The following is a 56759-nucleotide window of genomic DNA, read 5'->3' as shown; positions in this document are numbered from 1 at the left end:
ACTGGATGCCTTTCCACTAAAGAAGCTGGTATACCCTCAAGCAATGCCAGTATTTCAGACTGAATCAGCAGGTTATGATCACGATCCATAGGATTGCCCCTTGACCGGCGCTCTATGATTTTCACCGGATTTGCCAAACCATCGTATAAAAATATGATTAAAGGGCGGTAAATGGCGTTTGAACGATTTAGGACAGATCAAGAGCGGCTTTCCCTTGACATTACCCGCCAGTTTCAGCATTAGCCCGCTCAATTATAGCGGATTGTACCGGAGTTTTCGGGCAAATCGTTTTTTCCAAAAATTGCTTTTGAAGGAATGCGCCATGGCGAAACCAGCCAATGTTAAAATCAGACTCGTTAGCACGGCGGATACCGGCTTTTTCTACGTAACCCGCAAAAATCCTCGCAATCTCACCGAAAAAATGGTGCAGCGCAAATATGATCCGGTTGTGCGCAAGCATGTCGAGTTCAAAGAAGCGAAGATCAAGTAAACCGCTTTTTTGCCGAAAATTTACCAGAATCAAAAGCGCGGTTAGGGCTGCAGAACGCCTTCTACCGATTCGATGAATTTTGCCACCGATATGGGCTTTGAAACATAAGCCTCTGCCCCCGCGCTTAAAATACGGTCTTCGTCACCCTTTCCGGCATAGGCCGTAACCGCCATGATCGGGATGGTTTTTAGATCAGCGTCTTTCTTGATTTGTTCGATCAGGTCCAACCCGCTAATATGCGGTAATTGAATATCCATTATCACCAGATCGGGTACAAAACTGCGTGCCTTGTCCATGACTTCACGGCCATCTTTTACCGGCTCGACGGTAAAGCCGTGCGCTCGCAGTAAATCACAGAATAATTTGAGGTTCAGTTCGTTGTCCTCAACTACCAAAACTCTTTTTTCCACTGTGTGCCTTGCCCCCTTCCAAACGTCTCGCTAACCCTCTAGGCCAAAGCCCTGATGGAAACAAATAGCAATATCTCTGCGGAGACTGAAATATTGGCGCTACACGCCCTTGGCTGGGTCTTGCAGGATGAAGACCGCGCGCAGCGCTTGCTCGCCCTGACCGGTCTGGACCCAAGGGAATTGCGCTCCGGACTGGAAGACCCGGCTATGTTGTCTTCACTTCTGGGCTTTTTGGCCAATCATGAGCCTGACCTTATCGCCTGCGCAGAATCGATCGGGGTGACACCCGAAAAGCTGGCTGCTGCTGCACAATATATGAACAACCCGGGAGAGTTTATATGAGCCGGAAACCGCTCCTGATAAGCGACTGTGACGAAGTTTTGCTGCACATGGTCGTGCCATTTCGTGAATGGCTGGACACTGACAAACATATCCATTTTGATCTGGAATCCGGCGAATTTGTCGATGCGTTGCGCCACAAGCATGACGGCACACTGGTCGCACGGGATGCTGTCTGGCCCATGCTCAAAGAGTTTTTTGATAACGAGATGCACCGCCAAAAGGCCATTGATGGCGCGGTTGATGCTATGAACAGGCTGGCAGAGGTAGCGGATATTGTTATCCTCACCAATCTGCTTGATGATCGCCGCGACGCGCGCGCCGAACAATTACGCGCTGTGGGAATCGATTTTCCTGTTTTCTGCAATCAGGGCGGCAAGGGCGACCGGCTGGCAAAAATTGTCGCCGACTATAACCCCAGCATGACCGTTTTCGTGGACGATCTGGGCCATCAGCATCACAGCGTCGCGAAACATGCCCCCGATGTCTGGCGGCTGCATATGGTGGGGGAGCCTTTGCTCGCCAAAAATATCAAGCCCAACCCGACCGCGCATGACCGTATTGACCTGTGGCCCGGTGCGTTTGACTGGATCATGGATAAGTTTGAATCCGGAACACCCGCTCCCTTGCTTGATATACCAGCAGAAGAGCTTGACCGGTTTGCCAAGACGTGATTGATTCAACCTCATGACAGACAATATCGAAAAAGCATTAAATGCCAAAGGCATTGAACTTCCCAAAGCCGCTTCGCCCGTCGCATCCTATGTTCCGGCGGTGGAAATAAATGGCCTTCTCCATATCAGCGGGCAGGTTTCAATGGCGGACGGCAAGCTGATTACCGGCAAGCTGGGAGACGGAATGACTCTGGAAGAAGGGCAGCAAGCCGCCAAAGCCTGTGCCCTCATGATCGCGGCACAAATTAAACAGGCAGCCGGGTCGCTGGACAGGGTCGACCGCATCGTGAAGCTGGGCGTTTTCGTCAACAGCACCGCCGACTATACAGATCATCCGAAAGTCGCCAATGGCTGCTCCGATATGATGGAGGTTATTTTTGGCGCGGCAGGACAACATGCCCGTAGCGCGGTTGGTGTTGCGGCGCTTCCGCTTGGCGTCGCGGTAGAGGTGGATGCTATTGTTGCTCTCAAGCCAGCTTGATGCATTATTCGCACCAGCACCGGAACCGGCGCGAATCGCGTTCCTGAAAGGCCAGCCCTATGCCCATCGCGGGCTTCACGGCACGTCACAAGGGGGCATCATACTGGAAAATAGCCCCGCCGCGTTCGATGCAGCCATAAAACTGGGCCACGGTATCGAATGTGATGTGCAGGCCGCCGAAGACGGGACAGCATTTGTTTTCCATGATTATGAACTGGACCGCTTAACAGCCCGGCAGGGGAAGCTCGCCAATTTGCGGGCAAGCGATATTGACCAGATTGACCTGAACGACGGACATGGCAAAATACCGCGTCTGCGGGCCATCTTGGCGCAGGTTGCCGGGCAAGTCCCCATATTGATCGAGGTTAAATCGAATAATATGCGCGTTGGCCCGCTCTGCCTTTCGGTGCGAAGGGCGTTGGAAGGCTATACCGGAAAAGCCGCGGTCATGTCTTTTAACCCCCTTGTCAGCGCCTGGATGCGTAGAAATGCTACGCATATCGTACGCGGGCTGGTCGTGTCCGAGGAAGGTCGCAAGTCGCTGAAAGGACGGATAGCAAGACACCGGGATCTATGGACAGCCAAGCCCGATTTTCTGGCTTACGATATCCGTGATTTGCCATCTCGTTTCGCTGCGTCAAACCGCGCGAGGGGATTGCCAGTGCTCACATGGACCGTGCGTTCGGCCAGTCAGGAGAAAATTGCCGCCATGCATGCCGATGAACCGATTTACGAGATACCACAAAGCGATCAACATAGCTGATCATATCAATCCATATGCCCAAGCCCCCATCACCACCCGAACAACCCCCCGGCAACGTCCAAGGCATTGTCGCGCGGGTTGCCGATGATATCGCCAGTCTTCCCGCCGCCGAGTGGGACAGCTGCGCGGGCAGTGCCAACCCTTTCGTCTCCCACGCCTTTCTGTCCGCTATGGAAGAGTCAGGCAGCGTCGGCCCCGGAACGGGGTGGAAATCGCTGCCGATCATTATCGAGGATGAGGAAGGTAAAATTGCTGCCTGCCTGCCCAGCTATCTGAAATCCCACAGCCAGGGCGAATATATTTTCGATCAGCAATGGGCCCATGCATATGAAAGTGCGGGCGGCCAATATTATCCAAAGATCCAGATTGCCGCGCCTTTTTCCCCCGTGCCGGGGCCGCGCCTATTGCTGCGGGATGAAAGCCTGGCCTTGCCGCTATTGCGCGCCGCCGAACAGCTCGCAAAAAATAATGGTATATCATCGGTGCATGCGACATTTGTCGCCGAGGATCAGCTTCACCATTTTCGGGAAGCCGGATGGATGATCCGTTCTGACAGCCAGTTCCACTGGCGCAATGATGATTATACGGATTTCGACGCCTTTCTGGCCGCCTTGTCATCCCGTAAGCGCAAAGCGATCAAACGGGAGCGCAAGAAGGCGCAGGAAGCGGTAGAGATTATCCACCTCACCGGCGATGACATCACCGCCGAACATTTGGATTATTTCTGGGAATTTTATCAGGACACCGGCGCCCGCAAATGGGGCACGCCATATCTGACACGGGCGGCGTTTGACTTGCTCCACCAGAAAATGGGCGAAAAACTGTTGCTGATATTCGCGCTTCAGGACGGCATACCGATTGCCGGAGCGCTTAACGTCATCGGGGAAGAAACGCTGTTCGGCCGCTATTGGGGCTGTACCCGCGATATACCGTTTCTGCATTTCGAGATTTGCTATTATCAGGCCATTGATGCGGCCATTGCACGCGGCCTGAAATATGTCGAAGCAGGCGCGCAGGGAAGCCATAAACTGGCGCGTGGTTATCAGCCCGTGCCAACATGGTCCGCCCATTATATAGTCGATCCGGGTTTCCGGTCGGCCATCTCCGACTATCTGGAGCGGGAGCGGGAGGCCGTTGCCGCCGATATTGAATTTCTGGCCGAAATGGGGCCGTTCAAAAAATCCGGCTAGTTTTTATGCTGCGCGGTGCGTGGTCTGTTTCAACCAGCTACGGGCTTCCCGTTGCGCTTCGGCAATTTCACGGGGGGTCATGTCCTGCGAGATTTCCGCCCGGCAAGTCTTGCTTTCATCATGGCCGGAAAGCGATGCCAGATTAAACCATTTATGCGCTTCGATCAGGTCAATATCAGTGCCGCCTGAGCCGGTTGAATATATCACGCCAAGATCGAAACACGCGTTCACATTGCCTTTTTCTGCTTCTGCTCGCCGACTTTCTATTAAAAAGGCGGCACTTTTCATGCTGTTGCCCATAATCCTCTAGTCCCTGTTTTGTCATGCCGCTTTCGGCACAGAGACGACTTTCACAGCAAACTGTTGAAAAAATGGTTAACGGGATCGGCAGTAATATTCAGGATATTATTAAATATACCCGGAAAAACTGCAATTTAACAATATTAGTATAGTTAACATATCCCGCGCAGGCCCTAGGCTACAGCGATATTGTCAATCAACCGGGTGGTGCCAATATGCGCCGCTGCCAGCAATCGGGCTGGCTGTGCAAAAACCGTCACATTTTCCAACGTATCGGGATGTTTCAGTTCGAAATAATCGACTTTATGAAAGCCGGACGCGATCAATTTGGCTTTAGCGTCGCTCAAAATAGCGTCGATATCGCCGCCCCTGGCAATGTTTTCGGCCGCGTCCCGCATGATATTGGGCAGCGCGACAGCTTGTTGGCGCTGTTCGGGCGTCAAATATGCGTTGCGCGAGGACAAGGCCAAGCCATCCGCATCGCGCACGGTAGGAACACCCACTATATCATGCGTGAAATCAAGGTCGCGGGCCATGCGCCGGATAACCGCCAGTTGCTGGAAATCTTTCTCGCCAAAAAAGGCGGCGTCGGGCCTGACCTGATTGAACAATTTTGCAACCACGGTGGCAACACCGTCAAAATGGCCAGGCCGTGATCCGCCGCACAGGCCGGAGCTGACCCCGCTGACGCTAACATTGGTGGAGAAACCTTCAGGATAAACCTGATCCACCGATGGTGCCCAGACCAATTCTACGCCAGCAGCTTCCAAAAGGGCGGCATCGGCAGCCTCTTGCCGTGGATAGCTGTCCAGATCCTCACCTGCACCGAATTGGGTCGGATTGACGAAAATGGAAACAACCACCTTGTCGCACTGTGCCATCGCGGTCTTCACTAGCTCCATATGTCCGGCATGCAGCGCGCCCATCGTCGGGACCAGCCCTATAGATGCTCCGCTTTTGCGCATAATGTCCAAAGCCGCGCGGAGGGGGCCAAGTTGTCTGATAATTTGCATAGGTATAATCTGCCGTGAACCGAAAGAAATTAACAAATAGACGAAACCGAACCACTGCAAAAGCCGTGAAATGCGCTAGACACAAAAAGGCCGGACATATTTGCCCGGCCTTTTTCAGATTTCAGCTCTTTATCTAACTCTGGTCCTTTTCAGACCATAGCGGAATGAACTGAATGATTATTTATCGGAAGGCATCGTTACATCGACATCCGGCACCTCAATAGTCTTTTCTTCGGTACCCATTTCAACGTCCGCCGTTTCGACGTCTATTTCCGGCAAATTACCCGCGTCACCAGCTACGTCAACATCCAGAGAGGGCATTTCACCTTCTTCTTTCACGTTGGCTTCACATGCAGTCAATGCAAGTCCAGTGGCAAGAATAGCCGCAATTGAAATTTTTTTCATAATAACTCCCGTAGTTGACATCAAAGAAACACATTTGGAAAACTAAGGTTCCAACAAACTGGGATATTTATTTTTGCGTTTGTCCTCCGGCGCCCAATTTTGCCCGAAAAGCGTATAAAAACATCCTGCACAGCTAATGGTCGTTTTACGGTATAGGAAAGTTGATCGAGCAGATCATGCCCTCTTCCTGCCAATCCTTGGTTATTTTACCTCTGAGATTACGAGTGATGCTGTGCCTGATGAGTGAAGTGCCAAAGCCCCATTGCGTTGGCGGCCCCTGTATCGCCGGGCCACCCCGTTCTTTCCACGTCAAGGATACCGATGGAGGCTGGTCGTCATCATTTATCGTCCAGGTGATTTTCACAAACCCGTGTTCATGGCTCAAAGCGCCATATTTGGCAGCATTTGTGGCCAGTTCATTAAGCACCAGAGAAATCGACACCATCGCATTTTCAGGAAGTCTGATATCGGGGCCCGCCCATATCATTCGGGGGTAAATCGAGCATAAATCACTCACCAGAGCGGCAAATGATCCGGTAATAAAATCGGAATCCAGCAATATCTGTTGCGTGCGGTTAAGCGCACCAAGCCGCCCGTTAATGCGCTCGATATAGTCATCAATCGATGTTGCCGAATTTCTTGTCAGCATCATGATTGATTGCAAGGTAGCGAATAAGTTTCGCAGGCGGTGATGAAGTTCACGGGTGTGCAGTTTCTGTTGGTCCGCCTGATTGACGGCATCGGTTATGTCATAATTAATGCCCGTAACCACGTCTGCGCCATTACTGTGGAGAAAATCTCCGCGGCCCAATATCCACCGCGTCTCCCCCGACGGCATAACGATCCGGAAAGTTTCTAAAAAGCCCCGATTCTCGGTTCTGTTGTTATGTTCTATGGAATTACGGATCCGCTGACGGTCTTCTGGATGGATACGGGCGAACACATCTTCGGCCATAAGTAATGTTTGGTCGGCATCTTTCCCCCACACGCGGTGATAGTCCCCACCCCAGCGAACTTCCTGCGTTGACAGGTTCAGCTTCCAGCTGGCCGTCCCGCTAAGCGCAAGCGCCATCTCAAGCTCGGTCCGTGCCTCTGCCGCATAGCGCTGGGCCGCTTTGCGTTGCTGCATCTCCCGCCGCAATTCCAGTTCGCTCATGACGATATCGGCCATGCAGCGAAGTTGCTCCAGCCTATCGCCAAACGGTTGCCGGCGCACAGCATGGTCGCCGATCCATAGTGCGCCCAGAACCATACCGTTCGGGGCGAGCAAGGGGCAGCCGGCATAGAATTTTACGTACGGATGGCCAGTAACAAAGGGATTTTCTGCAAACCGTTCATCGCTGAGCAAATCCTCGACGATCAGGGCTTCCCGGCTTTCGACGATATGGGAACTAAAACTAATATCCCGTGCAGCCTCAAGGGATTCCAGTCCGATAGCTGATTTGCTCCATTGGCGCTTGTCATCCACGAAGGATATGGATGCCATCGGGACTTCAAAAACATCAGCAGCCAAGCGCGTCATTCGGTCAAATGCCGCTTCGGGAGGGCTATCCATAATCTGATAGCTTTCCAGAGTCTCCAGACGGCTTTTTTCCAATGCCAAGAAGGCCTCGTTCTGCTGCATCGCCCCTCTCATTTCTCCCGATGGCCGCCTGCCATCATCCGGATTACAGATGACATAACAGTTCTTTGCAATTCAATGGCTCAACCGGTGAAGGAGGCCCGTGAATTGCATCGGGATTATCGGGAATATGGCAAAATGCCCGTCATGTATGGTGGCAGACAGGCACTGGCCGAATTTGTCTAACGCCGGGCGATCAGTGCCCCGATGATAAGGGCAATTCCTGCAGTGGCCGCAATACTGACCAAGGGATTGGCTGCAACTGTTTCATGCGCCCTGTCCCGACCCTGCATGCTCATCTCTTTGGTGCGCTTTGACGCCAGCTTGACTTTATCCTTTGCCTTTGCGCTGAATGCAGAAGCATTTACCTGAGCATCATTTGCCGCAGATTTGGTCAGTTTCGTAATATCTTCTTTCAACCGCTGAAGGTCCGATTTCACCGCACTCATTTCTTCATTATAATTGGTTGTCATTTAATCTGCTCCTTGATTCTGTTAATCACGTTTACCCAACGCAGGGATTTCATTTAGGTTCCCGGACAAACTAGTTGCCTGAAGGCCCGAGATCAATATGGTGGGTGCGGCGGAGGGATTGTTTTGGAACTATTGGAAGGAATATGCGTTCCCTTCCACGAGGGAGTTTTTGCCAATGCCACTAGCCGACACGATTAAGCCACATTTGCCCTATTTACGCAGATATGCCCGTGCCCTGACCGGTTCGCAAACCAGCGGGGACGCCTATGTCAGAGCAACGCTTGAGGCCATTATCGCTGACCCCAAAGCTCTGGGCGACAACGGGTCGCCGCGCATTCAATTGCACAGGATTCTCCACAAGATCTGGGAAACGACCACCCCGGATACAATTATATCGGGCGGCAATGACAAAGGGACCGGCCAGGACAAATTACGCAAAATTGCTCCGATCGGGCGGCAGATATTATTGCTGACCGCATTGGAAGGTTTCTCGACCAAGGATGTGGCCGAAATCACGGGAATAGATCAGGAATCCGTCCCTGGCCTGCTCGAAGAAGCCATTGACGATATTGACCAGGAGTTGCGGACAAACGTCCTGATTATCGAGGACGAAGCCCTTATCTCCATGGAACTGGAACAGATTGTTACCGATCTTGGCCATACGGTTTCCGGAACCGCGATAACGCATAAAGATGCGCTGCAAGAGGTGGACCGGTGCAAGCCCGGTCTTGTTCTGGCCGATATCCAGTTGGCAGATGGCAGCTCTGGCATTGATGCTGTGAAAGACATATTGGAGCAATTTTCTGTACCGGTTATCTTTGTCACCGCTTTCCCCGAACGTTTATTGACCGGGGAGCGTCCGGAACCGACCTTTTTGATCACCAAACCGTTCCAGCCAAATGCTATCCGGGCGGCGATCAGCCAGGCCTTGTTTTTCACTGTGGAAGCCCAGAATGTTTAGGCCGTAAGGATGCAGCAGGATAAGAAAAAGGGTATAGATCTCAGGACGTTGGCCTGGGCGATACCCCTCGCTATAATCAGCGTAGCGATTATAGTGTTTTTATATCTGTCCTGAGCAAGATTGACGGGCCTCTGCCCGATCAGGAAGCCCGATCAGGAAGATAGCTCGGTCACAGAGTCAAGAATATTGTCCAGCGCCGTGGCAACGGATTTATCCTGATCCGAGGATAGTTTCGAGAAACGCCCATCTGCCAAAATACCTTCCAGCGTCTGCCGCGCACGTGATACGCGGCTTTTCATGGTGCCAACGGCGCAGCCCGCGATATCGGCCGCTTCTTCATAAGAATAGCCGCCTGCACCGACCAGAATGACCGCTTCGCGCTGGTCATCGGATATTTCCATCAAGGCGCGCTGCAAGTCTGCGAGATGCAATGGGTCCTGTTGCGGGGCGGCGATAGACAAAACGCGCTCCGCTACGATTTCGTCATAATCCGCCGTGAATTTCTTACGGCGCAAGTTTGAGAAATATGTGTTTCGCAAAATGGTGAAGGTCCATGCCTTCATCGACGTGCCAGCAACAAACCGGTCCCGCGCGGACCAGGCTTTCAGCAATGTATCCTGAACCAGATCATCCGCGACATCGGGGTCCCCCGCGAGGCTGCGGCCAAACGCCCTCAAATGCGGAATGGCGTCCGTCATCTCGCGCTTAAAATCCGCTGAGGACAGTTGCTGGTGATTAGCCACGTGGGTCCGTGCTTGATTTTGAGGAGCTATCGTCGTTCTCGTTCAACTGGTCCAGAAGCGCTACCATATCATCCGGTAAAGGCTCTTCCAGAACGCTGCGATACATCGACCGAAGCCCGAAACCCAAACGCTCCCTAATCTCAAGCAAATCTTTCATCGGCTTTTCAGTATGACGAGTTTCGGGTGCACGTTTACTATTGCTATCCTCTACATTGGGTGTTGGATTGTCACTCTGATCGGGCAAAATAGGTCTCTTAAATTCGTATCTGTTGCTTCAACTCCCGATGACCTTGTTGGTTCCATATAAATATTGGAGCAAGAGGTCCCATCGGACAAAACTTTACATAAGTTCAGTATATGTAAGATTTTGTAACATATGCCGGTAGCAAAATATGACCGGCCAATCCACAAAATCGGGAGTATTTGCTGAAAATGGCCGGAATAGTCCTATAAACAAGGCACGTATCCCGGCCGAATATCAAGCTCAAAGTAGCGTGTGAATTCGGCCGCCCTTTGATCTTCACCCTCCTTAACGGCCCATAATGGATTTGGTTCCAACCGGACGCTATTTGTGTTCAATAATCTTTGGATACCTGAATATTCACGCTCTGCCTTCCCAATGTCGAAATACTCGACAATATCGACAGCCAGCGAGTGATCTGGAATTCCAGCGTAGTGGCGCTATAGCCTTTGCCATCGGTAATGAGCTCCACATAAGCCCGCCGCGTGATATATTTGCCAGCAGCAATCGAAGTCCCCTGGCCGCTATCAATGTCCGAAGGCAGAAACCGTAAACGGTCGAGCCCGACGGCTTTCCTAAGCGCGTTGATCGGGTCCAGCCCGCCGCCGCTGTTGAGCGAGGCTACTGCTGCGGCCAGTTGCACGGCCTCTGGCGCGGACAGGTCGGCGATGGAAGCGCCGAACAAAATGCGAGACAAAAGTTCATCCTGCGGCAGGGCAGGGATGCTATTAAACGCAATATCGGGGCTGTTGCCGGTGCCGGTCACATTGATCGTGGCATTCAGGCCGGCCAGATCCGCTTCTGCTTCGATATCAAGCACGGGGTTCGGCGGCCGGTTGCCCACAAAGCGGATATTCCCGCGCTCCAACTGGAAACGGCGACCTGCAAAAGTGTAATTTCCGCGAATAAGTTCTGCGCTTCCGGTCAGGGCAAAATTATCGACCGGGCCGCTGACTTTAAGGGTGGCGCGCCATTCACTGTCAAGGCCTAGCCCCTCCACCTGCAAACGGTTTGGCGCTTGCGCATTTAACGCAAAGCGCCATGGCCGGCTACGCACAACCGCAGGGCGTTCATCGGCGCGGCGATTTATCTCGCGGCCCCTGATTTGCGGCAACAATACAGACTCGCTGGCATTTCCGAACTGAAAGAAGCTGCGGTTGAGGATCACATCACCCGAGATCAGGCCGCCCTGCTCCGAACTAACGATCCTTATCGGCCCGGTCACGGTTGCGGCGAAATCATCGCGCGCAATCAACCGAGCGTTATTGGCTTCAAGGTTAAGGTTGATGCCGATCCCTTCGCCCGCCGGGACAGCGAAATTGAAACTGCCTCTGCCGCTTACCGTTCCGCCGCCTCTGGTTACGCCGGTAATATTGGGCAGCACCAGGCGCGATCCATTAAATTGCCCTTGCGCCTTTATGCCGGTTACAACCGTGCCGGTCAGGGGGCTTTCAAGCCGTGCATTATTCGTGCGCAGCTGCCCGTTGATTTGTGGATTGGCCAATGTTCCGCGAATATCGGCATCAACGGCCAGCGGGCCGGTAAGGTCGAATGTCTCTACCCCTGTCAGCCGCCACAAGGCATCGGCTGCACCATTGAAACGGGCCTGGGCAAAAAGCGGGCTGTACTGCAATTCATCCCGCCAGTTACCCCTGCCAAATCCGGAAATCCGCCCCTGGAACCGGCCGATTATGTCCGACTGTGACCTGATGATCCCGCGTGCTGCCGCGCCCTGGGTGGAGAATGCGACGTTCAGTCCCATGTCAACCGGAGTGGATGTCAGGATAAGCCCCGAACGGGTCAGCCCCCGGATCGTCAGCCTGGCATCACCAACCGGCATTTGCGAGCCGGTCTGGGCCAGCTTCACCGTGCCATTGGCTTCCCCGCCAAGCCCAAGCCCGTCGCTGAGAATATCGGCCAGCGACAACGGCATTTTATTGAGTGTCAAATCCAGCCGGGATGACTGGGTGCCCCATGTTCCGGAGAATCGGGCCGTGCCCTGACCATAAGTCAGTCTTGTCGGCGATGCGGCCCAGCCATCTTTAACCCGGCGCAGCTCAAGCGGGTTACGCAGCTTCAATGCGCGGCCCTCAAACATACCGTCTCCGTCAACCAGGTAACGGTCCGGTGCAATATCGGCCCTTGCCTGAAAGTTGAACGTACTGCCGCGCGTGCCGGCGATAGAAAAAGTAGCATCGCCCGTGCCGTCAGTCAGCCGGATACTACCGGCGATGCGGCCAACCATCAACTCGCCCCGGCTAATCCCCTGCGCTCTAACGGTCGCTTTAATATCGGACCGGCCGTCGATCAGAACCAGGTCGGCATCAAGCGAACCGATGCGGATCATGATTGGTGGTTCACCGGCAAAATGCGCATCCTTGGCCTTTAGCATGGCGCGGATTAACTGGCGGTCCTCGCCCGGTTCAAACAGGACATTCCCTGTAACCCCGCCGCCGCTAATCGCCAAATTGCCGGAAAATCCCAGATCGCCGGGACGAATGACGCCCGTAGCAATCGTGTCGGACACCCTCAACCGGCCCACCTGAATCTCTGTCCCTTGCCCCGGCAGCGTCACTATCGCCCCCTCGCCCTCAAAGGGCCCAAGCGTCGATCCGCCTGTGGTGGTAAAAGTAAAACCGTGCTTCACCGGGTCTAGATTGATCTGCACAGCAGAAAGCCCGGCGTCGGGCAGGGGGTTTTCCAATAAAACCACGATCACAGGCTCGTCCAGCTTCCCTTTAAGGTCAAGGTCGTAGGGGCCATATTGATCGTGCACACCGCTGCCGGAAAATGCGAATATTGCGGCACTTTCCTGGACACCGCTGCCCGTGAAGCGCAGCTTCGGCGCCCTGATATTCAAATCGGGGAAACGCAATTTCCTGTCATTGCCCAGCAAAAGCCCCGTCCTCAATACTGGTAGGCCGCCGCCCAGTTCACGAAGAAACGCATTGTCAAACCGGCGCAAGTTCGCCTGCGCATCACCGGTCAGTGTCAGCGCGCCAGCAGTTCCCGGCCGCAGTTCTACGTTGGCCAGAATGTCGGCAACCCCGATGTTCTTTATGGCAAAGCTGCGTGCCAGCGCTTCTATATCAATCCTGTATTCGCCGCTTGCCAGACGTGCTTCAATATCCGCTGTTGCCTGAACCGCGTTGGTGGTGATGACGGCGCTGTCCGCAAATAACCGCCCCTGTTCCAGCCGTAAAAAGGCTTGGCCGCTCAGCCCGGACAGCAATCGATCGAACAATTCACCGCTTCCGGTAATCGACCCGACTGTCAGGTCCACCGGAATATCAAAGCCTGTGGCATCGCGCCGCCCTTCACCGGATGCCTGGACCTTGCGAAGGATATTATTGCCAAAGGCGAGTTGCGGCGCGGCGAGAAGATAGCGGTAACGAAGCCCTGAAAACGGACCGTTAAGCAGCAGCTTGAACCCCAGATCCTGCGCTTTCATATTGGCCGCAAACAATTCGGGCCTGCGCACATCGAAATCTACCCTGAGCGCATCCAGCGAATTGCGGGCAAGATCAATCCCGCCCCTTGCGGTGAGCCGCGCTGCGCTGGAACTTGCCGACAAATCAAGCGCGACGAGCCCGTCCTCCATCGACGCGGTGCCATTGAGTGCAAGCTGCGGGGACGCCATTTTTCGCGCCAATCCGGACGGTAGCAACTCCGGAGAAATGATACCGTCATAACCGAACAGTCCGTCCCTTGCCGCCAGCGCCACTGCCGCAAGCTGCTGATCTGCACTGGCGGCGAGCAGCTCACCGTCCCATTTTGCCCAGTCCCCCTTGCCGGAAACGCGCATCGAAAAAACTTGCTCTAACCCCAGATAGCGCGCGATGACTCCCTTTGCCGGAGCCGTGATATTCGCGTTAAGGTCCAGCCTTTTGCGCTCTGGCTCGGCATCAAATCTCAGGTTTATCTTGTCACCGCTGCGCGTCGTTGCAGCATCCAGAATGACCATCGCGCGGCCCGCCCTGATATCAAGAGCGCCCACCATATCGGCCTGTTGTTCCTCACCGGTTACGGCTTTGCCCAGAACCAGACCATTTGCCTTGAATGCGCCAAGATAAATGTTGAAACCGGGCAATAGCGGCCCGTCTTTTTCCGTATCAATAAATTTCGGCAAACGGTCCAGTCGCCCCTTGGTGACCAGTGCATCGGAAATATAGAGTTCGTTGAAAATCCACGCCAGCGGGTTCCAGTCCACCGAGACACTGCCCGCTTGAAAGAAGACACCTTCCGGATCGGAGAGGTCGAGATCGACAATCTCTATTTTTTTATAGATCGACCCTTCTATGGCGCCGATCCCGATTCTCAGGCCATTTTCCGGCTCCATTGCCTCAACCTGTTTTATGATGAACTTATGCCCGCCATCGCTGTCGAGCCAATATGCAGCCGCAGTCAAGGCAAGGGCCAGAATCAAGAGAAACGAACCCAAGGCCACAAAAAGACCGCGCCGGGTAGGGCGTCGCGGGCCTTTGGTGGCTTTGGGCGTTATGGCATCCGGGGCGGGGGTTTCATTGTCCATCAAAATGCCTGACCCAGCGACACATAGACAGCAATCCGCGAATCCCCCTGCTGCGGGTTAATCGGTGTGCCAACATCCACCCGGATGGGGCCGAAATCACTATAATATCGCACGCCGAGACCCGCACCATAACGCAGTCCGTCAAAATCGGGCAGGGAGGCACTGTAAACATTGCCTGCGTCGATAAACGGCACAACACCGAAATTACCGCCAAACATATCCAGCCGCACACGCGCCTCCAGCGAAAACTCGACCAGTGAACGCCCGCCTACGGGGTCGTTATTGACATCGCGCGGGCCGATCCGCTGATAACCGAACCCGCGAACCGATCCGCCGCCACCGGAATAAAGCCGCCGCGAAGGTGCTATACGGTTTCGACCAGCCCCTGTAATCGAAGCCAGTCTTGCGCGGCCTGCCAGTACGATTTTTTCCGAAACCTGGTAATAGGCACTGCCATCAAGCTGGTTGCGCATATAGAAGAAGCTACCCGACTGTAACGATGCCTCTGGCGCCAATCTTACGCTCAGCCGAAAACCGCTTGTCGGGTCCAGCAGATCGTCGCTGCCATCATAGGTCAGGGTCGTGGGCAGAGCGCCGATGAAATATGTCTCTCGCGATTCCGTTTGATTGACACCGCGGATACCGCGTTCCTGCGAAGCGATTAATTCCACCCCGAAAGACCAGTTCCATTTCTTTTGAAAGATAAGATTGCTTTGCCGTTCAAGGCTGGAAGACAGTGTGAATGTCCTGGCATCATAAGCCGCAGTATCGATATTGCTGAGCCGCACCTGTCCGTTCAGCACATTGTCCCGCCTGCGGAAATTATTGCGGCGAAAGGTTATGCTGCCGGATTGTTCCTGCGTCGCCACCACTCCGGCTAACCGGATCATTCCTTCGGGCGGGAAAAGATTGCGGTGTTCCCAGCCAAGTTCCGCACGCAGACCTTCACCGGTTCCATAGCCGACCGCGCCGGATATAGTGCGAAGCGGTGCCGGTGTGATATTGACAGCCAGATCGACAACACCCGGCCGGGTTTCGGACGCAACCGGTTCAATATCCACAGTCGATACCAGCCCGGTGGCGATCAGGGCCTGACGAAGATCCTCGACATCCGGCCGGTTATAAAGGTCGCCTTCATCAAACCGTGCGATCAATGCGCTATGCTCTGGCCCGAACAGCTCGGTATTTTGCATGGTGATCGAGCCAAAGACATATTTGTCGCCCGGAGTGACGATAATCTCCAGGTCCCCGGACTGGTCGGCATGGTCAATAACCAGTTCCGGCTGACCGGTTCTGGCAAAGGCATAGCCATTTTCCGCCATGGCGATATCCAGTTTGGCGCGCGCCTCGACAATGGCATCGCTGTCGACAATATCGCCGGATTGCAGGCCAAAGACTTCGCGGAATTTCTGCGGATCATCGCCTTTGGCATTTTCGATGCCGTCCAGGTCAATGTCATCCAGCTTATATTGCGGCCCCGGTATGACCGTGATGGTCACGGCAATATCCGTGCCCTCTGCTCCGGCAAAGCGATTGCGGACGGTCGCATCATAATAGCCTTCGATACGAAGCAGCCTTTCAACCAGTTCGCGGTCGGCTTCCGCCCGCCGTTTGATTTGGGCAAAATTGGCTTCATCCCCCTTGTATTTTTCAAGAGAGGACAACAGGTCGAAACGCTCGTCAAAATCCGCGCTTAATCCGGTCGGCAGGCCTGAAAAGCGGATAACATAATTGCGCTCCGCCAATGTATCTTCCGGCTGATAATCGGCAGCTGCGGCGGATTGTGTAGTCTCGCTTTCACCCTGAACGGCGTCACCCTCTACACTTCCTTCTTCGGCAAGGCGGCGGTCCATTTCAAGGTCACGGGCGGTATCCTCGGCCTGCTCTTCCAAAGCCGCATCGTCAGACGATGCATCATCGGACAAGGGCGCGTCAAGATCCGGCCACTCCACGCCAAAGTCGGGAAATTCGGTGAGCGGCCTGTCTTCTATGAGCGGTTTCGTCTCATCAGGGGTCTGGATTTCCGTGCTTACCGGTTCGTCATCTTCTGAGCTGGTCGTTTCGGTATTTTGTGCAAATGCTGGTGACGAGGATATCACTGCCCCTATCAGCATACCCAATATCTTTCGGCCCACTGGTTTCCGACCCACTGACTTCGGGGTAACAAAGCCATTTCCACCCAGCATAATGAAAAGGCTGTAACAATACGCGGTCAGGCCCATAACCGCCTCTTTAGCCTTTCATTTAAAACTAAGCTAATAAAATAGCCGGAAAATAGAGCAAATATATTATTCACCCGATGAGCTGTTTAACGCGGTTTGAACACAGCCTTATGAACCGGTCATGACGTCAGGATAGGGCGCGGGGAGTCAGGTTTTCCGGATGTCAGGCGACCGTCGATTCCACGTGGGCAACCGTCCGGCCGCGGCGGGTCGCGATGATACATCCGGCAACGATCAGCGCCGCTCCCGCTATTGTCGGGACTGTTACGGGTTCGCGAAAGAACACCCAGCCGAAAATCGATGCCCACAGGAAGGCGCTATATTCCAGATTGATCAGAACCTGCGCCTCTGCCCGCGCATATCCCCATGCAATAAACATTCCGGAGATGATCGTCATAAGGGCCGCGCCAAGCAACAGCGGGACATATTCCGCATCCGGAGCCACAGCGAAAAACGGAGCGAGAAGCGCATAGCAGGCGCCAACGATAAGATTCTGGAAAAAGCTGATTTCAAGCGGCCCGGCGAGGAGCGCCTGGCTGCGCTGGATCACCAGATTGGCGGCATAGAGCAACGCCGATAACAAGACCGCCCCTAAACCAAGCAGTTCGTCATTGCTATATTCCCCGCTCATCTTGCCCCACCCGATAATGGCGACCCCGGCCAGCCCCAGGATAGACGCAATAATCGCATTGCGATGTATCGTCTCACCCAGAAACACCGCCGCCAGGTAAAGCGCTATGATAGGCGCTATGAATGTCAGGGCCACCGCTTCGGCAAGCGGCACCCGCGCCAGTGCCCAGAAAAACAGGAACGCCATGAAAACGGTAATTATCCCGCGTTGAAAATGGATTTTCAGCGTTCGCGGCGATGGCATTCTGGGACGGCGGGCGAAGAAAAGCGCTCCCACCAGAATGATGGATATCAAGCCCCGCCACAACATCGCATTATAGGCGCCCAGCGAAATGCTGAGGCTTTTCATCATCACGTCCATCAGGCAGAAAAAGACCAGCCCGACCAGCACCGAACCGATAGGCAGGACTGGCGCATTACCGCCAAGATTTCTTGCATCTGAACCCGGTATAGCCATAGCAAAATTTCCGTCAGCCCAACGGTTGCCGAAGGGCAGTAAAAGATCATCAGATGTGCATCGACAGGCTCAGCACTCACGGAAAAGATCTCTACCCCGCTTGGCGGCTCGATTAAAGCTCCATATGTTAAAGCCCCATCTGGCGCACGGCGAGGTCGCGCATGATTTCCTCTGACCCGCCGCCAATGGCCATGACTTTCACTTCCCGGTAGAAACGCTCCACCACATTGCCGCGCAAATAGCCTGCGCCGCCCAGAATCTGCATCGCCTCACTGGCGCAATATTCGAGATTCTTGGTCGTGGTGAATTTGGCTTTGCATATCTGCTCCACAGGCATTTTGCCTTCGCTGCCAAGCCAGCACAGCTTGTCCAGCCATGCTTCTGTTGTATCGACCCGCGCCGACATTTCCGCGATTTTGTGGCGGATGACCTGATGTTTTATCAGCGGTTTGCCAAAGGTTTCCCGCTGCTGCGCATATTTGATGGATTCCTCCAGCAATACCCGCATCATGCCAAGGCTCTGGGCGACCATGCCCAGCCGTTCATGGTTGAAATTATGCATGATCTGTATGAAGCCGCGGCCTTCGTCGCCCAGCATATTTTCGGCCGGAACCCGCACATCATCAAAATAAAGCGTCGCCTGGTCCGATGCCCACCAGCCCATTTTTCTTTCGATCTCGGTGCGGGAAAAGCCCTTCATGCCCACCTCGACCAGAAACAGGGAAATGCCTTCAAGGCCTTCGCCGCCGGTCCGCGCGCCGATGACAAAATAATCCGCCGTCATGCCGCCCGTGATAAAGGTCTTGGAGCCATTAATGACCCAGTGATTACCGTCTTTTTTGGCTGTCGTTTTCATATTGGCGACATCTGATCCGCCGCCGGGTTCGGTAATGCCAAGACTTGATCCCTTTATGCCCAGCACAATGTCTTTGAGGATCCGGTCCTTGATATCTTCCGAAGCAAGCTTCTGGATCGGGCCGATGGAAATGCTGCGCCCGCCCAGCGCCGCAACTATGCCGCCATTATGCCCGCGTGCGGATTCCTCTGCCCATGCTGCGCGCATGAACATGTCATCAAAACCCAGCCCGCCATATTTCTCTGCAACGCCAAAGCCCCATACCCCCAGAGCCCCGACTTTCTGGTGCAATTCCCACGGAATCTTGCCGGCTTCATCCCATTCATCGGCATAGGGTTGAAATTCGGCTTCAATGAACCGGCGGCTCATGTCCCTGAACTGTTGCCGTTCCTCGGTATCGGAGGGGTGACGCATATCGAAATCCTCTGCTATTGGCTCGCGGCCCGATTTTAATTGTACGGTTAAACCGATATGGGTTTCGCGATTAAAAGGAAACCAAAAAAAGAGGAGCCGGAATCCAGCCCCTCTCTCTTAATGTTCATCATGGTCCAGAAAGTGATTTCCGGAGCTGATTGACCTAGAATTTGCCTCTAAGCGTCAGGCCATACATGCGTGGCTCTTGCGGGAAAGCGGAACGCGAACCGGAACGCAGCACCGTATTGAACGTCAGGCCGCGCGTTCTTTCGTTGGTCAGATTGGTGACCCAGGCTTCCAGGCCCCATGCTTCGTCAATATCACCGATACCGGCGCGCAAATTGATTTTGACATTGCCATCCTGAACATCGAACGGGATCAGCTCGGCCACATCAATTGCGTTCTGAAGACCACCGTTCGCTGCAATCGCTGCTGCATCCGGAACAACGATAGCCTGCGTAGAAGTCCGGCGATCACTTTCCATGCGCACTTGGCCATTGATGAAGAAGTTCAGACTATTGCCAATATCACGGTTATAGGTTGCCCCCATGATACCAACCCATTTCGGCGCATTGCTCAGCGAATGGCCGCAAAGGCTGGCGATCTGGTCCACATCTGTCTTTGAACCGGCACAATTGTTCGGATAGCGCGCATCCGTATAAGTCAAAGCGCCGTTGATGGTGAAATTGTTGCTCGGCCGGATAACCGTCTCAATTTCGACACCGGTTGTTTTGGCACTCGGGACGTTAAAAGTCTCGAACTGCGCTCCCGTAAATTCCAGTACCTGGAAATTGGTAAACTCTTCGTGGAACCCGGCAACGTTGAGCGTCACTGCATTATCGAGGAATTTCGCTTTCACGCCGACTTCATAGGCATCGACTTCTTCCGAAGCAAAACGCGGGTCCGCCCCACCCGATGCCGCCGTGGCATCCAGGTTGAAACCGCCGGATTTATAGCCATGGGTGAAGCTGGCATATGCCGTAACCGGTGCGTCGAATTCATAGCTTATTTTACCGGTGTAGATCAGTTCCTCGTCGTTAAACGTGGTGTCGAACAGACGCGGCAAAGGGAAAGGATTTGCATCCGTTCCAATCGCTGGTGCTGTGAAAGGAAAACAGCCCAGTACATAAAGATTGTTGATCAGCGGTGCTGGCACATTGCCCGCACCAATCTGACCCAAAATCGCCGGGCAAAGATTATTGTTTGTCGACGGTTGTTCGAATGCGCCATCTTTCGATTCATCCGAGTAACGCAGGCCAACTGTCAGTTTCAGACCTTGGGCCACTTCCAGTGTGTTGTGCGTAAAAATCGACCAGCTTTTGCTGTTCTGCGTATAGATATTGTTCGTCCGGATCGATGCGGGATTAACCCCGGTCAGATTTTGCAGAGGTGTCGCGCCTAGGAATGTGGCTCCTCCGGCATAAAGTGGACTCGTCGGATCCAACGTCGCGCCTGCGGTTCCAGCGGCAAGTAACGCACCGGCAAGACGGTCATAATCCACACCAAGGCCCAAATTGACGTCCTGGGCAATATCTTCAGTGGAATAATAACCACCAACCATCCAGTTAAGCGCACCGCCCAATGCCTCACCCTGCACACGCAGTTCGTGAGTCATCGTGTCGATGTCCGTTCCGCCGCCCGGCAGAATATTAAACAAATCCAGGCCAGAGAAAGTCCCATCATAGCTGTCGGTTGACCGATATTCACGATAGGAGCCGATGTAAATCACATCGACAGTGTCGCTAAGAGGAACTTCAATCTCTCCGGTCACACCCCACTGGTCGTTGACAGGATTCGGCAATTGATTCGATGTAGCAATACGATTTTCAACAGATTTCTGCGCCGTCACCGTATCAAACGGATTCTCAGCAACATCCGGAGCCGACATGCCGCCCCGTGCGCCCATGCCAAGCAAGCCAAATATTCCCGATGTCTCAACGGGCGATTTCAGCAATTCAACCGGTGAACAGCAACTGGCCGTGCTCTTGGAATAGTCGGCAATCAAACGGGCGCTAATCCCGCCATCGCTTTCATAACCCAACTGGCCGCGAACAAGATACTGGTCGGTTTCATTGGACTTGCCCAATTCGATGCCATCCCGGTCAACGACCGTTACATAGCCGTCACGTTTCCGGTAAGCGCCGGTAACTCGCAGAGCCAGCGTATCCTGGACAATCGGCACATTAATTGCGCCTTGAACGCTCATATGGTCAAAATTGCCATAGGTCGCATTTACAAATCCGCCCAATTCGTTGAGGTCAGGGCGCTTGTTGGTGATATTCAACGCCCCTGCCGACGTGTTGCGTCCAAACAGGGTACCCTGTGGACCGCGCAGCACTTCTATCCGTTCCACGTCAACAAATTCGCCCAGCGCAACGCCTGGGCGCGACTGGTAAGCTCCGTCAACGAAAATGCCGACTGCTGATTCAAAACCGATATTATTGGATGTTGTGCCGATACCGCGAATACGCAGAACGACTGTGCCCGATGCGGTTTGTGCGTTGGAGGTGGAAAAGCTTGACGAAACGCTGCCAATATTCTGGACATTGACGACACCCTGCTGTTCCAGCTGAACAGGGCTAACGGCCGTCACGGCAACCGGAATGTCCTGCACATCTTCTGCACGGCGTGTAGCGGTCACAATGATAACATTGTCTTCTGCCCCCGATGCCCCGGTATCTTGTGCATAGGCGGGAACGGTCAGGGCGCTGGTACACAGTGCAGCCATTAAAACGCGATTCAAGCTTTTCATAAATTAACTCTCCTGTTTAACTTTCCGCAGTCCGTCATTTGTCCTATGGGTGGGGAAGGAACATGACTCTTGAAGCGGGTTCGCTTGCCTCAGTCCATTAATCGATTGATTAAATCAACCCCCTATCTAAACCGTTATAAATAATCTTCCCGGAATGGGATCTTGCGTTGCATAAAAGATACAGTTCCCCGAATTTCCGGCGGGATAGCTTGTGTTCCGGATATTATGGACCAAAAATCCTGCTTGGCGGAAAATGTCGCTGCCGCTAAGGATGCCGAAACAGTAAATGCTGCAACAGTAAAAACAGGACCGCACATGCCCCAACTCATCCTTCTTCGTCACGGCCAGTCTCAATGGAATCTGGAAAATCGTTTTACGGGATGGTGGGACGTGGATGTCACCGAAAAGGGGATAGAAGAAGCAAAGGCCGCCGGTCGCCTGATGAAGGAAAAGGGCATCGACGCTGACCTGTGCTTCACCAGCTTGCAAACCCGCGCGATAAAAACCCTCAATCTGGCTTTGGAAGAAATGGGACGATTGTGGTTGCCGGTGGAAAAGAATTACCGGTTGAACGAGCGTCATTATGGCGGGCTGACCGGCCTGGATAAACAGGAAACCCGCGACAAGCACGGCGATGAACAGGTGCATATCTGGCGCCGCAGCTTTGACACACCGCCGCCGCCAATGGCCGCAGATAGCCCCTATCAAATGTCATCGGACCCGCGCTATGCCGGAATTGAAGTGCCCGCTACCGAGAGCCTGAAAGACACAATCGCCCGCGTTCTGCCCTATTGGAAAACGCGCATCGCACCCGAACTGAAATCCGGCAAACGTGTCCTGATCTCGGCCCACGGCAACAGCCTGCGTGCACTGGTCAAACATCTTTCGGGCATTTCCGATGACGAAATTACCGGCCTGGAAATCCCGACCGGACAGCCGATTATCTATGATCTGGACGACGACCTGAAGGAAATTGAACGCTATTATCTGTCGGAGCGGTAAGGGGCAGGGCGCTCAGGCTCTTTGGACAAGCGAGGTTCTTCTTGTCCAAAGGCGATTATCAGATTTAACCTAAGCCCGCTTCTTCGACTTATACATCGCTTCATCGGCGCGCGACATCAGGGTGGTTACTGTATCTGCCGGGCCGACAAAGCTATAGCCGATGGCGGCGCCGCAGCTCAGAATCTGGCCATTGGATACCGGCTGTGATGATTCGATCCGTTCGATCAGGGACAGGATTTTATTCTCCACCCGGTCCGCATCCAGATTGTCGAGGAGCAGGGCAAATTCATCACCGCCTATCCGCGCCACCATATCGCTGCCGCGGATATTATCCTGCAACAGCTTGCCCAGATGGACCAGCAAGGCATCCCCGGCGCTGTGGCCATAGGTGTCGTTAATGACTTTCAGGTCATCTACGTCCAGAAAGAGCAGGGCCGTAATATCGCCATAGCGTTGGCACCGCACAATCCGCTTTTCCAGAGATTCGATAAAATAGCGACGATTGGGTAGCCCCGTCAGAACATCATAGTTGGCGCGCAGTTCCATATTGGCCAGCTCGTCTTTTAACTTAATGTTTTCTGATCGAAGTGCATTGCAATTCAAGCACGATTGATTGTTATGATTTTCTTCATGGATCAATATTTTACCCCCTAAAGTAATATATCTATTACCATTATTTATACTTTATTGTCCTTTAGTTTGACTAAAGCGGCATAGTCAAGGAGGGAGAGGGGTTACAGCCGTCTGAGTCCCTTATTGTAAAATGTCACACTATGTAAAAGCGCCTTGCCAGGGCCCGAAGTAAAAAGCGCGAGAGGCATCATTGGTGCATTGCGTGGCCGACATTTCATGTCTAAACGGTTTTGCTTCCGTTACACTATTCAGGTGCAAGAATGACCGAAGCGACCCCGCAAGCTATCCCCCGAACCGAACCCTTGGTCGGAATAATCATGGGTAGCCAGTCGGATTGGGCCACCATGAGTCTGGCAGCGGAAATTCTGGAACAGCTTGATGTCGCGCACGAGGTCAAAATCATCTCTGCGCACCGGACACCGGACCGGCTCTATGATTATGCCAGTTCGGCGGTTTCACGGAAATTGAAAATCATAATCGCCGGTGCCGGCGGAGCAGCCCATTTGCCCGGCATGGCGGCGTCCATGACACGGGTGCCGGTGCTGGGCGTGCCCATCCAGTCGCGTGCATTGAATGGAGTCGATAGCCTGCTCTCCATCGCGCAAATGCCGGGGGGCGTACCCGTCGGTACCATGGCGATTGGTGATGCCGGGGCAAAGAACGCGGCTTTGCTGGCGGCGGCTATACTGGCCAATGAGGATGATGCCCTTGCCGCCCGTCTGGACGCATGGCGCGCGGCGCAAAGCGCGGCCGTTGCCGATCAACCGGAATAGTTGCTAACATGACTCCACTTCCTCCAGGATCCACCATCGGAATATTGGGCGGCGGGCAATTAGGCCGCATGCTCGCCATCGCGGCAGCGCAGCTTGGCTATCGCTGCCATATCTATTCGTCAGACAAAACCAGCGTCGCCGCCGATGTCGCAGCGCAGTTCACCTGTGCAGCGGACGAGGATATCGAAGCGCTCGGCGCATTTGCCGATGCCTGCGATGTGATCACCTATGAATTTGAAAATGTACCCGTCGCCCCGCTCACTGCAATATCTCGAAAAGCACCGCTTTACCCGCCTGTTGCCGCATTGGATGTTGCACAAAACCGGATTGCCGAAAAAGAGTTTGCCAGATCCAATGGCGGCAGAACCGCACCATTTGCCGAAGTCACCGATCGCGAATCCTTGGACAGCGCCGTTAATCAAGTGGGCCTGCCCGCAATCCTGAAAACCATCCGCATGGGCTATGATGGCAAGGGCCAGACGCGGATCAGGAAAGGGGATGACCCCGCGAAACATTGGGATGCCGTCGCGCATCAGCCTTGCGTGGCAGAAGGTTTCATCACCTTCACCCATGAGTTTTCCGTAATACTCGTGCGCGGACAGGATGGTCAGGTCCGCTATTGGGATACGCCGCACAATATCCATGCAGAGGGGATATTGGCAAAATCCCTGATCCCCGCCCCCGCGGAAATCATAGCGCAAGAGAATGCAGCCCGCGCACTGGCGACCAAAATGGCGGACGCGCTGGATTATGTCGGTGTGCTGACTTCAGAATTTTTCGCCACCGCCGACGGACCAGTATTCAACGAAATGGCCCCGCGCGTTCACAATAGCGGCCATTGGACGATAGAAGGCTCCATCACCAGCCAGTTTGAAAATCACATCCGCGCGATATGCGGACTACCGCTGGGCGATACCGGGAAAGCGGCTGACAAGATTGAAATGACGAACATCATTGGCGGGACAGCGGATGAATGGCAGGCCGTATTGCAAGACCCGGCAAACCACCTTCACCTCTATGGAAAAGGCGAAAGCAGGGCGGGGCGGAAAATGGGTCATGTCACGAAATTATTTTTCTGATTTGCACATGATTTGATCTGGGCTAGGCGCGAGTTATGAATCATCCGAAAATCATTTTCGTACTTGCGCGCTCCGATAATGGGGTGATTGGAGACGATGGGGACATACCGTGGCATTTGCCCGCGGATCTTCGCCATTTCAAATCCCTGACACAAGGGAAGCCGATGATTATGGGCCGCAAGACTTTTGACAGCTTGCCGGGCCTGCTGCCGGGGCGGCGGCACATAGTGCTGACCCGCGACAGTGAATGGGAAGCCGAAGGCGCCGAGGTGGCGGGCAGCGTTGAGGAAGCCCTGAAAATAGCCAACGCCCCGCAGATTGCCGTCATTGGCGGAGCGGAAATTTACCAGCTATTCCTGCCCAAAGCCGACCGGATTGCCCTCACCGAAGTCCATATAGATGTCGAGGGTGACACGGTTATCGAAGAGTTTGACCCTGCAATCTGGGAAGAGCTTGAGCGCGAAGCCCATGAACCGAAAGACGGAAAGCCGGGATATTCATTTGTCATGCTGCAAAGGAAGGCTGGATGAAAAAACTTTTGGCCTCCTTGCTGATCCTCATCATCATTCTGGCCATTGGTTTTTTCCTGTTCCTCCCCACCATATTCGAGGAACAGACGAATAAAATTGACGGTATGCCCTTGCCGGAAATTACCGCCGAAGCCCAAAATTTGCATGACAGTCTGATGATTGTCGACCTCCATAGCGATACATTATTATGGAAGCGCAAGATTACCGACAGCGTGGATTACGGCCATGTCGACTTAAAGCGTATGCAGGCAGGCAATGTCGGTCTGCAGATATTTTCCAGCGTCACCAAAACGCCGCGCGGCCAGAATTATGACAGTAACAGCGCCGATACCGATAATATTACCCTGCTCGCGGTGGCGCAGTTGCAGCCGGTGCGCACATGGAGCTCCCTTAAGGAAAGGCAGCTCTGGCATGCCGCAAAGCTGAACCGCGCGGTAACCGCTTCCAAAGGCGCGATGACTTCGATTAGCTCTTCCAGTGATGTTGACGGACTTGCCCTGCAACGCTCTCAGGATAACAAACCGATAGGCGTGCTTTTCTCTGCCGAGGGCCTGCAAACGCTGGAAGGCAAGCGCGAAAATCTCGACACGCTTTATGACGCAGGGCTGCGTATGGCGGGTCTGGTGCATTTCTTTGACAACAAGCTGGCCGGTTCCATGCATGGGGAAGCGAAAGGCGGCCTCACCGATTTTGGCCGGCAGATTGTCCGCGACATGGAAGACAAGGGCATGATCGTCGATATTGCCCATAGCAGCCATGAAGCGGTTGCCGATATCCTGAAAATCGCGCGCCGTCCGGTGGTATCCAGCCATGGCGGGGTGCAAGCGGTCTGCGGCGTGAATCGCAATCTTACCGATGAAGAGATCAGGGGCGTTGCGGCGACCGGCGGTATCATCGGTCTGGGCTATTGGGACGGAGCGATGTGCGGCACAGACCCCAAAACGGTGGCCAAAGCGGTCAAACATGTCCGCGATCTGGTGGGCATCGAATATGCTGCACTGGGCAGTGATTTTGACGGAGCGGTGACGACCCGCTTTGATACCAGCGGGATTGTCCATATCACGCAGGCCTTGATGGTGGCCGGCTTTACCGAGGCGGAAATTCGCGCCGTGATGGGCGGCAATGCGCTGCGGGTTTTAGGGGAAGGCCTGATCCCTTTTAAACAATTACCCAAACGAATTGTTGAACAAACAGCCAAAACTGGCCAATAGCGCAAAATCATGCGGTTGAACGGACAAAACAGAATCACGGACGAGCTGCGCGGTGCGATCATTGCGCTCGGCAATTTTGATGGCTTTCACAAGGGCCACCAGGCCGTGGCACAAGCCGCAATTGACTGGGCAAAATCGGAAAACCGGCCCGTAATTATCGCAACATTTGATCCGCACCCTGTGCGCCATTTCAAACCGGATGCGCCGCCCTTTCGCCTGACCACGCTCGACCAGCGGGAGCACCTGTTTACGGCTGCCGGGGCCGACGCGATGCTGGTATTTGAATTTGACGCGCAGCTTGCCGCGACCACGGCCGGGGACTTTGTCGAAAAGCTGCTCGTCGATCGGTTTGGCGCTGCGGGCGTTGTCACCGGCGAGGATTTTACCTTTGGCAAAGGCCGTGCGGGCAATGTCACGGTGATGGAGCAGCTTGGTTTACCGCTGGGCCTGCTCACCAAGACGGTTAGCCCCGTCTATGATGACGGAGAGGTTGTTTCTTCAAGCCGGATTCGCGCCGCGCTGGAAGAGGGTGACTGCGAAACTGCGGCTCGGTTACTGACCCGGCCCTTTGCTATCGAAGGCCCGGTCATTCACGGCGACAAAAATGGCCGCGAGCTGGGTTTCCCCACCGCCAATATTGATATGGGCCATTATCTGAGGCCCAAATATGGCATTTACGCCGTTAAAGGCCGCTTTCCGGACGGACGGGTTGTGAATGGCGCGGCCAATCTGGGTATCCGGCCCAGCTTTGACCCGCCCAAGGAATTGCTCGAACCCCATTTCTTTGACCTGAAGGAAGATTTATATGGTCAGGTGATCGAGGTCGAGCTGCACCATTTCCTGCGCGGAGAGCAGAAATTTGACGATCTCGACGCCCTGGTCGTGCAGATGGATAAGGATTGCGAGCAGGCCCGTTTGCTCCTGACATGAAATGGAAAATCGGATGAAAAGCATGCTTGCGTCGCCGCGCTCCCTCGCCTAATCCCCGCCAGTCATGACCGATAAAACATCTGCCACAGAGCAAGACTATAAAGACACGGTTTTCCTGCCGAAAACCGACTTCCCGATGAAAGCCGGCCTTGCGAGCAAGGAACCGGCGATTCTGGAGCGCTGGCAAAAAATCGGGCTTTATGAAAAGTTGCGGGAAAGCCGGGCAGGGCGTGAAAAGTTCATTCTTCACGATGGCCCGCCTTATGCCAATGGCAATATCCATATCGGCCACAGCCTGAACAAGACGCTCAAGGATCTTGTTGTGCGGACACAGAATCTGCTCGGCAAGGATGCGCCCTATGTGCCGGGATGGGATTGTCACGGCCTGCCGATCGAGTGGAAGATCGAGGAAGAATATCGCAAGAAAAAGCGCAACAAGGATGAAATCCCTCCCAGCGAGTTTCGCGCCGAATGCCGGGAATATGCGGAAAAATGGGTGGATGTCCAGCGCGAGGAATTCAAGCGGCTGGGCATATTGGGGCAGTGGGACAAACCCTATCTGACCATGGATTATGACGCCGAAGCGGCGATTGTCACGGAACTGCTGAAATTCGCGGAAGCAGGGCAGCTTTACCGCGGCGCAAAGCCGGTCATGTGGTCGCCGGTTGAAAAAACGGCTCTGGCAGAGGCCGAAGTCGAATATGAAGATATTACCTCGACGCAGATTGATGTGGCGTTCGAGATTGTCGAAGCGCCCAATGCGCCGGAACTGGTTGGCGCCTATGCGGTAATCTGGACGACCACGCCGTGGACGATTCCGGTCAATCAGGCGCTCGCTTATGGGGCGGATGTTGAATATGCCCTAGTTACCATCAAAGGGTATGACGGCCCGGAATTCGGTGAACATGAGGGTAAAAGAATCCTTGTCGCTAAAGATCTGGTGCCCGAACTAGAAAAACGCGTAATAAATTTTCATATCGCGCCGGACCATGTACCCGAATATAAATGGAAAATATTCAAAGGTTCCCAACTCGCTGGAGCCATTGCCAAGCACCCGATGGCTGACAAACTCCCGGACAGCGAGTTTTATACCAAACCCCGCCCGTTCCTTGACGGCTCGCACTTTGTCACCACCGATGCGGGTACGGGCCTTGTCCACATGGCGCCCGATCACGGCGAAGACGATTTCGACCTGTGCAAGAAAAACGGCATTAACCCCGTGTTCGCTGTCGATGCGGACGGTGTTTACCGGGACGATTGGGCATGGTTGCCGCGCGGGGACGAGCGCAGCGGCGCGGTGATTAACAAGAAATTCGTCAGCAGCACCGGTCCGATTTGCGAAGATTTGCGCGCGGCAGGAGCTTTGCTCTCGGCCAGCGATGATTTCGTGCACAGCTATCCGCATAGCTGGCGCTCCAAGGCGAAAATCATCTATCGCTGCACGCCGCAATGGTTTGTGCCGATGGATGTTCCTATCGATCATGATGTGCCCCGCTGCGCCGATGAGGCGGAAATTCGTGCGGCTCAGGGTGACGGCGAAACGCTGCGGGAAACCGCGCTGCATGAAATCCGCGAAAAAATCCGCTTTGTGCCGGAACGCGGGAAACGACGTCTTGAATCGATGGTTGAGGGCCGCCCCGACTGGGTCTTGTCTCGCCAGCGCGCATGGGGCGTGCCGATCGCGCTTTATGTGAACCGTAAAACCGGCGAATATCTCAATGATCCGGCAGTTAATGCGCGCATTATCGCAGCGTTCAAAACGGGCGGCGCCGATGCCTGGTTCAATGCCGATCATCAGGAGTTTCTGGGCAGCGATTACCAGCTTGATGATTATGAAGTCATCACTGATATTCTCGACGTCTGGTTTGACAGCGGCTGCACCCACGCATTCGTGCTGGAAAGCGGCAAATGGCCGGACCACCGCTCACCCGCCGACCTCTATCTGGAAGGCAGTGACCAGCATCGCGGCTGGTTCCAGTCCAGCCTGCTGGAATCATGCGGCACCCGTGGCCGTGCGCCTTATAAAGCAGTGCTGACCCACGGCATGACGCTCGACAAGACGGGCAAGAAAATGTCGAAATCACTCGGCAATACGCTTGATCCGCAAAAGATTATCAACGTCAATGGCGCGGATATCCTGCGCCTGTGGGCGGCCAGCGTCGATTTTACCGAGGATCACCGCATCGGTGACGAAATCCTGAAGGGTGTCACCGACAGCTATCGCAAATTGCGTAACACGTTCCGCTATATGCTGGGTGGACTCAGCGATTTTGCGGAAAGCGAACGGGTCGCGGTCGCCGACATGCCAGAGCTGGAGCGTTATATTCTTCACCGGCTGGCCGAGGTCGATGCGAAGCTGAAACAATATGTGAATGATTTCGCTTTCGGGCCCTATATGCGCGAGCTGTCTGCCTTTGCGCAGGAGGATTTGAGCGCGTTCTTCTTCGATATTCGCAAAGACTGTCTCTATTGCGACGCGCCGGATGATCCAAAACGCATGGCTTACCGGACGGTCATGGACATATTATTCCATGCCCTGACCCGCTATATCGCGCCGGTGCTGGTCTTCACCGCCGAGGAAATCTGGCAGAGCCGTTTCCCGGACGAGAATGACTCGATCCATTTGAAAGAATGGCCGGAAGTTGATGCTGCGTGGACAGATGCGGCGCTGGCCGGGAAATGGGAAAATATCCGTGCCGCCCGGAACAATGTTACAGAGGCTATTGAACCGCTGCGCCGGGAAAAGACTATCCGTTCCAGTCTGGAAGCGGAAGTCACCTATCCCATGGCTGACCTGCCGATAGATGCCGGCGAATTTGCGGAACTGTGCATCGTTGCGGATGTCAAGGACGGAAGCGGGATTAACGTGACCAAGACCGGGCATCATAAATGCGGCCGCTGCTGGCGCTTGCTACCGGATGTGCCGGAAGATGGCGGCTTATGCGGCCGGTGCGAAAAGGTTCTGGGCGCGTGAATGCTTCGGTCACAAAATACCGGATAACCGGCCTTGTCATCGCCTTCCTGATCTTTGTCATAGACCAGTTCACCAAATTTGTCGTGATGCACAAGCTCGATCTCCCTTCCAGGGGGCAGATTGAATTGATCCCGTTTTTCAACCTGACCTGGGCGGAAAATTATGGCGTTTCTATGGGCTTCCTGACCGCCTCGACCGAATTTCAGCGCTGGGCACTGGTCGCGCTGACCGGTGTGATCGGCCTCGCTGTTCTGGTCTGGATGTGGCGGGAAAAGGCGAAATGGGACATATTCGCGCTCTCACTGGTCCTTGGCGGAGCGGCGGGTAATATCCTCGACCGGACGCGGCTGGGCTATGTTGCGGATTTTGCCGATTTGCACTTTGGCGGCTTTCGTCCGTTCCTGATTTTCAACGTCGCCGATGCTTGCATTTCCATCGGCGTCGTAATCCTGCTTGCACGCGCGCTGTTATTGCGCGACAAGCCGGTCGAAGATAAGAATATTCAGCTTGGCGACAGTTGACCCATTGTAAAGGACACGCCACAGTTCTGGCCAATGGCTCAATATTGCGTTTTTAAGGGAAGTGATTATGCGTAAATCCATCATAGGTATCAGCCTGATCTCGCTGGCCGGACTGTCTGCTTGCGGGTCCAGCAGCCTTTTCGACCGTGATCGTCCCGACGAATTTGCCGTGTCGCGCCAACCGCCACTGGTCATTCCGCCAGACTTCGGCCTGACCCCGCCAAAGCCCGGTGAGCCGCGTCCGCAAACCGGCGGTGCCCAGCAACAGACCCTGGAAGCCATGTTTGGCGGTTCACAGGCACGCAGCGTGACGGAAAGCTCTGTCATTACACAGGCCGGTGACGCCGAACCCGGTATCCGTTCTTCCGTCGGTGATGCAGAAACCTTTACCGTCGACAAGGGCAGCGTGACCCGCGATATTATCGCCGCACCCGAAGGCGACGGCCAGAACGCCCAAGCCTCTACTCCAGAGTAAATCTGCCCCCCGCCTATGCGGGAATGAAGATATTAAACCGGCGGTATGATAATGATGCTTGCCCAACGGGGATAATTGCTATCACCGTTGGGACACCCCAAAAAACCGGATATGGTCGCCTAGTGCCTGAAGTGGCGCATGCCTGTGAACAGCATTGCCAGACCGGCTTCATCTGCTGCGGCAATAACCTCGTCATCACGAATGGAACCGCCCGGCTGGATCACCGCGGTTGCACCTGCCTCGACTGCGGCTAGCAAACCGTCTGCAAACGGGAAAAACGCATCGGAAGCCACGGCAGAGCCAATCGTCCGCGCTTCGCTCCAGCCTGCTTTTTCTGCCGCATCCTTGGCTTTCCAGGCCGCAATTCGCGCTGATTCAAGCCGGTTCATTTGCCCTGCACCCACGCCAGCGGTTGAACCGTCTTTGGCATATACAATCGCGTTGGATTTTACGTGTTTCGCAACGGTCCATGCGAACAGACAATCCGCCAGTTCCTGTGCGCTCGGCTCACGCTTGGTCACACATTTCAGATCATCTTGCGTAATCTGGCCATTGTCGCGCGATTGCAGCAGATAGCCGCCCGCAATTGATTTCACGCCCATGCCCGGACGCGCAGGATCAGGCAGCTCACCTGTCAGCAAAAGCCGCAAGTTTTTCTTCTTCGCAAATATCGCCCGCGCATCCGCATCGGCATCGGGGGCGCAGACGACTTCGGTGAAAATGCCCGTCATCGCTTCTGCCGCTGCACCGTCCAATGGGCGGTTTACTGCGATAATACCGCCAAAGGCCGACACGCTGTCACAGGCCAAGGCCGCCTGATAGGCTTCCAATATACTGCCGCCGCTGGCCACGCCGCAGGGGTTGGCATGCTTGACAATCACCACCGTGGGCGGACCATCGCGAAACTCGCTGACCAGTTCCAGCGCGGCATCCGCGTCATTATAATTATTATAGCTGAGCGCCTTGCCCTGCAATTGTTCGGCCTGCGCGATGCCGTTGGCCGATGGACCATCGGGCAGGTAAAGCGCCGCGCTTTGATGCGGGTTTTCGCCGTAACGCAATTCTGTCGGCTGGCTCATGGTCAGCGGCAGGACCGGCGGGAACATCTGCCCCTGATCGGAAAAGCCGAACCACTGGGCAATCATGCCGTCATAGGCTGCGGTCGCAGCAAAGGCTTTGGCCGCCATTTTCTTGCGGAAATCAAGGGTGGTCGCACCGCCGCTTTCCTTCAATTGCGCGATCAGGATATCATAATCGGAAGGATCGGTGATGATGGTCACAAAATCATGGTTTTTCGCGGCGCTGCGAACCATGCTGGGACCGCCAATGTCGATATTCTCGATAATCTCGTCACGCTCGGCCCCTTTGGCGACTGTCTGAGCAAAGGGATAGAGGTTGACGATCACCAGATCGATGCCGGCGATATCATGCTCTTCCATCGACGCGACATGGCCCGCATCATCGCGCCGTGCCAGCAGGCCGCCATGCACTTTGGGATGGAGCGTTTTCACGCGGCCATCCATCATTTCGGGGAAATCCGTAACCTCGGAAATATCCGCCACTTCCAGACCAGCATCGCGCAGCGCCTTTGCCGTGCCGCCGGTCGAGATCAGGGCCACGCCCATGGCAGCCAGTTCCTTGCCCAGATCAGCCAGCCCGCTTTTGTCAGACACTGATAGCAGTGCCCGTTTGATCGTGATATTTTCCGTCATTAGTCCGTTTATCCCATATGTTTAAGCAGCCAACCGGCCGTGCCGCCGCCGCTGCCTACTCTATCTGTTATTACCATCTGCATCACGCCATGGGGAACACCCATGCCATCGACCCAGACGCTATCTTCCAGCGTGATCTGCCCGCTAGTGGCGCGAAACTGCCATAGATTACCGTCTCTCAGGCGCAGCAAAACGCCCTTGCCCTCTGATATAAGATCGCTTTCTATATCGGGGCCAAGGTGAAAACGCAGCGCATATTCGACATCTTTTTTCTTGCCCCGACGCTTGCGTCCCTCGGGGATCAGCATATCCTCACCGCGCAGTTCCAGTCCGTCGGAGCGCAGCAGCAACAGGCGTTTGTGGATCAGCCCGAAGCGCCGGGCATAGCCGTCATGGCTGGCCTCCAGCCGGGTCGCGTTTTCCACATCGCGGCGCAGAAGCTCTACTTCATTCACGCCGCGCCCCAGTTTACCGTCAGGAAGGACAGAGGTGCTGTTACTATTTTCGATACATAAGGTGCTGTGCGCCGCGGTTGTACGCAAACCTTGCGCCAGCGCCGCGGGAATCGTCGCCCCGACCAGCCCCGCACCGCCGCAATTGCCGATAATCCGGTTATCACCATTGGAAAATTCAAACGCCAGCGTAGAGGCACAGCCCGCAACCGCAACCCGAGCAATCGGCGGAGGGGCAGCGTCGAGCACCAGAATGGAACGTCCAGAAGACACCCGCTGATAGCCCCACTCGCGCGCCTGGCGCAGGGGGCGGGCGCGAATGTCACTGGCTTTGACAACCTGATCCACTTGCTCGGCCGAAGCCGCGCCGCTGCCTTGCCAATTGCCCATGCTGCCATCATAATGCGTGAGGCTGGTAAGCGGAGGGACGGCGAGAGCCAGCGCATTTTCAAGGAATTCCGGCACATCCTCACCCAGAGCCAGATAGACCTGCTTGAGCATCGACATCAGCACGATTGCATCCATCTGGTCCATTGGCGACCGGGAAACACATCCGCCATCGGCAAAGAAAAACTCGCCCATCGTCTTTGCCAGACCAGCTTCGCCAACAATGCGGCGAACGCGGCCTTCGGGGATGAGCAGCGACGCCGCAACCATTCCGCCCCATGCGACCAGACGGCCCAGACTAGAAGGTGCCTTGTCCGCCGTCCGGTCAAGATGCCGGGCCGTCCGGGCGATATTGTTTAGCACTTTCGAGCGATAAATAAGGTTGCCGGAAGACAGGATGAGCGGCGCATGGCTTGCCCAGATGAGCAGCCGCCAACCGCAATTATCCGGCCGCCATGCAGGCTCCCTGATTTTCTTGCCATTGGCATCCAGCCACGCCTCCACCAGTTTTTCCGCGACAGGCAGCGCCTGATCCCGCGACGCTGCCGCATCAAGGTCGCGCAGCCAGACGAAACGGTGGATATAATCTTCAAAGGCCGGAGCAAGTTTCAGTTCGGCAAAATCTATGCCGTCGAGATTTTTTTTGAGGCCGCGAAATAGGAAATGACCAGCCCGCACCGCCATCCCCTGCATCCGGTTGCCCGCTATCGGATCAACAGGAACGGCCAGTAGCCGCAGCGGAAGCTTACCCGACAGCCGCAGCTTGTGCAGCGGCATCCGCCATGTCATCCGGTAATAAAGCAGTGCTGTTTGCTGGGCCAATGACTGGCCGCGATCGCCGTCTGCGCGCAGAGTTAAGCTGCGCCCTTCCGGAGCCTTGCTCTCTTCACCGCTGTAACGCTCCACCCCTGAACCGGAATCGTCGGCGTGATTGTAAAGGTCAGGCCGGTCTGCGCTCATTCACCCCTCAGGCCGCTAATATTGGCGGCATAATGATCCGGCCCGCCGCGGAATGTCGCTGTGCCCGCCACCAGCGTATCGGCACCCGCCGCGATTGCCTTGGGAGCAGTGTTCAAATCGATCCCGCCATCGACTTCCAGCCGGATATCCTTGCCGGTTGCGTCAATCCGTTTACGGATCGCTTCAATCTTGCGCAATTGCGTGTCGATAAAACTCTGACCGCCAAAACCGGGATTCACACTCATCACCAGAATCAGGTCGAGATCGTCGATCAGATAGTCGAGCACTTCCAAAGGAGTCGCAGGGTTCAATACCAACCCGGCCTGTTTGCCGAGCGAGCGGATCGTCTGAACGGTCCGGTGCGGGTGGGGGCCGGCTTCCGGATGGAAAGAGATAATATCCGCACCGGCTTCCGCAAAATCTTCCAGAAACTGGTCCACCGGAGAGATCATCAGATGCACATCGAACGGCTTTTCACTGTGCGGGCGCAGCGCCTTTACGACGCCGGGACCGATTGTGATATTGGGAACGAAATGCCCGTCCATGACATCGACATGCACCCAGTCACAGCCCGCTGCATCAATCGCGCGGACTTCTTCGCCAAGGCGCGCGAAATCGGCGGACAATATGGAAGGGGCAATACGGATCGAGCCGGAGGATGTGGGACTGGTCATGACGGTTCCTTTGTATCATGCCTCTAGGGTCTTTATATCTGCCTCGCAAGCCACGATTCGGCGCGAATCCCAAAGGGCTGTGGACAATTTGGGGAAAGGATGAAACTTGCTGCCTTATCAGCCTTCCCGCCGCAGTTTCGCGATGAAGAACCCGTCTAGATAACCCTGCGCTGACAACATACCGGGAAGCGTTCGCACGCATCCGTTTTCGGTCGGGCTGATACCGGCAGGAAGCGCGTCCTGTTTCACCGGTTCGATGGTGAAGTCTGCATGGGCTTCCAGAAACGCCTCGATCTGGTCTTCTCCCTCTTCGGGTTCCAGCGAACAGACAGCATAAACCAGCGTCCCGCCCGGTTTAACCCATGAAGCTGCTCGGTCCAGCAACGCTTTTTGCGCTTCTGAACGATCGGCAATCTGGCGGGAACCGATACAGTGCAACACATCGGGATGGCGGCGGAAAATGCCGGTTGCGCTGCACGGTGCATCAAGCAGAATGGCGTCGGCTGGATGAGATGGAGTCCATTTCATCAAATCGGCGATGACGGTCTCGGCCTCCAGCCCGGTCCGCTCCAGATTGTCCCTGAAGCGCTCCATCCGCTTTTCGCTGTTATCGACGGAGGTCACTTTCCAGCCAGCCGAGGCAAGCTGCATCGTCTTGCCGCCAGGGGCCGCGCACAGGTCCAGCACGGTTTGGCCCTCCCCTTCACCCAGCAGCCGTGCGGGCAAGGAGGCGGCGAGATCCTGTACCCAGAACGCGCCCTCAGCAAAGCCCGGCAGTTCGGTGACGGATTGCCCCGGCGTCAGGCGCAGATGTCTGGAGGCCAGCTTCTCGCCCTCCACTTCAACGCCTTCATCAGTCTTGAAACTAAGGTCGAGCGGCGGGGTATGGCCCCATGCCTGCCCGGCGGCATTGGCCACTTCTTCGCCCCAGTGGTGCGTCCAGCGGTCCAGCGTTTCGCCCGGAATTTCGGGATATTCGGGCAGTGCCAGCTTGCCGGATTCTATGCCTCTCATCACGGTCGAGAATACACCGTGCACCAGCCGCCTCGGCCCGCCGTGGACCAGCGGCAACGCGGTGGCAATCGCCGCATGCTGAGGCGTTTCCAACACGAGCACTTGCACCAGCGCGATACGCAGCGCCATGCGCGCCTTGGAATCATCCGGCAGGCGCTTTTTGGTCGCACTGTCAATCATCGCATCCAGCGCCGTCATCCAGCGCAGCACATTAGCGGCGATATTATGCGCCAGCGCTTTATCGGAAGGATTGCCCAGCTTCCCAGTAGCAGGGGCAAGCGCCTGATCCAGTGTCTCACCGCGGCGGCATACCGCGTCAAGCATGCGTAATGCGGCTGTTCGAGCGGCCAGACCGGGGATCTTGGTAGGTTTTTGAGTGTTCATATCATCGCGTTCCGCCTGATGCGGAATCCGAAAGCGGATCACGCAAAGCTCCCCATAGACGCCCCATGCGCCAGATCAAGCCCCGGTTCCAGTCAAGCGCCGCGTTACGGCTATCTTCGCCCGGTCGGATTCAGCGCGCTGGGCCGACCCGTTGGCCGGTCATCCGGTGTTCCGCCCGGCGCTACGAAATCCTGCGCCATGTCCTGCAATGCGGCGATACGATCTTCTGTGGCGGGGTGGGTTGAAAACATCTGCTTCACACCGCCGGGCACGATATAAAGCTGCGACGCTGCCGGATTGCGCTGCGCCACCGGGTTTGGAATGCGCTGGGCCTGCCCGGAAATCTTGTGCAGTGCGGAGGCCAGCGCCAGCGGATTGCCGCTGATTTCGGCCGCCGTGCGGTCCGCCCCAAATTCGCGGGTGCGGCTGATCGCCATTTGCACGATCATCGCCGCAAAGGGCGCAACCAGCACCGCCAATATTCCCGCCACGCCGCGATTGTCCCGAAAGAACAAGCCAAAATTGGCGAGCATCGACACCGCACCGGCAATCGTCGCTACCATTGTCATGATGAGCGTATCACGGTTTTTCACATGGCCCAGCTCATGCGCCATCACGCCTTCAATCTCTTCATAGCTGAGCATATTGAGCAGGCCGGTTGTGGCCGCGACCGCCGAATGTTCGGGATCACGGCCGGTTGCAAAGGCATTGGGCTGCGGCTGATCGACAATATAGACTTTGGGCATCGGCAATCCGGCGCGCTGCGCCAGGCGCTGCACCATATTATAAAATTCCGGATGGCTGCGCGCATCGACCTCAACCGCCTGATGCATTTTCAGGACAATTTTATCGGCATTCCAATAGGTAAACAGATTCATCCCCGCCGCGACCAAAAGCGCCAATATCGCACCGCGCGGACCACCGAGCGAAAAGCCCATAACCATGAACAGGGCCGTAAGGGCAGCCAGCAGCATTGTGGTCTTTAGAAAATTCATCAGGTTACTCGCTTGTTATAGATACTCCCGTTGAATATAAGCTTTTCACAAGCGCTTTTAAATGTGCGGGAAATAGAAAATATGACGCAACACGATAGAAAAGCCGGTGCCAAAAAACCCGGCGCCAAAAAACCCGGAGAACGCCCCGCCCATGTCAAAGCGCCTGCACATCTTTCCAAAAGCCCGCCGGTGCCACAGCCCGATCCACCGGAAAAAGCGGACGAGATTTTGAAAAAAAGCGGCCCGACCCGCTATGGCGACTGGGAACATAAAGGGCTGGCAGTCGATTTTTAACGCCGGTAATCGCCTTTGTTAAAGGAACGACAATGACGGGCTTTGCCGAGCATTTCGATTTGAAAATCCCCCTGGCCCTTGCCCCCATGGCACTGGCGGCTGGCGGTGATCTGGCATCGGCTTGTGCGCGGGCCGGAACATTGGGGCTGGTCGGCGGCGGCTATGGCGATCTGGAATGGACTGCCAGGGAATATCAAATTGCGATCGATACCATCGGCGGTGATGCGGCCGCCATGGGGCGGCTTGGCTGCGGGTTCATTAGCTGGAAACTGGCCGAGAATTCCGCCGCGCTCGACTGGCTGATCGCCAATCACAAGCCTGCGGCCATCATGCTGTCTTTTGGCGATCCCCGGCCCTTTGCCAAACGGATTGTGAGTTCGGGCGCTGCCTTAATTTGCCAGATCCATAGCTTGAAAGATTTGCCGCTGGCCATCGAAGCGGGAGCAAAAATCATTGTCGCACAGGGGACCGAAGCTGGCGGCCACGGCGCAACACAGGATAGCGGCAGGGGAACATTCGCATTCATTCCCGAAGCGGCAGACTGGATTGCCGCCCACGCGCCGGGAACATACTTGCTGGGCGCAGGCGGAATTGCCGATGGCCGCGGTGTTGCCGCCGCACTGGCACTGGGAGCAGATGGCGTCATGATGGGTTCACGCTTGTGGGCCACCAAAGAATGTCTCGCCGCGCCAAAGGCCAAGGAAATTGTGGTCGAAAGCGATGGCGATGGCACAGCGCGCAGTGCGGTCTTTGATATTTTGCGGCGGAAAAACTGGCCCGAAATTTTTGATTTCCGGGCGATCCGCAATGATATTCACCGCGAGTGGGAAGATCGCATCGACCATTTGAAAAATGCGCCCGAAAAGGCCCGCGCCGATTATGGAGAGGGTGTTCGCAATGATGATTATAACCGGGTCCATATCGGCATTGGTGAGTCCATAGGGCTGATTACCGGCATCCCGGCTGCAGCGAGTCTGATTGACGACATTCAAGCGGAGATGGACAGCGCGCTGAAGCGGATTCACGGATAATCATCTTTCCCGTGTGTCTTGACCTCTCTTTCCTGAACCTATCGTTCTTCCGTTAGCCCTGAGCCTGTCGAAGGGTGTTTCCAGATCATCAAGACTCAAGGCGCCCTTCGACACGCTCAGGACTAACGGGAAAGGGGGTTCCTAACAGGAAAAGGGCATATCCGCCTAAAGTTGATCGCCATGTTATTTTCGCGCGGCTTTTATGCAAATGGCGTTTGAATTAGCAGCGCCTAATGGGTTAAGACCCGTCAGAGGGCACAATCGCCGACATAGGGGTAAAGAAGCAAATGGCCGACCGCAAAGCGCATCATATAGTCTTTGCCAATGAAAAAGGCGGAACCGGCAAGTCCACGACCGCCGTGCACGTGGCCGTGGCGCTGGCTTATCAGGGGCACAAGGTCGGGGTCATTGACCTCGATCCGCGGCAAAGGACAATCTATCGCTATCTGGAAAACCGCAAGGCCACGATGGAGCGGTTGAATATTGAGGTTCCACAACCTTTTTTTGAAGTGTTCCAAGGCGAAAATGTCGCGCAGCTTCAACAATTGATCGAGCAAATGAGCCACGGCGTCGATTTTCTGCTTTATGATACACCGGGCCGCGATGATGAATTTGCCCGCTATGTGGCGACGCGGGCCAATACGCTGGTCACGCCCATAAATGACAGCTTTGTCGATTTTGACCTGATCGGGCAGGTTGATCCCGAAACGTTCAAGGTCAGCAAACTCAGCTTCTATGCCGAACTGATCTGGGAAGCGCGCAAAACCCGCGCCAAAGCCGATGGGCAGAGCGTTGACTGGGTCGTCCTTCGCAACCGCACGCAGCATGTTGATGCACATAATATGCAGCGCGTTATCACCGCCCTGACCGAATTGTCGCAGCGCGTGGGTTTCCGCGTGATTCCGGGGCTGGGTGAGCGAGTCATTTTCCGTGAGCTGTTCCCCGCCGGGCTGACCATGCTAGACAAGAAACATCTGGGCCGGCTTGCCACCAGCCATATTGCGGCGCGTCAGGAATTGCGCGAGCTGATCAAACATCTCGGCCTGCCGCAACCGGAAGGAGGCCAACCGGCCTTTGGCAAGCCACAGCTTGTTGCCTGAACCATGACGTTCATGCTGGTATTGAGCGGCGCGGTGATCGCGGCCCTCATCCTGTCGGGCCGGGCGAAGAACATGGGGGCAAATGACTGGCTCGCCGTGGCGGTTGCCCTGATCGGCGTCAATTTATGCCGCGGCGGAAACTGGCTGGTCGGCGGCGGTGTGATCGCAGCCGCAATGGCATGGAGCGGAACAAAGATTTTCGGTATCGGCAAAGCCGGTAAGCGAGGCAATTCTAAATCTGGTCCCAAATCCAAACCAAGACCGGATGACCTGGAACTGGAACAGGCGCGGTCTTTACTGGGTGTCGGCAAAGGCGCTGACAAGGCCGCAATCAATGCTGCGTGGCGCTTGCACCTGACGACGCATCATCCGGACCGCGGCGGCGATGAAAATCTGGCCCGGCAGATAAACCGCGCCCGCGATCTTTTGCTGGAAGAAGCGCAGACGGCGCATCACTGAATTCTCCGCTCTATCCGGCACCAGAACGGAACAGGGTGGCTGAACAGGCTGGATTTAACCCGGCGGAAATTCTATTAACGCACCACTAGCCATGATCTGTCCATTCACTGTGGCAAAACCGACATTCAACATCCCGCCCCCAAAGGAAACCACCATGACCGAACAGCAATCCCACGAATTTCATCCAACCAGCCTGCGGGAATATGATATTCGCGGCATTATCGGTGAAACACTTGGCAATGATGACGCTTATGCCATTGGCCGGGGCTTTGGCACATTGATCGCACGGGCAGGGGGATCGGCTGTTGTAACCGGCTATGATGGACGAACCAGTTCCCCGGTGCTTGAAGACGCGTTGATCGAAGGGCTGAACGATGCCGGCGTGGATGCCATTTCCATTGGCATGGGGCCAACGCCGATGCTCTATTATGCCGAATGCGTGCTAGATCAGGTTCAAGGCGGCATCCAGATAACCGGCAGCCATAATCCCGCCAATTATAACGGCTTCAAAATGGTGTTTCAGGGACGTCCGTTTTTTGGCGAAGACATTCAAAAACTCGGCGCGATGGCGGCCAGCGGCGACTGGGAAGCGGCGGCAGACGATTCCATCGGAACCATCGACCGCGTTGATATCATGGACGAATATGTCGCCCGGCTGGTGAAGAATTTCACCGGGGACGCGATGAAAGTCGGCTGGGACGCGGGCAATGGTGCCGCGGGGCCGGTCATTGAAAAGCTCACCGCTTTGCTGCCCGGTGAACATCATCTTCTTTATACTGAGGTTGATGGCACTTTCCCCAATCATCATCCCGACCCTACGGAGGAAAAGAACCTTGCCGACCTCAAGGCACTTGTCGCGGACAAAAGCCTCGATTTCGGAGTGGCTTTCGATGGTGACGGCGACCGCATTGGCGCGATTGACGGCAAGGGACGTGTTATCTGGGGCGACCAGTTGCTGCAGATCTATGCCGAAGACGTGCTGAAATCCGAACCCGGCGCGACGATTATTGCCGATGTGAAGGCTTCACAGGCGCTCTATGACAGGATCGCCGAATTGGGCGGAAAGCCGCTGATGTGGAAAACCGGGCACAGTCTTATCAAGTCCAAAATGAAGGAAGTTTCTTCACCGCTCGCAGGGGAAATGAGCGGGCATGTGTTCTTCAAGCATGATTATTACGGTTTTGACGATGCCCCTTATGCTGCGGTTCGCCTGATTCAGGCCGCGACCAATATCGGAAAGAGCGTGACGCAGCTTCGCAGCGACATGGCAGAGATGATCAACACACCGGAAATGCGGTTTCAGGTTGACGAAGCCCGCAAATTTGCCGTGATCGACGAAATTCTGGAACGCTTGCAGGCGAGCGGCGCCGATGTGAACAATACCGATGGTGCGCGCGTCAATACCGAGGACGGGTGGTGGCTGCTGCGCGCATCCAACACACAGGATGTTCTGGTCGCGCGGGCCGAAGCCAAGACCGAAGTCGGTCTAAAGCGCCTCATGGACCAAATTGACGAGCAACTGGCCGCGAGCGGGTTGAAACGCGGGGAAACTGCGGGGCATTAAAAACCCTCTATTCGGCGCTTTGCAGCGCTCTTTCCGGCTTGTTCATTTCGGCAAACATATGCCAGACCGCGATGAACAGCGCCGCGACAAGCGGGCCGATGACAATGCCGTTAAAGCCGAACATGCTGAGCCCGCCCAGGGTAGAGATCAGCACGACATAATCCGGCATGCGCGTGTCCCGGCCGACCAGTATCGGACGGACCAGATTGTCGATCATGCTGATAATGAAAATCCCCGTGATTAGCAGCACCGTCCCCTCCCAGACCGAACCGGTGACGAGCAGATAGATCGAGACAGGAACCCACACAAAGCCGGTTCCGATAGCGGGGATCAGGGAACAGGCGGCCATGAACACCGCCCACAGCAACGCGCCCTGAATATCCAGCGCCCAGAATATAATCCCGCCAACAGCCCCTTGCATCAAGGCGATAATAAAGCTGCCCTTGATCGTCGCGATGATAACGACCAGGAATTTTTCACTCAAAACGCGGCTCTTGTTCTGTGACAGCGGGACCAGCTCACCGATTTTCTCGACCAGCCCGCGCCCGTCGCGCAGCAGGAAGAAGGTCAGATACAGCATTACGCCAAGCGCCAGCAACAGCCGGAACACCCCTTGGCCGACGTTAAATGCCTGAGAGATTATGAATTCCAGACTTTTACCAAGCGCTTCTTCTATCCGGGGGCGAAAGGTTGCAAAATCACCATAGCCCAGTTTCGCAAGCTGGCTTTGCAGCCAATCCGGCAACCGGCTTTGAATGTCGACAAAGAAGCCGCCAAAATCAATCGCCCCGGCCTGTATGCTCGCATAGGCGTCGGTGGCTTCTCCCACCAAGGCGATGCCCAGCAGGATTGAAGGAACGATGACCAGCAAGATGACAAGGATCAGCGTCAAAGTGGCCGCAATATTGCTGCGCATAGGGAGCCAGCGCAATATTTTTCTGTAAACCGGCTGAAACAGGACCGCGACCACAACAGCCCAAAGGATCGCGCCGAAAAACGGTTCGACCAGCAAGATGAAGGCCAGCGTGATAATAAGCAGCAGCGCCAGCACAAACAGCCGTTCTATACCATATTGGGGGCGCTCTGATTCATTCATATGTGCTTGCTATCATAGTGAGAAATATTGATTTGGACACAATAATATGAAGACGGCGAAATGATATAATTTTGGAAAAAGCCGTTTTAGTGGTAAAATGATTCTAAAGATATTCGGACCCATTGCCATCGTCATTACGATGGCAGTCATCTGGTTCAGAAATATCCGGAGAGTAGTATGCCAGTCTTTTTAACCAGCTCGCTTGGCACAGTCGTCGCAGCCGTTCTGGCTATGGCCTATCCGGTGCCGCTCGGACAGACGGTTGAACCCGGCAGCCTGACCAGGCCAGAGGGAGAGATTGTCGCGATTGACAAAGACCGCGCGCAGCGGATGACCGTTCCCGTCAGCATAGAAGGGCGCGGGCCGTTTTCTTTTGTCATCGACACCGGCGCAGAACGGACGGTCCTGTCCCGCAAACTGGCGACAGATTTGGACCTGCGCGCCGAAGAACCGGCCCAGTTGATGAGCATCGCCGGTAGCAGCATTGTTGATATGGTCTATGTCCCCGAATTAACCCTTGGCGCGACCAGCCATGGCAGTTTGATCGCGCCGGTCCTGCTCGCCCACCATATCGGTGCGGACGGGATCCTGGGACTCGATAGCCTGCAAGACCAGCGCATATTGTTTGATTTTACCAGCAACCAAATCACGATTGAACATACGCAAAAACCGCTGGAAATGTCATCGCGCCGCGAAATCGTGGTGACGGCAAGGCGGCGTTCGGGTCAGCTGGTCTTTACGGAAGCGACAATTTCCGGGCTAGAAGTGAACGTGATTATCGATACCGGCGCACAGATTTCCATCGCCAATCCGGTCCTGCAAAAACGGTTGATCCAGCGCTCCAAAGAACTGGGCGAGGAAAATAGCGTGATCGCGGTGACGGGCGAAAAGCTGGGGATAAAATTTGGCGTCGCACGGGATTTTCGCATTGGCCGGGCACAGTTTGACAACCTGCCTCTGGCTTTTGCCGATGCGCCGCCATTCAAACGCTTTGGCATGGCCAGGAAACCGGCGCTTTTACTGGGGATGGACATCCTGCGAAAATTCGATCAGGTCGCCATCGATTTCAAGAACCGGAAAATCCACTTCCTGTTGCCGAAAGATGTCCGCCATCGCTATGACAATTTCAGCAGCCGGCTTGGATCCTAAGCCTATTCGGCGCCCGTTTCGGCTTCACCGGTTTCAGCTCCGTCTGTCAGCGCCCTTTGCTGGGCTTCCAGCTCGTTCAGCGCCGCATCGGCCTCTTCCTCGGTCATCATGTCATCCGTCATCGGCTGGGAAATGTCGGGCTGCGGCGGCATTTCGACATTTTCCGGCTGTGCGTCTTCGCGAACCGGCGCATCTGCTTCTTCGCTACAAGCGGATAACAGGCATAATAAGGGTGCGGTCATGATTAATAGGGTCTTCATCGGGCCTCCTTCATTTCATTCGTCCGGTTGTCTATCCTGCGAATATCGGTTCCGGATCACCGGTTTTCCATTGCGGATATTTTGTCATCACGGCAGCGAACAGATCGGATTCCAAATGTCCTGCCAACCATTTTTGTAACGCCGGTATAGGCTGCGCGTCAAACCAGTTGCGGTCATTATTGGCAAATTGCCGGATGAACGGAAAAATCGCATAGTCTGCCAAGCGGGGCTGTGGGCCAAGCAACTGGCCGTTTTCCGCAAGCTTTCTGTCGAGCGTCACCAGAAATTCCAGTCCCGCGCTGCGATGCGCTACCGGGTCCACGTCATCATAACGTGTGGGATATTTATAGCGGTCAAGATTGGCTTTGAAATCGCTGTCCGCTTCGGCAATCAAATCCGCGCTGGCCGCCTTGTCTTCCAGCCAGCCATAGGGGTCCGCACGTTCCAGCGCCCAATGCATGATCGAAAGGCTTTCGTCGATGATGCGCGCTTCCTCATCCACCACCAGCACCGGAACAGTTCCCTTGGGCGATGCCGCGATCATTTCCGCCGGCTTGTCGCGCAGCACCACTTCACGAAGGCGCACCGGCGTTGGACTTATCATCAAGGCCATTCGCGCCCGCATGGCATAGGGACAGCGCCGGAAACTATAAAGAATCGGCAAACTGTCCTCTATCGCCGGGGCGTTCATACAGACTCTATTTTTTGAGCCAGATGCTGGCGGCCTTCCTGCTGGGCTTTTTCCACCTGACGCTGGCGCTCGCGGTATCTTTGCCGCTGTTCGTCGGTGCGCGTGTCATAGCAATGGGGGCATGCTTCGCCCGGCACATATTTGTCCGACGCCCGCTCTTCTGCGTTCAGCGGCATCCGGCAGGCATGGCACTGGTCATAATCGCTTTCTTTCAAGCCGTGCCCGACCGCCACGCGCTGGTCGAATAAAAAGCAATCGCCGTTCCAGCTGCTATTTTCCTCCGGCACATTTTCCAGATATTTCAAAATGCCGCCTTTCAGGTGATAGACATCATCGAAACCCTGTGCCTTCACATAGGCCGTGGCTTTTTCGCATCGTATCCCGCCGGTGCAGAACATCGCGATTCTGGGCTGTTTTTCGGCCTTTTCCTTCAACTGCCGGGCGAAATCATCGAACCAGGCCGGAAATTCGCGAAAAGTCTCGGTATCCGGATTGATCGCACCCTCGAAACTACCAATCGCCACTTCATAGGCGTTGCGCGTGTCGATGACGATCGTGTCCGGGTCCGCAATCATGTCATTCCACTCCTGCGGATCGACATAATCCCCCTTGGCCCGCGCAGCATCAATGCCGTTCACGCCCATGGTCACGATTTCTTTTTTCAGCCGCACTTTCATCCGCAGGAAAGGCATTTCCGAGGCGGCGGAATATTTGACTTCCAACCCGGCAAACGGGGGAAGCTCTTTCAAATAGCGGATCACCGCGTCAATCCCGGCGGGTGTACCGGCAATCGTGCCGTTAATCCCTTCCGAAGCCAGCAAAATAGTGCCTTTAATGCCATTTCGATCACAGGCCGCCTGAATTTCCGGTTTCAGGGCAGCGGGGTCATCAAGCACAGCAAAATGGTAGAGCGCAGCGACTTTATAAGTAGATTCTGATTCCATCATGGCCCGCATATAGTCGTGCACGGTCATAAATTCCAACCATTCCCGCTGGCCATATTCAATAAGTGCCTGCTAACAGCGCGGCATGACCAGATTCGATCCGTTTCACCAGCAACTAGACGCCCTTGACCGGGCAGGTCGAAAGCGCTCCCTCATCATCCCGCCGGGCAAGGATTTTTCCTCCAACGACTATCTGGGGCTGGCGAATAGCGAATTCCTGAAACAAGCCGCCCATGCCGCGCTCGACAGCGGTATCGCGCATGGTTCCGGCGGGTCGCGGCTATTGGGCGGCAACCATCCCGAACATGAAGAGCTGGAGCAGTTTGCCGCTACCCATTACGCGGCAGAGGCGGCCTTGTTTTTCTCCACCGGCTATGCGGCCAACCTCGCTCTGTTCTCGACATTGCCGCAAAAGGGCGATCTGGTTCTTTATGACGCGCTGGTCCATGCGAGCTGCCATGACGGCATGCGATTGGGCCGCGCCGAAACGCAAAGCTTTCGCCACAATGATCTGGACGACCTGACGGACCGGATCAAAGCCTATCGCAGCGGCGGCGGGACAGGAATGATCTGGATCACCGCAGAAACCCTCTACAGCATGGACGGTGACCAGGCGCCGCTGCGCGAACTGGCCGATATTGCCGGACGGCATGACGCCATATTGATCCTGGATGAAGCGCATGCCGTGGGCGTATTCGGTGAACGCGGCGTCGGATTGTCCGACGCGTTGGAGCAGCAAGACAATCTCATCATCCTGCGCACCTGTGGCAAGGCTTTGGGCGGGGAGGGCGGTCTGGTCACCTTGCCCCATGTCTTGCGCGATTTTTTCATCAACCGCGCCCGTGCGTTTATCTTTTCCACCGCGCCAAGTCCGCTGACCGCCCATCTGGTGCAAAAGGCGATAGAATATGTCGCGCAAAACCCGTCGCTGCAAAGCCGGTTGCAGGATCATATCAGGCTTGCCGAATCCCGGCTGGGGCCGCTTTGCCCCGCATCGCGGTCGGGGAGCCAGATTTTCCCCGTCATCATCGGCGATGACAAGGCGGCAATGCAGATGGCCGTGCATATACAGCAAGCCGGATTTGATGTCCGCGCCATCCGCCCGCCCACCGTTCCGGCAGGGACAGCGCGGCTCAGGTTGTCGCTCACGCTGAATGTATCAGAGGGTGATATTCACGCGCTGGCCGACATATTGGATGAGGCCCGGCAAATGGGGCAGGCTGCATGAGCGGCAGATATATTGTCACCGGCACCGATACCGACATCGGCAAAACCGTCTTTGCCGCCGCGCTGACCGGAGCGCTTGGCGCGTCATACTGGAAACCGGTACAGGCCGGTCTTGACGGGGAAACAGATAGCCAGACAGTCCTGCGTCTAAGCGGCGTCGGTCCTGATAAAATCCTGAGCGAGTATTTCCGTTTGCGAACCCCCGCTTCCCCCCATTTTGCCGCCGCGAAAGAAGGCATTACCATCACCGCCAATGATCTGGCCATTCCGCAGGTCACTGGCGCTCTGGTGATCGAAGGGGCCGGCGGGGCGCTGGTTCCGGTGAATGATGATCTGCTGTTCGCCGATCTGTTCGCGCTGTGGAAATTGCCCGTCATCATCGCGGCATCGACTAGGCTCGGCACGATCAACCACAGCCTGATGACCATAGAGGCGCTGCGCAGTCGGGGCGTTCCTGTCCACGGCATTGCCTTTATTGGCGATGAAATAAAAGACAGTCAGGACACCATCTGCCGCATCGGCAAAGTGAAACAGCTTGGCCGCTTGCCGATTATTGCCGATTTGTCCGCGCAGGCTCTTTCGTCCGCGTTTCAAACCCATTTTAATGTGTCGGATTTTGCCTTATGAGCGCGAATATCTGGCATCCTTTCACCCAGCATGGTCTGGGCGAGCCGATTCCCGAAATCGTCAGGGCAGAGGGCGCGAGCCTTTACACCGATGACGGCCGCGAGATTATCGACGCCATATCCAGCTGGTGGGTCCAGACCCACGGCCATTGCCACCCCCGTATCGTCAGCGCGATACAGCAGCAGAGCGCAAAGCTGGACCAGATTATCTTTGCCGGATGGACGCACGAACCCGCGCGCCAGCTCGCCGAAGGGCTGTCAGAGTTTTTGCCCTTTGGCCTCGATCATATCTTCTTTTCCGACAGCGGCTCCACGGCGGTCGAGGTCGCCCTGAAAATGGCGCTCGGTTTCTGGCACAACCGGGGACATTCGCGCCACCGGATATTAGTGATGGAGCATAGCTATCACGGCGACACTATCGGCGCGATGTCGATTGGCGCGCGCGGCGTGTTCAACAATGCCTATGCGCCTCTGCTTTTTGATGTGGGTTCGATCCCCTTTCCTCAGGAGGGCGCCGAACAGGCTTCTCTCGACGCACTGGCCGCTTATTGCGCCGACCGGGATAATCCCCCCGCAGCATTGATTGTCGAACCGCTGATTCTGGGAGCAGGCGGTATGAAAATCTATTCGCCCGAAACGTTTGCCGAGATGCACCGTATCTGCCGCGCGCATGACGTGTTGTTCATTGCCGATGAAGTCATGACCGGCTGGGGCCGCACCGGAACCGTTTTTGCGTGCGAACAGGCGGGGATCACTCCCGATATCATGTGCATGGCAAAGGGTCTCACCGGCGGCGTGATCCCGCTCGCGATTACAGCGGCCAGCGCGCCGATATATGACGCCCACTATTCCACAGACAGGTCGAAAACCTTTTTCCATTCCAGCAGCTTCACCGCCAACCCCATCGCCTGCGCCGCGGCCAGTGCCAATCTGCTAATCTGGCGCGACGAGCCGGTTCAGCAGCGGATAGACCATATTATCGCCCGCCACCGTGATTTTGCGCGGGGGCTTGGACAGCAGGCGAATATCTCAATGGTGCGGCAATGCGGGACGATTTTGGCGTTTGAGATGGATGATAGCGGCGGCAATTACATGTCGGCGCTGGGCCCGGCACTTCTCCGGTTCTTCGCCGAGCGCAATGTCCTGCTGCGCCCGCTAGGCAACAGCATTTATATCATGCCGCCTTATTGCATCACCGATGAACAGCTATCCACGGTTTACAGCGCTGTAACAGAAGCGATTCACCATTTTGGCCAGCAGGCCGGATGATCCGTTGCCAAGTCAGCAATTTGCATGAATCAGATGGTTTTTGCATAAATTATAAAGAAACGGCATAGATTATAGATGATTATCGTTGATTCGCTGATGGTGAAAATTGCGCTTATCGGGCTGCTCGGTATCGGCGCACAATGGGTTGCATGGCGAACGGGCCGCCCGGCTATCGCCCTGATGCTGATTGTCGGTATTATCGCTGGCCCAATTCTGGGAATAATCGATCCCGAGCGCGATTTTGGCGCGTTGCAGGAACCGATCATAAAACTGGCCGTTGCGGTCATCCTGTTCGAGGGCGGATTAAGCCTGAACTTCCGTGAGCTTCGCCAGGCGGGCGGAGCGGTTTTCATGATGATCTTCATCGTCGGGCCCATCGCATGGGCGCTGGGCACGGCGGCCGCCCATTATGGCGCAGGCTTGTCATGGGAAATATCGACATTGCTGGGCGGTATCATGATTGTCACCGGCCCAACGGTCATCGGCCCGATGCTGCGGACATTGCGTGTGCCATCGCGTGTCCGCAATGTCTTGAAATGGGAAGGCATTGTCAACGACCCGATCGGCGCGCTGCTGGCTGTGGGAATCTATGCCTATATCACCTATGAAGGGGCCGACGCCAATATCGCGGCCATAAGCATGGACGTGCTGGCCGCCAGTTTTGTGGCTGCCCTGATCGGCGCGGCTTTGGGCTTTGCCATTACATGGATATTCCCGCGCGGACATGTTCCGGAATATCTGAAAGCACCGATTTTGCTGGTCACCGTGATTACCGGCTTTGTCACGGCCGATCTTATCATGCATGAAACCGGCCTTATCACCGTCACGGTCATGGGTGTGTTTCTGGCCAACCGTCCGATCCATTCCAGTCAAGCACTTTACCGGTTCAAGGAAGATTTGTCGGTTTTGCTGGTTTCCGGCGTCTTCATCATCCTGTCGGCAACACTGGACTGGGAAACGGTTCAGCAATTCCGGCCGCAATTCATCATCTTCCTGCTCTTGTTACTGTTTGTGGTGCGGCCAGTGTCCGTTCTGGTCGGGCTGTTGTTCAGCTCGATATCGTGGCGGGAGAAGATTTTCATCGCATGGATCGCACCGCGCGGTATCGTTGCGGTGGCCATAACCGGCCTGTTCGCCATCCGCCTGTCCGATTACGGATTGCCGGGGGCCGAAGCGCTGGTCCCGCTCAGTTTTGCGATTGTTATCTCGACAATCTTTGCCCACAGCTTTTCCGCCAACTGGCTGGCCGAGCGACTGGGTATTAACGAAGGCAAGGGCAAGGGCGTGCTGATTGTCGGTTCGACCAGATGGTCCGTGGGGCTTGGCCAGATCCTGAAATCGCTGAATGTCGATGTGCTGATTGCGGACACCAGCACCTTCGCTTTGCGGCAGGCCCGCGGCGCGAAACTGGAAGCGTATCAAGGCGACATTCTGGATGAGGCCCATAATGACAATATCGAGCTTGGCAAATTCCAGCATATGATAGTCGCGACGGACAATGACAGCGAGAACCGGTTAATCGCCGCTGACCTTGGCCCGGAAATGGGATTTGAAAATATTACCAGGCTGGCCGGTGACAGCCGGGTTAAAACCAATGACAGGGTCGGCCATGGCCGGTTATTGTTTGAATCGGGCGCCGATTTTAACAGCGTGATAGACCGCGAGCGCGCTGGCTGGCGGTTTAGCAAGACCAACATTACGGATATTTTCACTGCCGAGGAATATCGCAAAAATCTTGATAAGGATGAAGAACCTGTCGCCGTGTTCAAGAAAGACGAACGGGTGCTGTTCTTTTCCTCCAAAGCCAGGCCGACCATTGAAGAGGGGGACATTGTCATCAGCTTTGTAGCGCCCGATACACCCGAAGAGCGCAAGGCAGACCGCGCTGCCAAGGATGCGGAGAAGAATGACAAGGATAACGGGGCGAAAAGCGAAGTCTAGTTTTTTGCAGGTTTGTTATTTGATGGTGAGCATTGGTTTATCACTCTCGTCATCCCTCTAATTCGTCACCCTGAACTTGTTTCAGGGTCCATCGTGACCCAATTAGCGCCGTTTGAAAAGGCACGATGGATGCTGAAACAAGTTCAGCATGATGGTTCAATATGATCTGTATGAAGCGATATCAGTAACGCTACTTTCTCTCCCCGAAAAGGGCGGTGCCAACCCGGATATATGTTGCGCCCAGTTTGATCGCGGTTTCAAAGTCGCCGGACATGCCCATGCTGAGTTCCGACAGACCATTATCCTTGGCCAACTTGGACAGCAGGGCGAAATAGGGGGCCGGATGCACCTCAGCGGGCGGAACGCACATCAGGCCCGGCACTTCGATTCCAGCCGAGCGCGCTGTTTCAAGCAGGCTGGCGATATCGCCAATCTCGCATCCGCCTTTTTGCGGTTCCTCCCCGATATTCACCTGAATGAAACAGGGGATCCGCCGGTCCTGCTTGTCCATTGCCTTTGCCAGTGCCTTGACGAGGGAGGGGCGGTCGAGTGAATGGATCGCATCAAAAAGCTGCACCGCATCTTCCGCCTTGTTCGATTGCAACTGGCCGACCAGATGCACTTCAACTGCTCCTGAACCATCCGCCCGATATTCTTCGCGCAGAGCGGGCCATTTTGTCGCCGCTTCCTGCACCCTGTTTTCGCCGAACAGCCTGTGGCCCGCATCCAGCAAGGGGCGTATTTCATCCGCAGTCCGGGTTTTGGATATGGCAATAAGGCGGATATCCTCTGCCTTGCGCTGCGCCAGCTTGGCCGCCTTGGCTATTTGTTCGTGCACGGCGTTCAGCTTTTCGTTTGAATCAATCATCAATATCCATCCGCTTACATTCCAATTGGCTATTGGCCCGCTATATGGCAGGCAGATGGGATGCACCAGTCCCGGTTTTCCGATCAATACCCGCAAATCTGCCCACAAATCTGGTTGATGACCGATGCGCGTAATGACGACATGCTGGAAAAGTCCATAAAGGCGTTACCGCGGGGCAGTGGTATCGTATTTCGTCACTATCATCTGACGCCGGGCAAGCGGCGGGAGCGGTTTGAACAGATCAAATACCGGGCAAGGCGCGGCGATCATATCCTGTTGCTTGCCGGGTCGCCATCGGAGGCGCGCCAATGGGGCGCAGACGGTGTCTATGGAACATTTGGCGGCGCTCACCGCGGCTATGAAACGGCCGGCTTGCTGCATGGTGCGCCGGTCCATGATCTGCGCGAGATAGCGATGGCCCGCCATCATGGCGCAGACCTGCTGTTCCTGTCTCCTGCTTTTGCCACACGCTCGCACCCCGGACAGCGGCCCCTGCACCGCATACAGCTGCGGCGACTTGTTGCCCTGTGCAGGAAACCGGTCATGTTGCTGGGCGGGGTGGACGCCATGCGTTTCCGGAAAATGGCGGACCTGGGCGCACATGGCTGGGCCGCCATTGACGGGTTGAGCATTTGATATTCAGGGAGTGGCCGTAAAGCCGCTTGAGAGCCGGACCGGCTTAGAAGCGGAACTGGGTTCCGACATAAACCGCCTGGCTATCCTGACGAGAATCGGTCAGGGGAGCCATCCGGTCGCGCTCGTTATTATAGCGGACACCGGCAGTAACATCCAGATTGCGCGTCAGGGAATAGCTGCCGCCCACATCAAGAGAATAGTCTTTTTCGCTCGCGCTCAAAGCACCGGGTATGGAGCCCAAAGGCGTTTTGGCATCAATCGATAGGCGCGTATTGAACCGGCTCTTGCCATCGGAGCGTTTGTCATCGTCAGCAATGCCCGCACCGATCTGGGAAAGGTCGGGCAGGTTATCACCCAGTTTCTTGACCGGAATAGCAAAGCTTTTCAGTCCCTTGGCTGTGCCAAGGCTGAAAGATGTCGGTGTCAGCTTGGCCGCGATCGAGAGACCCGATCCGGGAGCCGCAGACAGGACATTTTCACGAATGGAAATGGCTTTGTTCGATATATTCTGGCGCACAACAACGGTCACCGCGCGTTGGCCGCTTGTAGAGCCGCCCGCCGGGGTGAACTTGAACTGTTTATTATCTTTCAGAACATCGCGCTTGAAACTGGCCGCCAGTTTGGGATCGGCACCAGCCGTCGTAAAAGAACTGAACATATTTGATGCAGGGGACGACATAGTTGCCGTTTGTTCAGACAAAACACGCGCCACAGCCGGAGTTATGGCAAGACCGGACGCAGCGAGTCCCGCTGCTAACCAACCTAAAATATTGCCATTTTTTTCCATTGTAACGGTACTTTCCCCTATTGCGATAAACCTATACCAAATTTTCTGGCAAGGCACGAGTCAACTTGCTGAATCTCTCTAATTTTTTCCCTCTGGTCGATTTGTGTTGCAGTTCGGTTACGGTTTTGGATTTCATGGGGCTTTTCTTAGCATAGGCAAGCTGAACGGCAAGATAACCACGCCAATCATTTATGATAGGCCCGTGATATGGGGCGTAAAATATAGGTCCTTGGCTTATTCAACTATCATTCACGCGATAATTTGCAAAAGTGAAAAATTGCGCTTTGGCTTGCCCCTTGCGGCAAAGCAATTATAGAGGGCGTTGAAATCAGATTTATCGGCTTAAGGCGCCCTTTTGCAAATGATGCGCGCCGGACCGCCCACGAGGAGTTTATTGATGTCCCGACTTGCTAAATCCGCCTCAAAAATGCGTCCTTTGGTCCTGGGTATTTCCGCTGTGGCGATGGTATCGGTTCTCTCCGCCTGTGCCAGCAAGGAAAGGCCGAAAGCCGACCTTGCCGCATCGCAGGTCACAACCATTGGCGTGAACAGCTATTTGTGGCGTGCCGCACTCGACAGCCTGTCGTTCATGCCCTTGACACAAACGGACAGCAATGGCGGCGTGATCCTGACCGACTGGTATGTGAATCCGGAAAATCCTTCGGAACGCATGAAGCTGAATGTTTCCATCCTTGATCAGGATTTGCGCGCCGACGCCTTGCGCGTGGCGGCATCGCGGCAAGTGCTGCAAGGTGGCACATGGGTGGCGGCTCCTGTAAAGGCGGCGACCACGCAGAAACTGGAACAGATCATCCTGACCAAGGCCCGCGACCTTCGCCGGGGCGCAATCACTTCCAACTAATGTAATGACTCGCCTGCCCCTGCAGGCCAAATCTCTTATAGGACAGACATGACCGATCAGCGTTTCAACCCTTTATCGGCGGACAAACGCTGGCAAGCTCGTTGGGCCGAAAGTGGCACCTTTGAAACCGACGACTTGTCACCAAAACCGCGCAGCTATGTGCTGGAAATGTTTCCCTACCCCTCTGGCCGTATCCACATGGGCCATGTCCGCAACTATACGATGGGCGATGCGCTGGCCCGCTTCCGGCGGATGCAGGGCTTTGAAGTGCTTCACCCGATGGGCTGGGACGCGTTTGGCATGCCGGCGGAAAATGCGGCGATGGAAAAGAAAGTCCATCCCGGCGAATGGACCCGCGCCAATATCGCATCCATGCGTGGCCAGCTGAAAACGCTGGGCTTTGCCTTTGACTGGAGCCGCGAACTCGCGACATGCGAGCCGGATTATTATGGTCAGGAACAGGCGCTGTTCATCGACCTGTTCGAGGGCGGTCTGGTCTATCGCAAGGAATCGGCGGTCAACTGGGACCCGGTGGACATGACCGTGCTCGCCAATGAACAGGTAATTGACGGCAAGGGCTGGCGCTCCGGCGCGCAGGTGGAAAAGCGCAAGCTGAGCCAGTGGTTTTTGAAGATCACCGATTTTGCCGACGAACTGCTCGATGGCCTGAAAGACCTGAAAGGCTGGCCGGAAAAGGTCCGCACGATGCAGGAAAACTGGATCGGCAAGTCACAGGGTCTGCAATTCCATTTCACGCTGGCCGAAAAGCAGCAGGATATTGAAACGGTAGAGGTTTTCTCCACCCGCCCCGACACGATTTTCGGGGCCAGCTTCATTGCCCTGTCCGCCGACCATCCGCTCGCCCGGCAACTGGCACAAGATGACGCGAAGCTCGCTGATTTCTGCGAGGAGTGCAAGAAAACCGGCACGACAGCGGCGGAACTCGAAACGATGGAAAAGAAAGGCTTTGATACCGGCCTGAAAACGGTCCATCCGCTTGATCCTTCGTGGGAATTGCCGGTCTATGTCGCCAATTTCGTGTTGATGGATTATGGCACCGGCGCGGTTTTCGGCGTTCCGGCGCATGACCAGCGCGACCTTGATTTCGCGCGCAAATACGAACTGCCCGTCACCCGCGTTGTCGCGGCCACAGGCGATGAAGACGCGCCGATCCATGATGAAGCCTATACCGGCCCAGGCAAGCTGGTGAACAGCCGCCTGCTCGACGGCATGGACATTGAAACCGCCCAGAAAACCGTGATCGACCGCGCAGAGGCCGAAGG

The 56759-nt window shown here is 55.4% G+C and carries 55 protein-coding genes (1 of these 55 running past the window's edge); 29 read left to right on the top strand and 26 right to left on the bottom strand.

The window, feature by feature from the left end:
* On the bottom strand, positions 1-89 hold the beginning of the coding sequence (locus VIN76_RS15095; RefSeq protein ID WP_332042691.1) for a hypothetical protein. 247 nt of this gene lie to the left of the window's left edge; only the first 89 of its 336 coding nucleotides appear in the window; its start codon is at positions 87-89; its stop codon lies beyond the left edge, outside the window.
* Between the two features lie 233 nt (positions 90-322).
* On the opposite strand from VIN76_RS15095, the gene rpmG reads away from it, so the two are divergent.
* Complete coding sequence (gene rpmG / locus VIN76_RS15090; protein WP_332042690.1) at positions 323-490, top strand: 50S ribosomal protein L33; 168 nt, start codon at positions 323-325, stop codon at positions 488-490.
* 41 nt (positions 491-531) lie between these two features.
* Here the strand turns inward: rpmG and VIN76_RS15085 are convergent, their stop codons facing one another.
* A complete protein-coding gene (locus VIN76_RS15085; RefSeq protein ID WP_332042689.1) occupies positions 532-900 on the bottom strand; it encodes a response regulator in 369 nt (122 codons plus the stop codon).
* A gap of 54 nt (positions 901-954) precedes the next feature.
* Here VIN76_RS15085 and VIN76_RS15080 point away from each other — a divergent pair, with 54 nt between their 5' ends.
* The 5 genes from VIN76_RS15080 to VIN76_RS15060 are packed head-to-tail and all read left to right on the top strand — an operon-like array spanning position 955 to position 4347.
* A complete protein-coding gene (locus VIN76_RS15080) occupies positions 955-1242 on the top strand; it encodes a DUF3572 domain-containing protein (RefSeq protein ID WP_332042688.1) in 288 nt (95 codons plus the stop codon).
* Positions 1239-1913 (top strand): HAD family hydrolase, encoded by a 675-nt coding sequence (locus tag VIN76_RS15075; RefSeq protein ID WP_332042687.1) that lies wholly within the window; start codon positions 1239-1241, stop codon positions 1911-1913. The genes VIN76_RS15080 and VIN76_RS15075 overlap by 4 nt, the downstream gene beginning before the upstream one ends.
* A gap of 13 nt (positions 1914-1926) precedes the next feature.
* A complete protein-coding gene (locus VIN76_RS15070; protein WP_332042686.1) occupies positions 1927-2394 on the top strand; it encodes a RidA family protein in 468 nt (155 codons plus the stop codon).
* Positions 2366-3157 (top strand): glycerophosphodiester phosphodiesterase family protein, encoded by a 792-nt coding sequence (locus tag VIN76_RS15065; RefSeq protein WP_332042685.1) that lies wholly within the window; start codon positions 2366-2368, stop codon positions 3155-3157. Before VIN76_RS15070 ends, VIN76_RS15065 begins: the two co-directional genes overlap by 29 nt.
* Positions 3158-3171: 14 nt before the next feature.
* Positions 3172-4347: a GNAT family N-acetyltransferase gene (locus tag VIN76_RS15060; protein WP_332042684.1), complete on the top strand. Its 1176-nt coding sequence runs from the start codon at positions 3172-3174 to the stop codon at positions 4345-4347.
* Between the two features lie 3 nt (positions 4348-4350).
* Here the strand turns inward: VIN76_RS15060 and VIN76_RS15055 are convergent, their stop codons facing one another.
* From VIN76_RS15055 to VIN76_RS15035, 5 genes are all read right to left on the bottom strand, one after another.
* Positions 4351-4647 carry a hypothetical protein gene (locus VIN76_RS15055; protein ID WP_332042683.1) on the bottom strand — a complete coding sequence of 99 codons (297 nt, stop codon included), beginning with the start codon at positions 4645-4647 and terminating at the stop codon, positions 4351-4353.
* Between the two features lie 173 nt (positions 4648-4820).
* Positions 4821-5660, bottom strand: a complete 840-nt coding sequence (panC, locus tag VIN76_RS15050) for a pantoate--beta-alanine ligase (protein WP_332042682.1) — start codon at positions 5658-5660, stop codon at positions 4821-4823.
* 177 nt (positions 5661-5837) lie between these two features.
* Positions 5838-6065: a hypothetical protein gene (locus tag VIN76_RS15045; RefSeq protein ID WP_332042681.1), complete on the bottom strand. Its 228-nt coding sequence runs from the start codon at positions 6063-6065 to the stop codon at positions 5838-5840.
* Between the two features lie 145 nt (positions 6066-6210).
* Positions 6211-7689 (bottom strand): sensor histidine kinase, encoded by a 1479-nt coding sequence (locus VIN76_RS15040; RefSeq protein ID WP_332042680.1) that lies wholly within the window; start codon positions 7687-7689, stop codon positions 6211-6213.
* Positions 7690-7868: 179 nt separating this feature from the next.
* Positions 7869-8159: a DUF883 family protein gene (locus tag VIN76_RS15035; RefSeq protein ID WP_332042679.1), complete on the bottom strand. Its 291-nt coding sequence runs from the start codon at positions 8157-8159 to the stop codon at positions 7869-7871.
* A gap of 175 nt (positions 8160-8334) precedes the next feature.
* Between VIN76_RS15035 and VIN76_RS15030 the strand changes: the two genes are divergently transcribed.
* A complete protein-coding gene (locus VIN76_RS15030) occupies positions 8335-9120 on the top strand; it encodes a response regulator (protein WP_332042678.1) in 786 nt (261 codons plus the stop codon).
* A gap of 152 nt (positions 9121-9272) precedes the next feature.
* Here the strand turns inward: VIN76_RS15030 and VIN76_RS15025 are convergent, their stop codons facing one another.
* The 7 genes from VIN76_RS15025 to VIN76_RS14995 form a co-directional block, all read right to left on the bottom strand.
* Entirely contained in the window at positions 9273-9818 is a 546-nt protein-coding gene (locus tag VIN76_RS15025) for a sigma-70 family RNA polymerase sigma factor (protein ID WP_332042677.1), read from the bottom strand.
* A 37-nt stretch (positions 9819-9855) separates the two neighbouring features.
* Positions 9856-10107 (bottom strand): NepR family anti-sigma factor, encoded by a 252-nt coding sequence (locus tag VIN76_RS15020; RefSeq protein ID WP_332042676.1) that lies wholly within the window; start codon positions 10105-10107, stop codon positions 9856-9858.
* A 331-nt stretch (positions 10108-10438) separates the two neighbouring features.
* On the bottom strand, positions 10439-14635 hold the full coding sequence (locus VIN76_RS15015; RefSeq protein WP_332042675.1) for a translocation/assembly module TamB domain-containing protein: 4197 nt from the start codon (positions 14633-14635) through the stop codon (positions 10439-10441).
* On the bottom strand, positions 14635-16749 hold the full coding sequence (locus tag VIN76_RS15010; RefSeq protein ID WP_332042674.1) for an autotransporter assembly complex protein TamA: 2115 nt from the start codon (positions 16747-16749) through the stop codon (positions 14635-14637). Before VIN76_RS15010 ends, VIN76_RS15015 begins: the two co-directional genes overlap by 1 nt.
* Before the next feature lie 271 nt (positions 16750-17020).
* Positions 17021-17944 carry a DMT family transporter gene (locus tag VIN76_RS15005; protein ID WP_332042673.1) on the bottom strand — a complete coding sequence of 308 codons (924 nt, stop codon included), beginning with the start codon at positions 17942-17944 and terminating at the stop codon, positions 17021-17023.
* Between the two features lie 127 nt (positions 17945-18071).
* On the bottom strand, positions 18072-19214 hold the full coding sequence (locus tag VIN76_RS15000) for an acyl-CoA dehydrogenase family protein (protein ID WP_332042672.1): 1143 nt from the start codon (positions 19212-19214) through the stop codon (positions 18072-18074).
* A 163-nt stretch (positions 19215-19377) separates the two neighbouring features.
* Entirely contained in the window at positions 19378-21966 is a 2589-nt protein-coding gene (locus VIN76_RS14995; RefSeq protein WP_332042671.1) for a TonB-dependent receptor, read from the bottom strand.
* 315 nt (positions 21967-22281) lie between these two features.
* On the opposite strand from VIN76_RS14995, the gene gpmA reads away from it, so the two are divergent.
* Entirely contained in the window at positions 22282-22968 is a 687-nt protein-coding gene (gene gpmA / locus VIN76_RS14990; protein ID WP_332042712.1) for a 2,3-diphosphoglycerate-dependent phosphoglycerate mutase, read from the top strand.
* Between the two features lie 69 nt (positions 22969-23037).
* Here gpmA and VIN76_RS14985 read toward each other — a convergent pair whose 3' ends face one another.
* Positions 23038-23514, bottom strand: a complete 477-nt coding sequence (locus VIN76_RS14985) for a GGDEF domain-containing protein (RefSeq protein ID WP_332042670.1) — start codon at positions 23512-23514, stop codon at positions 23038-23040.
* Positions 23515-23861: 347 nt separating this feature from the next.
* Between VIN76_RS14985 and purE the strand changes: the two genes are divergently transcribed.
* The 8 genes from purE to VIN76_RS14945 all read left to right on the top strand — a co-directional run bounded on the left by purE (position 23862) and on the right by VIN76_RS14945 (position 32094).
* A complete protein-coding gene (gene purE, locus VIN76_RS14980; protein WP_332042669.1) occupies positions 23862-24374 on the top strand; it encodes a 5-(carboxyamino)imidazole ribonucleotide mutase in 513 nt (170 codons plus the stop codon).
* Between the two features lie 8 nt (positions 24375-24382).
* The gene (locus VIN76_RS14975) at positions 24383-25453 is read left to right on the top strand and encodes a 5-(carboxyamino)imidazole ribonucleotide synthase (RefSeq protein ID WP_332042668.1); all 1071 of its coding nucleotides are present in this window, start codon (positions 24383-24385) and stop codon (positions 25451-25453) included.
* Between the two features lie 35 nt (positions 25454-25488).
* A complete protein-coding gene (locus VIN76_RS14970) occupies positions 25489-25983 on the top strand; it encodes a dihydrofolate reductase (RefSeq protein ID WP_332042667.1) in 495 nt (164 codons plus the stop codon).
* The gene (locus tag VIN76_RS14965; protein ID WP_332042666.1) at positions 25980-27194 is read left to right on the top strand and encodes a dipeptidase; all 1215 of its coding nucleotides are present in this window, start codon (positions 25980-25982) and stop codon (positions 27192-27194) included. The genes VIN76_RS14970 and VIN76_RS14965 overlap by 4 nt, the downstream gene beginning before the upstream one ends.
* 6 nt (positions 27195-27200) lie before the next feature.
* Positions 27201-28124, top strand: a complete 924-nt coding sequence (locus VIN76_RS14960) for a bifunctional riboflavin kinase/FAD synthetase (RefSeq protein ID WP_332042711.1) — start codon at positions 27201-27203, stop codon at positions 28122-28124.
* A gap of 64 nt (positions 28125-28188) precedes the next feature.
* On the top strand, positions 28189-31098 hold the full coding sequence (ileS, locus tag VIN76_RS14955; RefSeq protein WP_332042665.1) for an isoleucine--tRNA ligase: 2910 nt from the start codon (positions 28189-28191) through the stop codon (positions 31096-31098).
* Positions 31095-31619, top strand: a complete 525-nt coding sequence (gene lspA, locus VIN76_RS14950) for a signal peptidase II (protein ID WP_332042664.1) — start codon at positions 31095-31097, stop codon at positions 31617-31619. The genes ileS and lspA overlap by 4 nt, the downstream gene beginning before the upstream one ends.
* 67 nt (positions 31620-31686) lie before the next feature.
* On the top strand, positions 31687-32094 hold the full coding sequence (locus VIN76_RS14945; RefSeq protein WP_332042663.1) for a DUF3035 domain-containing protein: 408 nt from the start codon (positions 31687-31689) through the stop codon (positions 32092-32094).
* Between the two features lie 119 nt (positions 32095-32213).
* Here VIN76_RS14945 and purH read toward each other — a convergent pair whose 3' ends face one another.
* From purH to htpX, 5 genes are all read right to left on the bottom strand, one after another.
* Positions 32214-33806, bottom strand: a complete 1593-nt coding sequence (gene purH, locus VIN76_RS14940) for a bifunctional phosphoribosylaminoimidazolecarboxamide formyltransferase/IMP cyclohydrolase (protein ID WP_332042662.1) — start codon at positions 33804-33806, stop codon at positions 32214-32216.
* Between the two features lie 8 nt (positions 33807-33814).
* Complete coding sequence (locus VIN76_RS14935) at positions 33815-35605, bottom strand: heparinase II/III family protein (protein ID WP_332042661.1); 1791 nt, start codon at positions 35603-35605, stop codon at positions 33815-33817.
* A complete protein-coding gene (rpe, locus tag VIN76_RS14930; protein WP_332042660.1) occupies positions 35602-36279 on the bottom strand; it encodes a ribulose-phosphate 3-epimerase in 678 nt (225 codons plus the stop codon). The genes VIN76_RS14935 and rpe overlap by 4 nt, the downstream gene beginning before the upstream one ends.
* Positions 36280-36396: 117 nt before the next feature.
* A complete protein-coding gene (locus VIN76_RS14925) occupies positions 36397-37677 on the bottom strand; it encodes an RsmB/NOP family class I SAM-dependent RNA methyltransferase (RefSeq protein ID WP_332042710.1) in 1281 nt (426 codons plus the stop codon).
* A 110-nt stretch (positions 37678-37787) separates the two neighbouring features.
* Positions 37788-38672: a zinc metalloprotease HtpX gene (gene htpX / locus VIN76_RS14920; protein WP_332042659.1), complete on the bottom strand. Its 885-nt coding sequence runs from the start codon at positions 38670-38672 to the stop codon at positions 37788-37790.
* 81 nt (positions 38673-38753) lie between these two features.
* Between htpX and VIN76_RS14915 the strand changes: the two genes are divergently transcribed.
* The 5 genes from VIN76_RS14915 to pgmG all read left to right on the top strand — a co-directional run bounded on the left by VIN76_RS14915 (position 38754) and on the right by pgmG (position 43120).
* Positions 38754-38966, top strand: coding sequence for a DUF1674 domain-containing protein (locus VIN76_RS14915; RefSeq protein WP_332042658.1), 213 nt, complete (start codon positions 38754-38756; stop codon positions 38964-38966).
* 32 nt (positions 38967-38998) lie between these two features.
* The gene (locus VIN76_RS14910) at positions 38999-39997 is read left to right on the top strand and encodes a nitronate monooxygenase (RefSeq protein ID WP_332042657.1); all 999 of its coding nucleotides are present in this window, start codon (positions 38999-39001) and stop codon (positions 39995-39997) included.
* A 287-nt stretch (positions 39998-40284) separates the two neighbouring features.
* Positions 40285-41097, top strand: coding sequence for a division plane positioning ATPase MipZ (locus tag VIN76_RS14905; RefSeq protein WP_332042656.1), 813 nt, complete (start codon positions 40285-40287; stop codon positions 41095-41097).
* A 3-nt stretch (positions 41098-41100) separates the two neighbouring features.
* Positions 41101-41556: a molecular chaperone DnaJ gene (locus VIN76_RS14900; RefSeq protein WP_332042655.1), complete on the top strand. Its 456-nt coding sequence runs from the start codon at positions 41101-41103 to the stop codon at positions 41554-41556.
* A gap of 154 nt (positions 41557-41710) precedes the next feature.
* Positions 41711-43120, top strand: coding sequence for a phosphoglucomutase/phosphomannomutase PgmG (pgmG, locus tag VIN76_RS14895; protein ID WP_332042654.1), 1410 nt, complete (start codon positions 41711-41713; stop codon positions 43118-43120).
* Between the two features lie 7 nt (positions 43121-43127).
* Here the strand turns inward: pgmG and VIN76_RS14890 are convergent, their stop codons facing one another.
* The gene (locus VIN76_RS14890) at positions 43128-44216 is read right to left on the bottom strand and encodes an AI-2E family transporter (RefSeq protein WP_332042653.1); all 1089 of its coding nucleotides are present in this window, start codon (positions 44214-44216) and stop codon (positions 43128-43130) included.
* Positions 44217-44393: 177 nt separating this feature from the next.
* Here VIN76_RS14890 and VIN76_RS14885 point away from each other — a divergent pair, with 177 nt between their 5' ends.
* On the top strand, positions 44394-45365 hold the full coding sequence (locus VIN76_RS14885) for a retroviral-like aspartic protease family protein (RefSeq protein WP_332042652.1): 972 nt from the start codon (positions 44394-44396) through the stop codon (positions 45363-45365).
* A gap of 2 nt (positions 45366-45367) precedes the next feature.
* Here the strand turns inward: VIN76_RS14885 and VIN76_RS14880 are convergent, their stop codons facing one another.
* Genes VIN76_RS14880 through VIN76_RS14870 form a run of 3 tightly spaced genes read right to left on the bottom strand, consistent with a single transcriptional unit; the run spans position 45368 to position 47290 of the window.
* Positions 45368-45625, bottom strand: coding sequence for a hypothetical protein (locus VIN76_RS14880; RefSeq protein ID WP_332042651.1), 258 nt, complete (start codon positions 45623-45625; stop codon positions 45368-45370).
* A 31-nt stretch (positions 45626-45656) separates the two neighbouring features.
* A complete protein-coding gene (locus VIN76_RS14875; protein ID WP_332042650.1) occupies positions 45657-46316 on the bottom strand; it encodes a glutathione S-transferase in 660 nt (219 codons plus the stop codon).
* Positions 46313-47290, bottom strand: coding sequence for a rhodanese-related sulfurtransferase (locus tag VIN76_RS14870; RefSeq protein ID WP_332042709.1), 978 nt, complete (start codon positions 47288-47290; stop codon positions 46313-46315). Before VIN76_RS14870 ends, VIN76_RS14875 begins: the two co-directional genes overlap by 4 nt.
* Positions 47291-47345: 55 nt before the next feature.
* On the opposite strand from VIN76_RS14870, the gene VIN76_RS14865 reads away from it, so the two are divergent.
* The 4 genes from VIN76_RS14865 to VIN76_RS14850 all read left to right on the top strand — a co-directional run bounded on the left by VIN76_RS14865 (position 47346) and on the right by VIN76_RS14850 (position 52323).
* A complete protein-coding gene (locus VIN76_RS14865) occupies positions 47346-48488 on the top strand; it encodes an 8-amino-7-oxononanoate synthase (protein WP_332042649.1) in 1143 nt (380 codons plus the stop codon).
* The gene (gene bioD, locus VIN76_RS14860; protein ID WP_332042648.1) at positions 48485-49114 is read left to right on the top strand and encodes a dethiobiotin synthase; all 630 of its coding nucleotides are present in this window, start codon (positions 48485-48487) and stop codon (positions 49112-49114) included. The genes VIN76_RS14865 and bioD overlap by 4 nt, the downstream gene beginning before the upstream one ends.
* Positions 49111-50382, top strand: a complete 1272-nt coding sequence (locus tag VIN76_RS14855; protein WP_332042647.1) for an adenosylmethionine--8-amino-7-oxononanoate transaminase — start codon at positions 49111-49113, stop codon at positions 50380-50382. The genes bioD and VIN76_RS14855 overlap by 4 nt, the downstream gene beginning before the upstream one ends.
* Positions 50383-50457: 75 nt before the next feature.
* The gene (locus tag VIN76_RS14850; RefSeq protein ID WP_332042646.1) at positions 50458-52323 is read left to right on the top strand and encodes a sodium:proton antiporter; all 1866 of its coding nucleotides are present in this window, start codon (positions 50458-50460) and stop codon (positions 52321-52323) included.
* 190 nt (positions 52324-52513) lie between these two features.
* On the opposite strand, the gene VIN76_RS14845 is transcribed toward VIN76_RS14850, so the two are convergent.
* Positions 52514-53191 carry a YggS family pyridoxal phosphate-dependent enzyme gene (locus VIN76_RS14845; protein WP_332042645.1) on the bottom strand — a complete coding sequence of 226 codons (678 nt, stop codon included), beginning with the start codon at positions 53189-53191 and terminating at the stop codon, positions 52514-52516.
* Between the two features lie 60 nt (positions 53192-53251).
* Between VIN76_RS14845 and VIN76_RS14840 the strand changes: the two genes are divergently transcribed.
* Entirely contained in the window at positions 53252-53827 is a 576-nt protein-coding gene (locus VIN76_RS14840) for a thiamine phosphate synthase (protein ID WP_332042644.1), read from the top strand.
* Positions 53828-53870: 43 nt separating this feature from the next.
* Here VIN76_RS14840 and VIN76_RS14835 read toward each other — a convergent pair whose 3' ends face one another.
* Positions 53871-54485 carry a hypothetical protein gene (locus tag VIN76_RS14835; RefSeq protein WP_332042643.1) on the bottom strand — a complete coding sequence of 205 codons (615 nt, stop codon included), beginning with the start codon at positions 54483-54485 and terminating at the stop codon, positions 53871-53873.
* A gap of 592 nt (positions 54486-55077) precedes the next feature.
* Here VIN76_RS14835 and VIN76_RS14830 point away from each other — a divergent pair.
* Together VIN76_RS14830 and leuS are read left to right on the top strand one after the other, a co-directional pair.
* Positions 55078-55476: a DUF3576 domain-containing protein gene (locus VIN76_RS14830; RefSeq protein ID WP_414696381.1), complete on the top strand. Its 399-nt coding sequence runs from the start codon at positions 55078-55080 to the stop codon at positions 55474-55476.
* A 48-nt stretch (positions 55477-55524) separates the two neighbouring features.
* Positions 55525-56759, top strand: a 1235-nt coding sequence (leuS, locus tag VIN76_RS14825; protein ID WP_332042642.1) for a leucine--tRNA ligase, incomplete at its 3' end; no start/stop codon positions are given.

The sequence above is a fragment of the Parasphingorhabdus sp. genome (assembly GCF_036568145.1).
Taxonomy (GTDB): Bacteria; Pseudomonadota; Alphaproteobacteria; order Sphingomonadales; family Sphingomonadaceae; genus Parasphingorhabdus.
The sequence above is the reverse complement of the archived record's forward strand: the minus strand, read 5'-3'. Positions and strand labels throughout refer to the sequence as shown.

Excerpts from the sequence above, each read along its gene's own strand:
- VIN76_RS14935 (WP_332042661.1), bottom strand. The coding sequence starts at position 35,605 with ATGAGCGCAGACCGGCCTGACCTTTACAATCACGCCGACGATTCCGGT.
- htpX (WP_332042659.1), bottom strand. The coding sequence starts at position 38,672 with ATGAATTTTCTAAAGACCACAATGCTGCTGGCTGCCCTTACGGCCCTG.
- VIN76_RS14880 (WP_332042651.1), bottom strand. The coding sequence starts at position 45,625 with ATGAAGACCCTATTAATCATGACCGCACCCTTATTATGCCTGTTATCC.
- VIN76_RS15060 (WP_332042684.1), top strand. The coding sequence starts at position 3,172 with ATGCCCAAGCCCCCATCACCACCCGAACAACCCCCCGGCAACGTCCAA.
- VIN76_RS14885 (WP_332042652.1), top strand. The coding sequence starts at position 44,394 with ATGCCAGTCTTTTTAACCAGCTCGCTTGGCACAGTCGTCGCAGCCGTT.
- bioD (WP_332042648.1), top strand. The coding sequence starts at position 48,485 with ATGAGCGGCAGATATATTGTCACCGGCACCGATACCGACATCGGCAAA.
- VIN76_RS14900 (WP_332042655.1), top strand. The coding sequence starts at position 41,101 with ATGACGTTCATGCTGGTATTGAGCGGCGCGGTGATCGCGGCCCTCATC.
- VIN76_RS15015 (WP_332042675.1), bottom strand. The coding sequence starts at position 14,635 with ATGGACAATGAAACCCCCGCCCCGGATGCCATAACGCCCAAAGCCACC.
- panC (WP_332042682.1), bottom strand. The coding sequence starts at position 5,660 with ATGCAAATTATCAGACAACTTGGCCCCCTCCGCGCGGCTTTGGACATT.
- rpmG (WP_332042690.1), top strand. The coding sequence starts at position 323 with ATGGCGAAACCAGCCAATGTTAAAATCAGACTCGTTAGCACGGCGGAT.
- VIN76_RS14870 (WP_332042709.1), bottom strand. The coding sequence starts at position 47,290 with ATGACCGTGCACGACTATATGCGGGCCATGATGGAATCAGAATCTACT.
- purE (WP_332042669.1), top strand. The coding sequence starts at position 23,862 with ATGACCGAAGCGACCCCGCAAGCTATCCCCCGAACCGAACCCTTGGTC.
- VIN76_RS14875 (WP_332042650.1), bottom strand. The coding sequence starts at position 46,316 with ATGAACGCCCCGGCGATAGAGGACAGTTTGCCGATTCTTTATAGTTTC.
- VIN76_RS14905 (WP_332042656.1), top strand. The coding sequence starts at position 40,285 with ATGGCCGACCGCAAAGCGCATCATATAGTCTTTGCCAATGAAAAAGGC.
- VIN76_RS14840 (WP_332042644.1), top strand. The coding sequence starts at position 53,252 with ATGCACCAGTCCCGGTTTTCCGATCAATACCCGCAAATCTGCCCACAA.
- VIN76_RS14915 (WP_332042658.1), top strand. The coding sequence starts at position 38,754 with ATGACGCAACACGATAGAAAAGCCGGTGCCAAAAAACCCGGCGCCAAA.
- VIN76_RS14835 (WP_332042643.1), bottom strand. The coding sequence starts at position 54,485 with ATGTTCAGTTCTTTTACGACGGCTGGTGCCGATCCCAAACTGGCGGCC.
- VIN76_RS15070 (WP_332042686.1), top strand. The coding sequence starts at position 1,927 with ATGACAGACAATATCGAAAAAGCATTAAATGCCAAAGGCATTGAACTT.
- VIN76_RS14970 (WP_332042667.1), top strand. The coding sequence starts at position 25,489 with ATGAATCATCCGAAAATCATTTTCGTACTTGCGCGCTCCGATAATGGG.
- VIN76_RS15040 (WP_332042680.1), bottom strand. The coding sequence starts at position 7,689 with ATGCAGCAGAACGAGGCCTTCTTGGCATTGGAAAAAAGCCGTCTGGAG.
- VIN76_RS15080 (WP_332042688.1), top strand. The coding sequence starts at position 955 with ATGGAAACAAATAGCAATATCTCTGCGGAGACTGAAATATTGGCGCTA.
- VIN76_RS14865 (WP_332042649.1), top strand. The coding sequence starts at position 47,346 with ATGACCAGATTCGATCCGTTTCACCAGCAACTAGACGCCCTTGACCGG.
- VIN76_RS15075 (WP_332042687.1), top strand. The coding sequence starts at position 1,239 with ATGAGCCGGAAACCGCTCCTGATAAGCGACTGTGACGAAGTTTTGCTG.
- purH (WP_332042662.1), bottom strand. The coding sequence starts at position 33,806 with ATGACGGAAAATATCACGATCAAACGGGCACTGCTATCAGTGTCTGAC.
- VIN76_RS14975 (WP_332042668.1), top strand. The coding sequence starts at position 24,383 with ATGACTCCACTTCCTCCAGGATCCACCATCGGAATATTGGGCGGCGGG.
- VIN76_RS14945 (WP_332042663.1), top strand. The coding sequence starts at position 31,687 with ATGCGTAAATCCATCATAGGTATCAGCCTGATCTCGCTGGCCGGACTG.
- VIN76_RS14995 (WP_332042671.1), bottom strand. The coding sequence starts at position 21,966 with ATGAAAAGCTTGAATCGCGTTTTAATGGCTGCACTGTGTACCAGCGCC.
- VIN76_RS14890 (WP_332042653.1), bottom strand. The coding sequence starts at position 44,216 with ATGAATGAATCAGAGCGCCCCCAATATGGTATAGAACGGCTGTTTGTG.
- rpe (WP_332042660.1), bottom strand. The coding sequence starts at position 36,279 with ATGACCAGTCCCACATCCTCCGGCTCGATCCGTATTGCCCCTTCCATA.
- VIN76_RS14855 (WP_332042647.1), top strand. The coding sequence starts at position 49,111 with ATGAGCGCGAATATCTGGCATCCTTTCACCCAGCATGGTCTGGGCGAG.
- VIN76_RS14985 (WP_332042670.1), bottom strand. The coding sequence starts at position 23,514 with ATGGAACTGCGCGCCAACTATGATGTTCTGACGGGGCTACCCAATCGT.
- VIN76_RS14845 (WP_332042645.1), bottom strand. The coding sequence starts at position 53,191 with ATGATTGATTCAAACGAAAAGCTGAACGCCGTGCACGAACAAATAGCC.
- ileS (WP_332042665.1), top strand. The coding sequence starts at position 28,189 with ATGACCGATAAAACATCTGCCACAGAGCAAGACTATAAAGACACGGTT.
- VIN76_RS15055 (WP_332042683.1), bottom strand. The coding sequence starts at position 4,647 with ATGGGCAACAGCATGAAAAGTGCCGCCTTTTTAATAGAAAGTCGGCGA.
- VIN76_RS14850 (WP_332042646.1), top strand. The coding sequence starts at position 50,458 with ATGATTATCGTTGATTCGCTGATGGTGAAAATTGCGCTTATCGGGCTG.
- VIN76_RS15000 (WP_332042672.1), bottom strand. The coding sequence starts at position 19,214 with ATGCGTCACCCCTCCGATACCGAGGAACGGCAACAGTTCAGGGACATG.
- VIN76_RS15030 (WP_332042678.1), top strand. The coding sequence starts at position 8,335 with ATGCCACTAGCCGACACGATTAAGCCACATTTGCCCTATTTACGCAGA.
- VIN76_RS15025 (WP_332042677.1), bottom strand. The coding sequence starts at position 9,818 with ATGACGGACGCCATTCCGCATTTGAGGGCGTTTGGCCGCAGCCTCGCG.
- VIN76_RS14910 (WP_332042657.1), top strand. The coding sequence starts at position 38,999 with ATGACGGGCTTTGCCGAGCATTTCGATTTGAAAATCCCCCTGGCCCTT.
- VIN76_RS14925 (WP_332042710.1), bottom strand. The coding sequence starts at position 37,677 with ATGAACACTCAAAAACCTACCAAGATCCCCGGTCTGGCCGCTCGAACA.
- VIN76_RS14965 (WP_332042666.1), top strand. The coding sequence starts at position 25,980 with ATGAAAAAACTTTTGGCCTCCTTGCTGATCCTCATCATCATTCTGGCC.
- VIN76_RS15005 (WP_332042673.1), bottom strand. The coding sequence starts at position 17,944 with ATGGCTATACCGGGTTCAGATGCAAGAAATCTTGGCGGTAATGCGCCA.
- VIN76_RS15010 (WP_332042674.1), bottom strand. The coding sequence starts at position 16,749 with ATGCTGATAGGGGCAGTGATATCCTCGTCACCAGCATTTGCACAAAAT.
- gpmA (WP_332042712.1), top strand. The coding sequence starts at position 22,282 with ATGCCCCAACTCATCCTTCTTCGTCACGGCCAGTCTCAATGGAATCTG.
- pgmG (WP_332042654.1), top strand. The coding sequence starts at position 41,711 with ATGACCGAACAGCAATCCCACGAATTTCATCCAACCAGCCTGCGGGAA.
- VIN76_RS15045 (WP_332042681.1), bottom strand. The coding sequence starts at position 6,065 with ATGAAAAAAATTTCAATTGCGGCTATTCTTGCCACTGGACTTGCATTG.
- VIN76_RS14830 (WP_414696381.1), top strand. The coding sequence starts at position 55,078 with ATGGTATCGGTTCTCTCCGCCTGTGCCAGCAAGGAAAGGCCGAAAGCC.
- VIN76_RS15065 (WP_332042685.1), top strand. The coding sequence starts at position 2,366 with ATGCTATTGTTGCTCTCAAGCCAGCTTGATGCATTATTCGCACCAGCA.
- VIN76_RS15035 (WP_332042679.1), bottom strand. The coding sequence starts at position 8,159 with ATGACAACCAATTATAATGAAGAAATGAGTGCGGTGAAATCGGACCTT.